This window comes from Streptomyces sp. NPDC006872 (assembly GCF_040635845.1).
Classification (GTDB): domain Bacteria; phylum Actinomycetota; class Actinomycetes; order Streptomycetales; family Streptomycetaceae; genus Streptomyces.
Map to the genome: position 1 here is coordinate 342,797 of NZ_JBEYIL010000005.1, position 56,939 is coordinate 399,735.

Genomic DNA, 56,939 nt, shown 5'->3' on the forward strand with positions numbered 1-56,939 from the left:
TCCTCCACCATCCAGTCGTTGTAGGCGCGCACGCAGAGCAGGCCCAGTTCATGGTCGGCGGCCTCGGTGAAGGTCTGGCCGCAGAAGCGCGGGAAGGTGGGGAAGCAGACGGCGGACTGGACGTGGTTGACGTCCATGTCGGCGAGGCGGGACGGGACGTCGTAGGAGCCCGGCCGCATCTGCTCGTAGGTGATGACCTCCAGCTTGATCTCGTCCCGGCTGAAGCCGACGGCGGTGTCCAGGCGGGTGAGGGGGCGGTGCAGGTCCTCGTAGATCCACCAGTCGCCTACGGGGCCGTCGTCGCCGGGCTCGCCCATGACGGGCTTGAAGCGGCCGCCGAGGAAGGTCATCTCCTTCAGCGGGGCGCGGACCACGCGGGGTCCGGTGTCGAGGTACTTCTTCGGGAGGCGGTCCTGCCAGACGGTGCTGGGCTCTACGGTGTGGTCGTCGACGGAGATGATGAGCGGGAGAGGCGTGGCGGGCGTCGTACTCGTCGGTGTGGTCTCCATGGGGGCACGGTAGCGCCGATCTGACGGATCGTCAGCTATCGGGAATGCGCAGGGGCCGTACGGCAGTTGATCGACTTGATCGACTCTGTGGGGATGTGTGCACACCCGATGCGCGCCGGATGTGAGGGCTGTGCGGACTCCCGCGCACCTCCCGGGGAGGCTGACGACCCCGGCATGGACAGGGCAAACTGACCTAGTAATTCGGATGCCTAAGGGGAGCCTGATGGACGACCGTGGAGGACACGGCGGCCCGCGAGTGCCGGAGCAGAGGCGTCCCGGCTCCCCCGCGGAGCCGGCGGCGCTGCACTTCACCGTGCTCGGCCCGGTGCGCGCACACCGCGGCGAGGACCAGTTGGCCGTCGGCTCCCCTCAACAACGCGCCCTGCTGGCAGCCCTGTTGCTGCGCGAGGGCCGTACGGCGACGGCCGCCGAGCTGATCGACGCGCTGTGGGGCGAGGAGCCGCCGTCGCAGGCGCTGGCGGCGGTGCGCACGTATGCCTCCCGGCTGCGGAAGGTGATCGACCCGGACGTCCTGGTCAGCGAGTCGGGCGGCTACGCGGTGCGCGGGCTGGGCCCGGGGGCGCTGGATCTGACGGTGGCCCAGGAGTGGGCGGCGGAGGCCGAGAAGGCGAAGGCGGCCGGCGATCCGGGCCGGGCGCGGGAGGTGCTGAACCGGACCCTGGGCCTGTGGGACGGCGAGGTGCTGGCCGGTGTGCCCGGCCCGTACGCGGAGGCGCAGCGCGTCCGCCTGGAGGAGTGGCGGCTCGGCCTCCTCGAATCCCGCCTGGACATGGACCTGGAGCAGGGCTGCCACGCCGAGGCGGTCTCCGAGCTCACGGCGCTCACGGCGGCGTACCCGCTGCGGGAGCGCCTGCGTGAGCTGCTGATGCTGGCGCTGTACCGGGGCGGCCGGCAGGCGGAGGCGCTCGCGGTGTACGCGGACACCCGGCGGCTGCTGGCGGAGGAGCTGGGGGTGGATCCGCGGGCCGGGCTGCGGGAGTTGCAGCGCCGCATCCTGCAGGCCGACCCGGAGCTCGCGGAGCCGTCCGCCCCGGCGGCGGAACCGTCGGTCGTACCGGTCCGTCCGGCCCAGCTCCCGGCGACGGTGCCCGACTTCACCGGGCGGTCGTCGTTCGTACGGGATCTGAGCAGGGTGCTGTCGGCGGCGTCCGGCCCCGAGGGCGGCGGCGGGACGGGCCGGGTCATGGCCGTGTCGGCGCTGGCGGGGATCGGCGGCGTGGGCAAGACGACCCTCGCCGTGCACGTGGCCCATCAGGCCCGTTCGGCCTTCCCCGACGGGCAGCTGTACGTCGACCTGCAGGGCGCGGGAGCCCGGCCCGCGGAGCCGGAGACGGTCCTGGGATCGTTCCTGCGGGCGCTCGGGACGGCCGATTCGGCGATCCCCGACTCCCTGGAGGAACGGGCGGCGCTGTACCGCTCGCTCCTGGACGGCCGCCGGGTCCTCGTGCTGCTGGACAACGCGAAGGACGCGGCCCAGGTGCGCCCGCTGCTGCCGGGCACCGAGGGCTGCGCCGCGCTGGTCACCGCGCGGGTGCGGATGGTGGACCTGGCGGGCGCGCATCTCGTCGACCTGGACGTCATGTCCCCCGACGAGGCGCTGGCCCTGTTCACGAAGATCGTGGGCGAGGAGCGGGTGGCCGCGGAGCGGGAGGCCGCCCTGGACGTGGTGGCGGCCTGCGGCTTCCTGCCGCTGGCGATCCGTATCGCCGCGTCCCGGCTCGCGGCCCGCCGCACCTGGACGGTGTCCGTCCTGGCGGCGAAGCTCGCCGACGAACGCCGTCGGCTGGACGAACTCCAGGCCGGCGACCTGGCCGTGAAGGCCACCTTCGAGCTGGGCTACGGCCAACTGGAGCCGGCCCAGGCCCGGGCGTTCCGGCTGCTGGGCCTGGCCGACGGCCCGGACATCTCGCTGGCAGCGGCCGCAGCCGTCCTGGACCTGTCGGCCGAGGACACCGAGGACCTGCTGGAGTCCCTCGTGGACACCTCCCTCCTGGAGTCGGCGGCCCCCGGCCGCTACCGCTTCCACGACCTCGTACGGCTGTACGCGCGTGCGTGCGCGAAGCGGGACGAGTCGCCGGCCGGTGAGCGGCAGGCGGCGCTGTCGCGGCTGCTGGACTTCTACCTGGCGACGACCGCACAGGTGTACGAGATCGAGCACCCCATGGACCGGCTCGTCGACCACCTGGAGCCCACGCGGTACCCGGGGCTGCGCCTCACCGAGGGGGCGGCCGCCCTCGACTGGCTGTACACGGAGGCGGGGCCGCTGCTGGCCTGCGTCCGGCAGGCCGCCGGCACGGAGCGGCTGCGCAGGGCCGTCGATCTGCTCTGGGCGGCCAAGGACCTGACCGAGTCGGGAGCCAGCTCGTACCAGTACGAGATGACGGCGCGGGCCACCTGCCACGCCACCCGGGCCATGGTCGACGAACGGGCGGAGGGCAGGGCCCGGACCGTCCTCAGCGACGTCCTGCTGGTCTCCGGCCGCATCGAGGAGGCGGAGGACGAGGCCCGGGTCGCCATGGAGCTCGCCGGGAACGCGCGGGACGCCACCGCCGTCAGCTGGGTGGCCAACAACCGGGGACTCATCTGCCTGCACCAGGGCCGGTTCGCCGACGGCAAGGTGCTCTTCGACCAGGCCCTCGAAGGCCTGCGGGCGGCGCAGAACCGGCCCTTCGAGGCCACGGCCCTGGGCAACCTGTCCCGCGCGTACCTGGGGATGGGCGACACCGCCAAGGCCGTCGAGATCGCCCGCCGCGGCCTCGCGGCGCACAGCGAGATCGGCCGGTCGGTGCGCCTCGCCAACAGCCACTTCGCGCTGGGGGTCGCGCTGACCCAGGCCGACCGGTACAGCGAGGCGCTCGACGAGTTCGCCGACGCCCTGCGCATCTTCAAGGAGCACCGGCAGCGGCTGTGGGAGGGCGTGACCAACTTCCGCATCGCGCAGGTGCACCTCGCCGCGCGACGCCCCGCGCAGGCTGCCCAGCACGCCGAGGTGGCGCTCACCCTGGGAGTCATCGGCGGCGACCGCATGCGGGGCAACGTCCTGACGCTCCTGGGCCGTACCCTCGCCGGGCTGGGCCAGGCGGACCGGGCCAAGGCCTGCTGGCGCGAGGCGCTGAACCTCTTCGAGCAGAGCTCCGCCCCGGAGGCCCACGTCGTACGCTCGCTCCTGGCTCCCGCGTCCACGAGCTGACCCGGACGCGAGCGGCGTCCGCGGGGCGGGCGTTCAGCGTTTGTTTATCGGCACCGGGCACTGTTTCGGGAGTCAGACCGTCGCGTCGGGGGGCAGACGGTTTGGCCAGGAGCCCTGCGGCTAATGTGCGGCTCCGAGCGCTCGTCCGGAAGCCCTCGGGGGAGCTTCCGGACGGGCGTTCCTCAACTCGTCACCACAGCAGAGGAACTGAAGGACCATGAGCGACGACCAGACGAAGGACGCGACCGTCTCTCCGCAGAACAACGCGATGCCCAGCGAGCCGGCCGCCAAGGACGAGCAGATCATCTCGCTGAACAACGCGATGCCGAGCGAGCCCGCCGCCAAGGACGAGCAGATCATCTCGCTCAACAACGCCATGCCGGCCCCGCCCGCCCTGGGCCTGGACGGCAACTAGGCACTGCCGAGCACCACCGGGCACCACTGGGCACCACCGAGCACCATTTCGACGGGGATCGGCCGCGGCGGCGCGGAGGGGAGGCCGCCGCGGCCGAGGTGCGTCCGGGGCCCCGCCGGCTCACCGCGCCCGCAGCTCCCCCTTCACGACCTTCCCGCTCGCGTTGCGCGGCAGTTCGGGGACGAACTCCAGCGCCCTGGGCACCTTGTAGTTCGCCATCTCCCGTCGGGCCCAGGCGATCAGGTCGTCGGCCGTCGAGAGCGCCCCCCGCCGCCGGACCACGTACGCCTTGCCCACCTCGCCGAGGCGGGCGTCCGGGACGCCGATGACGGCCACGTCGGCCACATCCGGGTGCAGGCCGAGGAGTTGCTCTATCTCCGCCGGGTAGGCGTTGAAGCCGCCGACGATGAACATGTCCTTCAGACGGTCGGTGATCCGGAGGTTGCCGGCGGCGTCGAGGACGCCCACGTCGCCCGTGCGCAGCCAGCCGTCGGCGGTCAGCACCTCCGCCGTGGCCGCCTCGTCCTCGTAGTAGCCGTCCATGACGTTGAAGCCGCGGACGAGGACCTCCCCGGGCTCGCCGGGGGCCGCGTCCACCCGTACCTCGGTGCCGGGGATCGCGCGTCCCGAGGTCGAGGCGATGACCGTCGGGTCGTCGCCCCGGCGGCACATCGTCACCACGCCGCTCGCCTCCGAGAGGCCGTACGCCGTGAGGACCGTCTCCACGCCCAGTTCGCCCCGCAGGCGTTCGACGAGCCGCAGCGGCACCACCGCCGCGCCCGTGACCACCAGCCGCAGCGCCGACAGGTCGTGCTTGTCGCGGGAGGCGTGGTCCAGGAGGGACTGGTGGAGCGTCGGGGGGCCGGGCAGCACCGACACCCGCTCCGCCGCCACGTTCGCCAGGACCGTGTCCACGTTGAACACCGGCTGCGGGATCATCGTCGCGCCCCGCATCAGACAGGCGATCACGCCGGCCTTGTAGCCGAAGGTGTGGAAGAAGGGGTTGACGATGAGGTAGCGGTCGCCCCGCCGCAGCCCCGCCAGGTCGCTCCACGCCTCGTAGGCCCGCAGCGTCTGCGCGTGCGTGATCACCGCGCCCTTGGGGCGGCCCGTCGTGCCCGAGGTGAAGACGATGTCCGACGGCCACTCCCCGCGCACCGCGTCCGCCCGCGCGCGGACCTCCGCCCGCCCCACCCCCTCCCCGCTCGCCAGGAAGTCCTTCCAGGTGCGGAAGTCGTCGGGCGCGTCGTCCGACAGCACCACCACCTCCGCCAGGTCCGGCAGCCCGGGCAGCGGCCCCGCGCCGCCGCCCTCGCCCTCGCCCGCCGCCCGCCGCAGCGACGCCACGTACGACGTCCCCAGGAACGTGCCCGTCACGAACAGCAGCCGCGCTCCGCTTCTGCGCAGCACATCCGCCGCCTCGACGCCCTTGAAGCGCGTGTTGACCGGCACCAGCACCGCTCCCGCCGACACCGCGCCCAGCGCCGCGACCATCCAGTCGAGGGAGTTCGGGGCCCAGACGCCGATCCGGTCGCCCGGTCCGATCCCGTTCGCCAGACAGGCCGCCGCCGCCCGCTCCACCCGGGCTCCGAGTTCCGCGTACGAGATCCTCGTCCGGCCCTCCACCACCGCCTCGGTGTCGGCGTACCGCTCGGCCGCCCGGCTCACCAGCCCGGGGATCGTTCCCCACTCCACGTCACCGCGCACGACCGGCCTCCCCACTAGCTGACTACCCGTCAGATTAGCTGTAACCTGACGGACTGTCAGCCGACTGTTGTCAGCCGCCATTTCCTCATGCGGAGGTGCGTGCAGCGTGACCCTCAAGGACGCCACCGCCGTCGTCGGCATCGGCCAGACGCCGTTCGCCAAGCACCTCCCCGACGACGAGAAGACCCTCGCCTGCCGGGCCGTGCTGGCCGCTCTCGACGACGCCGGGATCGCCCCGGGCGAGGTCGACGCCCTCGCCTCCTACACCATGGAGGAGACGGACGAGGTCGAGCTGGCGAAGGCCGTCGGCTTCGGCGACCTGACCTTCTTCAGCAAGGTCGGCTTCGGCGGCGGCGGCTCCTGCGCCACCGTCGCGCATCTGGCCGGCGCCATCGCCGCGGGCCAGGCCACGGTCGGCGTCGCCTGGCGGTCGAGGAAGCGCGGCAGCGGCCCCCGCCCGTGGACCAACACGGCCGTCCAGCTCCCCACCCCGGCCCAGTGGACCCGCCCCTTCGGCCTGCTGCGCCCCGCCGACGAGATAGCCATGCTCGCCCGCCGCCATATGCACGAGTACGGCACGACCCGCGACCACCTCTTCAACGTCGCCCTCGCCTGCCGCAACCGGGCCAACCAGAACCCGGCGGCGATCATGTACGACCGCCCGCTGACCCGCGAGATGTACATGACCGCCCGGTGGATCAGCGAGCCCCTCTGCCTCTACGACAACTGCCTGGAGACGGACGGGGCGCTGGCCTGCGTGATCGTCAGCAGGGAGCGCGCCCGGGACTGCCGCCGCCGCCCCGTCTACGTCCACTCCGCCGCCCAGGGCCTGCCCGCCCAGCACCACGGAATGGTCAACTACTGGAACGAGGACCCGCTCACCGGCCCCGCCTGGGCGGCGGCCCGACACCTGTGGAAACACGCCGACTTCACCCCGCACGACGTCGACGTGGCCCAGATCTACGACGCCTTCACCCCCCTCGTCCCGCTCTCCCTGGAGGGCTACGGCTTCTGCGGCCGGGGCGAGGGCGGCGCGTTCACCGAGGGCGGCGCGCTGGAGAGCGGCGGACGGCTGCCGATCAACACCGGCGGGGGCGGCCTCAGCGAGGCCTACGTCCACGGGTTCAACCTGATCAACGAGGGTGTGAAGCAACTGCGCGGGACGAGCACCGCCCAGGTCCCCGGCGCCGCCACCTGCCTGGTCACGGCCGGCGAGGGCGTCCCGACGTCGGCCCTGCTGCTGAGGAACTGACCGACCGACCGAGGAACCGACCGAGGAACCGACGGAGAATCCGAGGGAGTCGAATCCGCGATGCTGACCCCCGTGCCCGACGCCGACGGCGCCCCCTTCTGGCGGTACGCCGCCCAGGGCGAGCTCCGCGTCCAGGCCTGCGCCGACTGCGGCGAACCCCGCTTCCCGCCCCGCCCCTGCTGCCCGCACTGCCGCTCCTTCGCGAGCGAGTGGCGTCCGACCTCCGGCCGCGGCCGCATCTGGTCCTACGTGGTCCCGCACCCACCCCTCCTGCCGGACTACGCGGCGCAGGCCCCCTACAACGTGATCCTCGTCGAACTGGCCGAAGCGCCCCGGATACGGCTGGTGGGCAACCTGGTGACCGAAGCGGGCGCCCCCCTCGACTCCCTCTCCCCCGACCGTGTCCGCATCGGCGCCCGGGTCCAGGCCGTCTTCGACGCCGACGGACTCCCGCAGTGGATCCTGGAGCGCCCATGACCGTGCGACTCGCCGCCGACAAGGACACCGGGGTCGCCGTCGTCACCCTCGACCGTCCGGCACGACTCAACGCGATCGACTTGCCGACGGTCGACGAACTCACCGCACTCTGGCGGGAGTTGCGCTTCGACGACACGGTCCGCGCGATCGTCCTCACCGGAGCCGGCGGGCGGGCCTTCTCCACCGGCCTGGACCGCGACGCGGTGGTCCCCCAACCAGACTCCCCCTATATGCAGGACGATCCGCTGCTCACCGTCGGCCCCAAGGCGAACGACCTGTTCAAGCCGGTCGTCGCCGCCGTGGAGGGAATGGCCTGCGGAGGCGCCTTCTACCTGCTCGGCGAGTGCGAGTTCGTCATCGCCGGCGCCGACGCCGAGTTCTTCGACCCCCACACCACGTACGGCATGGTCAGCGCGTACGAGTCGGTGCTCCTGGCCCAGCGGATGCCGTACGGCGAGGTCGCCCGGATGATGCTCATGGGCACGGCGGAACGGATCTCCGCCCGGCGCGCCTACGAGATCGGCCTGGTCAGCGAAGTCACGGAGCCGGGCGGCGCGTCGGCCGCCGCGACAGCCTGCGCGGCCGTCATCGCCGGCTACCCGCCCACCGGCGTCCAGGGCACGGTACGGGCCCTGTGGGCGGCGAAGGAAGCGGCCCGGGCAGCCGGCTACGCCCAGGCCCCCCACCTCATCTCCCTGGGCAACCTGCCCACCGAACACCAGACAGAACTGTTCGCGACCCGCTCGGCGACAAAGCCCCGCATCCGCTGAGTCTCGTCCCGTCCGTCGGTGAACCAGTCGGCCATCGGCGGCTCAACAGGCCGCACGAAGCTGGTCCCCAGACTGTCCGTATCCCCTGGGCTGGCAGTCCCGGCAATGTCCAGGCTGTGGTGCGCGGAAGGCTCGCTCGCAGCCGTCGCAGGTCTGGAAAGGGAGGGCAGCCGGTCGCTCCCTGATCGGCGGCGCGGGCAGGGGTGTTTCCCGGAGGCGGAAGGCGAGGATGCCCGCCGGGCGGGCCAGGAAGCGGTCGGGGAGACCTGTGGTGAGCATTTCGGTGATCTCGTGTACTCCCATGCCCGCCGCGAGCCACCGGTCGACGGCGGGTGCCAGCCGCACGGCCTCCCGCTCGGACAGCACGAGGCGGGGATCTGCACGGCGGAGCGAGGTCAGCACGGCGACCGCCTGGGGGGCGACGTCGGCGAGTGACGCCGGTTCCTCCTCCGAGGCCGGGGTGGGCGTCGGCGCGGGCGGCTGGCGGGGGCGCGGCGGATTCGGCGGTCCGGCCGGGGCCGGGTCGCCGCCCGGGACGTCGTAGAAGTAGGTGCGGGTGCGGATGTGCCCGGAGGGCATGCGCTCGCGGCGGCGCTCCAGGTATCCGGCCGCCTCCAGCTCCCTGAGCGCTCGCGAGATGAGGATCTCGCCCTCGCTGAAGTGCTCGCACAGGGCGGTGATGGTCACGGAGGAGCCGTCGGGCAGAGAGGAGATGTAAGCCGCGACGCCGATGGTGACCGCGCTGCCGCGCCGTTGGGCGAGGGCGTTGGAGATCACGGTGAAGTCGGCCGTGAGGCGGGTGCGGACATGGATCACGCCGGTGGTCGGAGCTCCGGCGTCGGCGCGCAGGCGCGCGTTAGACTGCGATTCAGCCATTGGGAAGGTCGAAGCTTCCTGATCGGTCAGGCCCTCGCCCGGGATTGCCGTCCCAGCGGGGGCCGTCTTCTGTCTGAGGTTGTCGCGGCGAACGTAACCGTCCGCATCCCGCGCCTGCAAGCCGGTCACTCGTACGGGTGACGCGGGCTTCGCGGCCGGGGAGGGTGGGTGGGCGGGTAGTTCTTTCCCCCGGTTCTTTGAGGAGGTCAGCGACCCGCCGGACCCTCGCGGACAAGGGTCCGGTGCCCCCCGGACGACGGACGCGCGTCAGGCCGTCAACTCACTGCACGGCGGGCCGGCCACCTCATCGCCCTTCAGGCGAGGCGGTGCTCCCAACGCAGCGACGGATTACCGTCTATCCAGTACGTATGGGAGCCGGCGGTGATCCGGAGTCGCACGGTGTCGATGTCGGGGCTGCCCGCGTGCTGCCACGCGACGAGCGCCTCCTCGATTTCGTCCCACAGGGCCACGGCTCCGCCCTGCCGGACCGTCCAGGCGTCGCCGTCAGCGATGAACTGGGCGAAGGACTCCCGCTCCGGGTCGAAGACGTACAGGAGCTTGGTCCCGTCGCTCCGAGCGGCGCGTACGAGCTGTGCCCCGGGCGCGGCCAGCTGGGCGAGGAAGGCGGGCATCCACTCGTCCAGCATCGTGGGAGGTGCCTTCGTCTCCCTCTCGCTGTCCGCGTATGCCGTCCGGGCGGAAAGGTCGCCGGCCACCGGAACAACGGCCTGTGCCCGCGCCTGCATGAACGAAGACCGGCCGATGATCCTGCCCTCGGCGGTGCCATTGTCGTCGACCGTGACTCTGGCCAGACCTGTCCCGTACGGCCAGGAACCCACGGTGCTCAGGATCACGCCACCGGGCTTGGTCTGCCGGACCCAGGTGTGCGGGATGCGGCGAACGGCGCACGTGGAGATCACGCGGTCGTACGGCGCGTTCCGGGGATACCCGAGGAGGCCGTCGCCGGTGACGGTCCACGTCGAGAAGCCGACCGTTTCGAGGGCGGCGTCCGCCCGCCCCGCCACCTCCGGATCCACCTCGACCGTGGTCACGTTGTCCTCACCGAGGTAGTGGCACATCAAAGCGGAGGAGTAGCCGGTACCCGTGCCGATCTCCAGCACTCGATGACCCGTCTCCAGGTCCAGGCTCTCGATCATGCCGACCACCGTGGCCGGGGTGGTGGAAGAAGAAGTGGGGATGCCCTCGACGGGGTCGCTGACCCGGTCGGCGGTCAGGTGACCGTTGAGCTGGGTGGTGAGGGTGTCGTAGCTGTATGCGATCTCCAGCCACTCGGCCGGGTGGGTGCCGACCGCCGTCACCGGCCGCCAACTGCCGCCTTCATCGAGGAACACACCAGGGTCGAGGAAGACCTCGCGTGGTACGGCCTCGACGGCCGCACGTAGCCACAGGGAGGTGAGGGCACCGTTCTGTGCCAAGAGTTCGGCGAGGCGGTGGCGCTCGGGCGCCGAGTCATTCATCCGTGGTCTCCCTTGCTGAGCAGGTCGGCGAAGGCGGCGGACATCGGGAGGCCGGTCTCCGTCTCCAGCCATCCCCACTGGCCGTTCGGGTTCAGCTCCAGCCACCAGTGGTCGCCCGCCCGGTCCACCGCGATATCGAAGCTCCCCGAGACCAGACCGAGGAACTCCAGGTAAAGGTGCAGCGCCTTGTTCACCGGGTCGGGGAGGTGCCCGACGGCGTAGGTGAGAGCGCTGTAGTCCTTGCGCCAGTCGAGTAGTTCGGAATCGATGCGGACGGCGAACGTGTGGCGGCCCACGACCAGCACTCGGAGGTCGGCAACCTTGTCCACGCAAGCCTGGAACAGGTGTGGGGTGACGCGAACGCTCTCGTCGATCTCGTCGGCGGACACCGGGTCGGCCCAGCCGGTGACCGGGACGCCGTCCCGCGTGTACGGGGTCCAGCGCAAGGTCTTGAAGATCACGTCTCCCTGGCTCGTGATGAACTCGCGTGCCTCGACCGGGTCATTGGTGACGAGGGTAGGGGGGACGGCAAGGCCGAGTCGCTGGGCGAGGGCGAGCTGAGCGGGCTTGTAGTCGGCGGCGGCGATGCGCAGGGGGTGATTGACCCAGAGCGGGCAATCCATTGCGTAGAGGCTGCCGCCGAGCCCGAAGCGGACCTGGGCAGCCGCGAATCGGGCGTCGGCCGGTTCCAGATGGGAGAAGGCGGGCCATTCGGGGCGTCGCCAGTACACCGCTCGGACGCGGGCCAGGTCGGCGGTCCTGGACAGGGTGCGCACCTCCCCGACCATGGAGGCCGGGCAGGTGCCGAACCGGGCCGAGACCGTCAGATCGGCACCGATGTCCGCAGGATTGAACCTGACCACGGGCACATTCCGCCGGTTGAGTTCGGTGATCACCATGTCGGCGGTCAGGTCGTCCGCCTCTGTGGCCACGAGAACCGGCCTCTCCTCGGCCACGTCGTCAGTCCTGCTCGGAGTCCTGGTCGTGCCCCTGGTCGTTCTTGGAGTCCGAGTTCGTGGTGGTCGAGGTCTCAGTGCCCTTGCTGGTGCCGTGAGCGCCCATCTCCACCACCTGACCTGCGCGGTCGTGGAACACTCCGAGCTGCGTGTCGGGGTCGACGGTGACCGTGGCATGCGGGCGCTGAATGGTGGTCGGGTAGGGCGCAAGACGGCCGGCACCCCACGGACGGCCGGTAGTGGGCTGTTCGACGACGGTCGTCACCGGGTCTCCTCGCAACAGACTGGAAGGGGGAGTGGAGAAAGTGAGCATGCGGCCTCCAAGGGCGCTGTCCGGTGGATGGGAAGGTCGTAGCGCCGAGGACGAGAGGCACCTGGGAGGAGCGGGTGCGCCGTGACCAGGGCGTTCATTCGTCGCCCCTGATGCGGAGTTCGGCCCAGACTTCCTTGCCCCATGCGTGTCGGCCCGAGCCACGCAGGTCGTAGCCCCACCGGTCGGCGACCGCGTCGATGAGAAGCAGGCCGCGGCCCGACTCGTCATCCGCACCGGTTGTGCCAAGGGTCGGCAGACCCAAGGGTTCCCGGTCCACGACGCCGACACGTACGCGCGTCGCGCTCGGCCGCCCGACGATCAGGCGGATGTCACGACAGGAGGTGTGCCTGGCGGCGTTCGCGATCAGCTCTGTGGCGATCAGCGTGGCGCGGTCGGCGAGGCTGTCGAGGTGCCATATGCCGAGGACGTCCCGGACGAGCTTGCGGCCGATCTCAGCCGCGGCCGGCACGCACCGGAGGGTATGGCTATAGGCGGGGTGACCGACGGAGACGGCCTGTACGGGCGTAAAGAGACTCGTCATTGGGGTGGAGCCTTCGTGTCGTCTCGATGCCCGGCCGACCCCTCGGGGGAATTCGGGGACTGACCGGGCCGTCAACAGCCGCCCGTGCGGCAGAACGTGACGGGCGACCAGCACCTAGACAACTCCCTTTCAAGACCCGCTGGTTAGGGCGATCGAGGGTTCACCGAAGGGAGCGAACTAGGGCGATTTTACCTTTCCGTTACCTGGCGAATGCGAGGACGGGAGGGCTACCGTGCAGGGATGGACACCACGCGCAACACCGTCCTTGGGGCGTGGATGGCCGAACACGGCTACAGCTCCAACAGCCTGGCTGACGCTGTGAACAGGGCCCTGGAGCGACTGACCGGGCGGTCCGGCGGGCTCGACGGCTCATCGGTCCGAGACTGGAAAGCGGGCCGGGTCCAGTGGCCCAAATCGGCTACGCGTAGGGCACTTGAAGACGTCACTGGCCTGCCCGCCGTCGCTTTAGGGTTCGTGCCCCGAGGCCGGTCTTCGTCCGCCCCAGCCCCACCGCAGCAGGAGGACCCCGACATGAAGCGCCGAACCCTTGTCGGTGGCATCGCGGCGGCAGCCGCAACAGCAGTCGCGCCCCGCACTGCCTCTCCACGCCGCCTCGGCATGAGCGACGTCGGCCGTCTCCAGATGCGCTTCGCGGAGATCATCGCAAGCGACCAACAGCACGGCGGACAACTCGGCATCGAGCAGCGGGCCGCCGCGCTCGCCGACGAGGCCCTGAACCTCCAGAACGCCGGCAGAGCCACCCAGCGCGTACGCAACAGCCTCTACGCCTCCGCGGCAGCGTTCCGCTCCTCGGCGATGTGGGCCGCCATTGACGGCCGTCGCTACGACAGCGCAAAGGCACACATGCGCGAGGCCCAGTCCCTCGCAGAGATGTCCGGCGACCAAGCGATCAAGTTCCGCATCTGGAGCCATGCGGGGACCATGTACCGGCACATGGGCCGCCCCGCAGACGCTCTCGCCGCGAACGACGTCGCCCGCAACCTGCACCTCACGCGCCGTGACCCCCTGTTCGCTTGTCTGGGCCATGCCCGCCAGGCCGCCACCCTGGGCCTCACTGGCGACGCCACCGGCGTGCAGCATGCGCTCGGCCACGCCGAGGACGCGCTCGAACGCGCCGATGCCGGCCTCACTCGCCCGGTGTGGATGACCGGAGTCCGCGACGGATCCGAACTGGAAACGCTCGCTCTCGCCGCGCATCTCCGCCTGGGGAACTTCGCACAAGCCGAGGCCCACGCCCATCGGAGCCTGACACTGCTCCGCCCCCAGATGCGGCGGGACCACGCCATCAACACCGCCCGACTCGCCGCCGCCCAACTCGGGCAAGGCGACGTCGAACTGGCCGTCACCACGGTGATGAAGGTCCCCGCCGACATCGCCGCCCAACACGCCCGGGTGACGCGCATGCTCCGGGAGTTCGGGACCGCACTGCACGCCACTGCGCCCTACAGCACCGCTGTGCGGACCTGGACCGAGCACGCGGCCACCTGGACAACCACGGCATGACCACGAACCGCCGCCTTCGAACTGCGCCTTGTTCCCCGCCCTCGACACCATCCGCGACGTTGTCCTCGATGTGCGCGCCGCGCTCCTCCACCTGCCGAACTACGCGGTCACCGCGTTCGGCGAGCGCGTGGACCGGCACAGCGCCGAGCCGGGGTTCACGGCCGTCCTCGCGTACGCGGACGGGCACCCGATCGGCTACGCCATCGAGCACGGCGACCGGTACTGGCAGCGCACCAGCCCGACGCCGGCGGACAAGTTCACCGAGCGTCCGGCCGTGGCCCTGAAGGAGATCGGCGTCCGACCGACCTGGCGGAAGACCGGGACCGCCCGCCGCATCCACGACGCCCTCCTCGCCGCACACGACGAACCCTTCGTCACGCTCATGGTCAACCCGGCCGCCGGGGAGGGAAAAGTCCACGCCCTCTACAAGTCCTGGGGATACGAGGACATCGGGCGGAGCCAGCCGTCACCGGCCTCACCGGTGCTCACCGTGATGATCCGCGCCAGCCGCTGAGAGAGTCGTTCACCCCGCCGGTGCCGACGTCTCCGGCTCGCAGTGGTCGACCTTTGCCGCGACCCCCGGGCTCGACAGGTCGACCTGGACCGTTTCCGTGCCGTTCGCGGCGATGTACTCGTCCGTGGTGCCTTGTTCCACGCGGTTGGCGTCGGTGTCGAGGAAGTCGACCGTGACGGTGAAGTAGCCGCCGGACGAGTTGGGGTTGGTGACCTCGACCGTCGCGTACGGCGTGGTCGGGGTCGCGCAGTCGACGAGCTGCACCGTGGCGTCCTGGAGGGTCGTGGACGCGTTCGAGGAGCCGCCGCTGCCGCCGTATGTGTCGTCATCGTCGTCGTAGTCGCGGTAGGTGCCGCCTCCGCCGCTCGATGACGACGACGAGCTGTCGTGGTTCTGGCTGGAGCTGCTGCATCCGCCGCCGCCGCCGTCTCCGCCGCTGTGGCTGCTGCTGCCGTGGCCCCGGCCCGTCGAGAAGCCGGTGAGCGCCAGTACGACGCACGCCGCCACCGCTGTGAACTTGAGTTTCTGCCCCCGTCGATCCATAAGGACAGCGTAAGCAAACCCTGTCACGGTCATGTCACCGCGTGGCCACCGGCCCGTCCCCGGCGTAGCGTCTGCGGTGGCGGCCGCCGTCCGGATCCCTTCCGTGCACCCGGCACGACGGCCGTCCCGGGGTCCGAAAGGGCGACCGGCTACGCCGTTCTCGCGGTGCCCGTGCCCTTCTCCGCGTCCAGCGCGTACACGCAGCGGTCCTTGCTGCACGCGTACACGACGCCGTCGCGGACCACCGGGGAGCCGGTGATCTCGCCGCCGGTCGCCAGCTTCCAGCGCAGGCGGCCGTCGTCGGCCTTCAGGGTGTAGAGCAGATGGTCCGTGGAGCCGAAGTGGATACGGCCCTCCGCGACCGCCGGGGCGCCCACGATGTCGCCGCCCGCCTGGAAGCGCCACTTGGGCGTGCCGGTGACCGCGTCCAGGGTGTACAGCCCCTTGCCGCTGCCGACGTGGACATGGCCGGCGGCCACGAGCACCGGGTCGACGGAGGAACGCGCCTCCGTCGCGATGCGCCAGCGGTCGCGGCCGTCGGTGGCGTCGATGGCGTACACCGTGCCGAGGTAGTCGGCGAGGTAGACGCCACCGCCGGTGACGGCCGGGCCGGGGACGAAGGTCGGCGGGGAGAGGAAGACGGCGGGGGCCTCGAAGTGCCAGCGGACCATGCCGCTCGCGACGTCCACGGCGAGGACGCGGGTGCCGGCCGAGAGGTAGACGTAGCCGTCGGGGGCCGGGGTGACGCGGACCGGGACGCCGCCGCAGGAGGCCGTGTCGCCGATCGGGTACGACCAGCGTTCCTCGCCGGTGCGGGCGTCCAGGGCTCTCAGCCGGGCGTCCTGCCAGACGTAGACCGTGCCCTCGTGGAGCACCGGGCCGGCCTCCGGGGACTCGAAGTCCGTCTGGCAGCCGGTGATCTCCCAGAGCTTCTGGCCGCCCGAGGCCTCCCAGGCCTGGACGCCGCCGCCGCGCGTGCCGGTGACGACCGTGCCCCGCTCCGCCTTGAGCGAGTACACCCAGGCCTCCGTGGACAGCCGCCACAGGTCGCCGCCCTCGCGGGCGTCCAGGGCGAACAAGGTGGGGCCGTCGGAGGCGTGCACACGGCCGTCCGCGACCGCCATCGACCAGGCGACGTCACGCGTCTTGAAGCGACGGCGACCGGTGGCCACGTCCAGGGCGTGCACCTCGAAGGAGGTGACGTAGACGAGGTCCCCGGCGACCGAGGGGGTGCCCCACACATCGTTCGACATGCGGAAACGCCAGGGCCGCCAACCCGCCGGGGTCTCCGAGGGCGCGGTCTGGGGGGCCGGGACGGCGGTGTCGGCGCCGTTGACGCCGGGACGCGGGCGGGACCAGCTGGCGACCAGGCCGGGCTCGGCCACCGGCGCCTTCACCGCGGCCGTGGCGCGGACGTCGGCGACGCGCGGACCGGGCCCGATCGGGACGGCCGCGCCCGCCAGCCGGACGGGGCCGACGTCGGGCGCGCCGACGCCGACGGGGGACTGCGGACGGGTGAGGACCACGGGGGCGTGCGGCGGCGGGGGCGGTACGGGCGGCATGGCGGGCCGGGCCATGCCCACACCGCCGCCACGGTCTCCGCCGTGGCCGCCCTGGCCGCCTCCGCTGCGGGGGCTGGGGGGCGCCGGCAGCGCCGGGCGGCCGCCGCGGCGGGTCTCGATGAGGGCGACCGCCTTCTCGGGCAGCCACGCCGACGCCGTACCGCTGTCGTCGGAGCCGGAGCCGAAGAGGTGGGGCGCGAGCTGGGCCTGGAGGTCGGCCGGGTTGGGGCGGCCCGTGGCCTCCATCTGCATACAGGACTCGATGAGCGGCCGGAGTTCGTCCGGGAGGCCTTCCAGGTCCGGGCCCTCGCGCAGCAGCATGAAGACCGTCTCGACCGGGTTGGCGCCGTGGAAGGGCGGATGGCCGGTGGCGGCGAAGACCAGCATCGAGCCCAGCGAGAAGACATCGCTCGCGCCGGTCACGCTGCGCGAGTCCTTGGCCTGCTCGGGGGACATGTAGGCGGGGGTGCCGACGGCGACGTTGGTCATCGTCAAACGTGTGTTCGAAACGCCGGAGGCGATACCGAAGTCGATCACCCGCGGCCCGTCCTCGACGACGAGCACGTTGGACGGCTTGAGGTCACGGTGGACCAGCCCCGCCCCGTGGATGGACTGGAGGGCCTCCGCCACGCCCGCCGCCAGCCAGCGCACCGCCTGGGCCGGCATCGGCCCGCAGTCGTTCACTATCTCCTCGAGGGAGGGCGCGGGAACGTACGCGGTGGCGAGCCACGGCACGGCGGCGCGCGGATCGGCGTCGACGACGGCGGCCGTGTAGAAGCCGGACACCGCCCGCGCCGCCTCCACCTCGCGCGTGAAGCGCACACGGAAGAGCTGGTCCTCGGCGAGCTCCGTACGGACCGTCTTGATCGCCACGCGCCGGCCCGAGGCCGAGCGGGCCAGATAGACCAGCCCCATGCCGCCGGCACCCAGCCGTCCCAGCACCTCGAACGGCCCGATCCGCCGAGGATCGTGCTGCGTCAGCTGATCCACCACTTGCCTGCCACCTCCCCGTACGAGCCGCGTCACCCACTTGTGTACACGGCCCCGTGCAGCGTCTCACCCACCGCACCGCCATAACGGCACGCACCCTGATTCTTCCTGGCCGGGCGGCTGGTTGCGAACCCGGGGGCAATCGGGGTGTCTCATTTCATATGCGGGCATACAGCACGCATATGGCGCCTGTCAGCGCTGGAGAAGCGCGAACGACGCCCCCTGATTGTCCGTGACGACGGCCACCGTGCCGTACGAGGCGGTGAACGGACCCGCCTGCACCCGCCCGCCGAGCCGGCTCACCGCGCCGAGGGCCGCCTCGCAGTCCTCCACGCCGAAGTGGACGAGGAAATGCGGCGGCATGACGTCCGGGAAGACGTCGCCGACCGGCGCCCGCCCGAAGTCGGGTTCGGCGCCCGGCCCGAACAGCGCCTCGTGGAAGAGATGGCCGTAGAAGGCGTTGGCGGCCGCGGTGTCCCGGGCGTAGAGCTGCGCCCAGGCGAAGGCGCCGGGGCGGTGCCGCACGCCGAAGCCGGGGTGGTCGGCCGGCTGCCACAGACCGAAGACCGCGCCCTCGGGGTCGGCGGCGAGCACCGCGGTACCCGCCCCGCCGACCGGCAGCGGCCCCATGACGACCTGCCCGCCGGCGTTGCGGATGCGGCCGACGGTCTTCTGCGCGTCCGGGGTCGCGAAGTACACCGTCCAGACGGTGGGCATCCGGCCGTCCGTCTTGTGGGCGAGCGCGGCCACCGGAGCGTCCTCCAGCCGGGCCCACACCGAGGAGCCGTACGCCTCCTCGAAACCCCACCCGAAGAGCTCACCGTAGAACCGCCTGCCCGCGTCCACGTCGGGGAGCTGCGCGTCCACCCAGCAGGGGACGCCCTCTGCGTACACCGATGCCCTGTTTTCGGCCATGCAGCCAAACTAACGGTGCCGCACGCAAGCCGCAGACCAGGTACACCCGCCTCCGCACCCCCTCGCACCCCATTTGCAGTCGGCCGAATCGCGCTCCGATCACCCCTCGGTAAGCTGACGGCATGACAGGACAAGTGCGTACCGTCGACGGCCGCGTGGCCGGTCGACGCGGGCAGGCGACGCGGCAGAAGCTGCTCGACTGCCTCAGCGAGATGCTCAGCTCCTCTCCGTACCGGGACGTCAAGGTCATCGACGTCGCCCGGAAGGCGGGCACTTCACCCGCGACCTTCTACCAGTACTTCCCGGACGTCGAAGGCGCCGTCCTGGAGATCGCCGAGCAAATGGCCGCCGAGGGCGCCGAGTTGACCGAGCTGGTCGCCGGACGGTCCTGGGTCGGCAAGGCGGGCTGGCAGACGGCGCAGGAACTCGTGGACGGCTTCCTGGAGTTCTGGCGGAAGAACGACGCGATCCTCCGGGTGGTCGACCTGGGCGCGGCAGAAGGCGACAAGCGCTTCTACAAACTCCGCATGAAGATCCTCAACTCGGTGAACAACTCCCTGTCGGACGCGGTCGCCGAGCTGCAGTCCAAGGGCAAGGTCGACAAGGACGTGAACCCGGCCGCGGTGGCCGGTGCGCTCGTCGCGATGCTCGCGGCGGTCGCCTCGCACCAGAAGGGCTTCCAGACGTGGGGCGTCAAGCAGGCTGAACTCAAGCCGAACCTGGCGCTGTTGGTGCATCTGGGCATCACCGGCAAGAAGCCGACGAAGTAGCTCCACACGCCCCCACCCGCGCCCCACACGCGCCCCACTTTTACGGTTGCCCCACGGCCACGTCCTGTCTGCCAGGCGGCGGTTCACTCAGGTGAACCGCCGCCTGCCGCGCTCAGTGGGGGCGACAGTCGGCCGGGACTGATCCGGAACAACCGGATCTCCCGCTCCACCCGCGCCTGATAGGTCGCATACGGCGGCCAGAACACCAGCAGCGCCTTCCAGACGGCCGCCCGCTCCTCCCCCGCCAGCAGTACGGCCGTCACGGGGATGTCCGTGCCCTTCCAGCTGATCTCGGCGTCGGGGTGGGCGAGGAGGTTGGCGGTCCACGCGGGGTGTCCGGTGCGGCCGAAGTTGGAGCCGATGAGGATCCAGCTCGCGCCGCTCTCCTCGGGCATACAGGCCAGCGGCGTCCGACGCGGCTGCCCGCTGCGCGCCCCGGTCACCGTGAGGATGACTCCGGGCAGCATCTGTGCGCTGAGCAGCACTTTTCCCCGGGTGAGCCGGTGGACGCCCCGGTCGAGGGCGGGGATGACATGCGGGGCGACCTTCGCGAAGGCCCGCGTCGAGGACACCTTCTGCACGACTGCTCGCACTGCCCGGCCGCCGATCACACCGACACCTCAGTCCGCTCGAAGAGCCTGGCCGCCTCGGCCGCGTGGGCGCGCAGCCGATGCACGGGCCCGAACAGCAGTTCGTCCCCGGCGGCCCGCTTGAAGTACAGATGGGCCTCGTGCTCCCAGGTGAACCCGATGCCGCCGTGCAGCTGGATGCCCTCGGAGGCGGCCCGCCGCAGGGCGTCCAGCGCCTGCGCGAGGGCGAGCCCGCCGACCCGTTCCCCCTGCGCGCCCGGTCCGCCCGTCGCCCAGGCGGCGTAGTACGCGGCGGACCGGGCCGCCTGGACCTGCACATACACATCGGCCAGCCGGTGCTGCACCGCCTGGAAGGACCCGATCACCCGCCCGAACTGCTGCCGCTGCCCGAGGTACTCGACGGTCCGCTCCAACACCCGGCCGGCGGCCCCGACGGCCTCACAGGCGAGGAAGGCGGCGGCGAAGTCCCCGACCCGGGCCAGGACTTCACCGACGTCGACGCCCTCGCCCGGGAGATCCCCCAACAACCGGGCTTCCACGTCCCGCAGTTGGATCCGCCCCTGGGGCCGTGTCGCGTCAAGGGCGGTCTGCCGGGCGCGGACGACCCCGGCGGCGTCCCCGTCGACGACGTACAGCAGGGTGCGCGACCGTACGAACCCTCCGGTGTGCGCGGGGACGACCAGCGCCCCGGCGCTGTGCCCGTCGAGCACCTGCACCGCCTCCCCGTACAGCCGCCAGCCGTCCCCCGCCCGACGCGCCTGCACGCCCCCCGCCCGTCCGCCGCCGGCCCAGTCGCCGCCGTTCACGCCGGTCAGGGCGAGGGCGGCGCCGAGGGCGGGGGCGGGCACGGCGAGAGCGGCGGTCAGGGCGCCGTCCGAGATCCGGGGCAGCAGGTCGGCGCGCTGGGCCTCGGTGCCGAGGGCGAGGATCAGCGGTGCGGCGAGGACGGCGGTCGCGAGGAGCGGGGAGGGGGCGAGGGCCCGTCCGGTCTCCTCGGCGGCGAGGGCGAGGTCGGTGACCGGGCAGCCGACACCGCCGTACTGCTCCGGGAGCGCGAGTCCGGGCAGCCCGAGCTGCTCGGCGAGGGCGGTCCACAGGGCCGGATCGTGGCCGTCGGCCGTGTCGAGGGCTGCGCGGAGCTCTTCGGGGCCGCAGCGCTTGTGGAGCAGTTCGCGCAGGGCGCGGCGGATCCCGTCCTGCTCGGCGGTGAAGTTGGGGTTCATGGCACTTCCCTCCGGATCTGACGGGCCGTCATATTAGGAGCCCGGGAACGAGATGCACAGAGGGAGGTGGCCTTTCATGACGGCCAGGACCGCAGGCAGCAGAAAAGTGGCCGTGGTCGGGGTGGCGCTCTCCGACTGCGGCCGGGTGGACGACGCGACCCCGTACGCGCTGCACGCCCAGGCGGCCCGCCGCGCACTCGCGGACGCGGGCCTGGACCGGTCCCTCGTCGACGGCGTGGCCTCCACCGGCACGGGCACCCTCGCTCCCGCCGAGATCGCCGAGTATCTGGGCCTGCGCCCCACCTGGGTCGATTCCACCTCGGTGGGCGGCGCGACCTGGGAGGTGATGGCGGCCCACGCGGCCGACGCGATCGCCGCCGGTCACGCGAACGTCGTCCTGCTGGCGTACGGCTCGACGGCCCGCGCGGACGTCCGGGCCGGCCGCCGCACCGGCACCTTCGCCTTCGGCGGGCGCGGTCCGCTCCAGTTCGAGGTCCCCTACGGGCACACCCTGATCGCCAAGTACGCGATGGCCGCCCGCCGGCACATGATCCAGTACGGCACGACGATCGAGCAGCTGGCGGAGGTGGCGGTCCAGGCGCGGGCGAACGCCGCCCTGAACCCCGAGGCGATGTTCCGCGACCAGGTGACGCTGGACGACGTCCTGTCCGGCCCGATGATCGCCGACCCCTTCACGAAACTGCACTGCTGCCTGCGCTCCGACGGCGGCGCGGCGATCCTCCTGGCGGCCGAGGAATACGTGCAGGACTGCCGTACCTCGCCCGTGTGGATCCTCGGCGCCGGGGAGCACGTCTCCCACGCGAGCCTGCCGGAGTGGGACGACTTCACGGTCTCCCCGGCGGCGGTGAGCGGCCGCCTGGCCTTCGAACGCGCGGGCCTGCGCCCCGAGGAGATGGACTTCGCCGAGATCTACGACGCGTTCACCTACATGACCCTGGTGACCCTCGAAGACCTCGGCTTCTGCGAGAAGGGCGAGGGCGGCGCCTTCGTGGAGAAGGGCCGGCTGCGGGCCGAGGGCGGCGAACTCCCGGTCAACACGGACGGCGGCGGCCTCTCGGCCCAACACCCGGGAATGCGCGGCCTGTTCCTCCTGGTCGAGGCGGTACGGCAGCTACGGGGCGAGGCCGGAGCACGGCAAGTGCGGGCGCGGGACGGGGGGTTGCCCCGGCTGGGGGTGGCGTCGGGAACCGGCGGGTGGTTCTGCTCCTCCGGGACGGTGGTGCTGGGGCGGGGGTGACCCGGGAGAGGCGTGTTGCCCGCTTCCCGGCAACCTTCTCGGGCTCGGCGACCACTGAGGAGTCAGCAGCTTTCCCGGACGTGCTCCGCCGAACCGCGTAAGGATTCATCCGTGGCATCCTCCTCGCACCGCCGTTCCCGCCCCGACCGCCGCCCGATCCCCGCCCCCGCGGTGGTCGTGGCGGCCGTGGCCGCCGTCGTACTCGTCGTGTCCCTGGTCGTGGCCTTCCGGCCGGACGGCGGGGGCGAGGACTCGGTGGCGTCCGTCGCGGGCGGGCAGGTGAGCGGGTCTCCGACGGCATCGACGACGGCGTCGGCGTCGGCATCGTCCTCGGGGACGGCGGCCTCCGCATCGCCGACTTCCTCCACGGCGTCCCCGACCTCGACGCCGGCAGCCGCCTCCGCACGCCCTTCGCCCTCTCCCTCGACGCCGGCCGCCGCTGACTCGGCCGAGCCGGTCGCCCGGGCGGCGTCCGGATCGGCGTCGCTGGCGGGGCGGATCCGGCCCGGGACCGCCTACGACGGGGTCGCGACCTCCTACGACGTCGGCAACGGCGACGGCGCCTGCTCGTACGGGCCGACCTCCGACGTCATGACCGCGGCGATGAACACCGCCGACTACGAGACGTCCAAGGCCTGCGGCGCGTATGTGTCCGTCCGTGCGGCGGACGGGGCGTCGGTCACGGTCCGGATCACCAACGAGTGCCCGGCGCCCTGCGAGGCAGGCCAGATCGACCTCAGCCGACAGGCCTTCGCCAAGCTCGCGCCCCTCTCGGCGGGCCGGATCCCGATCACCTGGAGCCTGCTGAGCCCGGCCGCGTCCGACCCGATCTCGATCCGCTACAAGACCGGCTCCACCCAGTACTGGTGCGGCATCCAGGCCATCGGCCACCGCAATCCGCTGGCCCGGCTGGAGGTCCGCAGCGGCGGCGCCTGGGTCCGCCTCGCCCGCACCGAGTACAACTACTTCCTGTCCGAGCAGGGCAGCGGATGCGGCGGCCCGATCCGGATCACGGACATCTACGGGGAGCGGCTGACGATCGAGGGGATCGCCGTCCGGCCGGAGACCGTGCAGGCGACGAAGGTGCAGTTCGCCCGGCACTGACCATAATCGGCCCATGGCTACGGATCTTCATGAGCTGCTGAGGTCGCTGCGGGTATGGGCCCCCGAGGTCACCGAGCTGCCGCCCTTCGACCCGGCGTCGGCCCCCGGCGACCCCCTGACGCTGTTCACGCAGTGGTTCGCGCAGGCGGTGGCGGCCGGACAGACCGAACCGCACACGATGACGCTGGCGACCTCGGACGCGGACGGACTGCCGGATGCCCGGATCGTGATGCTGCACGGCGCCGACGCCGCCGGCTGGTCCTTCGCGACCCACACCACCAGCCGCAAGGGCCGCCAGCTCGCCGCCCGCCCCTACGCGGCGCTCACCTTCTACTGGCCGGTGCAGGGCCGCCAGATCCGCGTCCGGGGCCCGGTGACCGTGGCTCCCGCCGAGGAGGCGCAGCGGGACCTGCGCGTCCGTTCGACGGGCGCGCTCGCGGCCGCGCTGACCGGACGCCAGAGCGAAGTGCTGGGCTCGGTGGAGGAACTGGCGAGCGCATCGGAGGAGGCCTGGGACCGAGCGTCCCGCGAGCCGCAGACGGAGGCCGCCTCCTGGACGCTGTACCGACTGCGCCCGGACACGGTCGAGTTCTTCCAGGGAGACGCACGACGCCGACACCTACGACTGAACTACCGCAGGCGGGAGACCGACGGATGGTCGACGGAACTGCTGTGGCCATGAGTCACAGCTCTCGCACGGCGAACTCCGGCTCCGGGTCCGTCGTCAGGCGGCCGTGGCGGTGGACGTCTCGGTAGGCGTCTCTGCGGCCCGACTCCCACATCGCGCCGCGTAGCGTGCCCTCGTACGGGAAACCGCAGCGTTCGGCGATCCGGCACGAGGCCTCGTGTCCCAGGGCGTGGCCCAACTCCAGGCGGTGCAGGCCGACTTCGTCGAACGCCCAGCGGGCCGCGAGCAGCAGGGAGCGGGTGGCCACCCGCCCGCCGCGGGCCTCGGGCAGGACCCAGTAGCCGACGACGCCCGAGCTCTGGATCCGGTCGATGGCGTTCACCGCCACCGAGCCGAGGATCGTGCCGTCCGCGGCGTCCGTCACACAGAAGGGCGCGCTGCCGCCCGCGGCCACGTCCATCGCCTTCGCCCGCAGCGACTCCCGCGCGCCGCCGACGTCCGTGATCGTCCGCAGCGGGGTGTTCCAGCGCAGGAACTCCGACTCGAGGTGCCCACGCAGCCAGGCGTCGACGTCCTCGGCGGACTCCGGATCCCAGAAACGAAGGCGGAGGCCATGCCCTTCGAGAGCGTCGAAGCCGCCGAAGCCCGTGCCCGACCGTGCGGAAGAGGACTCGTGGATCTCCATCATCCGAATACTGAACCACCTGGGTCACCCGGACAACCCGCACCCCGCCGCCCGGAACACCGGCACCCCCTCCCGGAAGGCGACCGTCAGTTGCATTCCCGCCCGGAGTTCGCCCTCGCCCGCGCCGAGCGCGCCGATCACCTCCGTGGACATCCGCGGGCCCTCCGCCAGGTCCACGACCGCCGCGATGTACGGCGTCCGCTCCGCGAAGGGCGGGAGGTCGTTGCGGTGGACGACGGACCAGGTGTAGAGGGTGGCCCGGCCGCTCGCGTCCTCCCAGGTCACGTCCTCGCTCCAGCAGTGCGGGCAGAACTCCCGGGGGTAGTGGTGGGGCCGGGCGCAGGCTCCGCAGCGGCGGATCAGCAGGCGGCCCTCGGCGGCCGCGTCCCAGTACGTACGGGTGAAGGCGTCCACCTCGGGGAGGTCGAAACGCGCGTCCGTGCTCATCGGATCGACCGCCCCACGTCCAGTCGGCTGGCATCCATGGATCTGACGGTACGTCAGCTACCGCCGTTCCGGGAACCCGGGTCCAGGGTCCGAGTCCGGGAACCCCGTGTATTTCGCATGAGGGATTCCTTTGCGTATGCCATGAAACTGTGCGTCGCCCGTGAATGTCCCGCAGATTGTTGACGATTTTGTTGGCTCCGGATTACGTTCACAACCCGTAAGGCCAGACAGCACGCCGTACGTCCGAGAGGCAGCATCGTGAAGCACAGGGCAGTCAAGCGCAGGTCGGTCGTCTTGGGGCTCGGCGCCACCGCCGGCGTCGCGGCAGTGGGCGGCATCGCCCTGAGCGCGCAGGCGTCCAGCGACACGTCCTCGGCCGAGGGCTCCGCCTCGGGCTCGCTGGCCTTCGACCCGGACGGCTACACGGAGCTGACCACGACCGTCACCGACACGGCCGGCACCGACCACGAGGTCAAGTACCACTTCTGGAAGGCGATCACCTACGTCGCCAAGCCGGTGGACGCCACCTACCAGTCGCTGAACGTGAGCGTTCCGGTCGAGATCGACGGCACGGCGGTCGACGCGAGCAACGCGCCGATCCTGTTCGCGAACTCCGTCGGCGGCTACATGCCGTCCTCCGTGGCGGACGCCACCGGGGTCGGCGCCGGCGGCATGGGCGGCGGGACGGGCGGCGGCGCACCCAGCGGTGCACCCTCGGCCAGTGCCTCGGCCAGCGCCAGCGCCTCGGCCTCCGCCTCGGCCCCCGGTGCCAACGGCAACACCAACGCCACCGGCGGGGCCCTGGCCTCCAACCAGCTCCTGGCCCTGGCCGCCGGCTACGTCGTCGTCGAGCCCGGCGCCCGCGGGCGGACCCTCAAGAACTCCGCCGGCGAGTACTACGGCGTGGCCCCCGCCGCGATCGTCGACCTCAAGGCCGCCGTCCGGTACGTGCGGGCCAACAAGGGCCGCATCCCCGGCAACACCGACCGCATCGTGTCCGCCGGCACCAGCGCGGGCGGTGCCCTCTCCTCGCTGCTCGGCGCGTCCGGCGACAGCCCGATCTACGCCAAGTACCTCAAGGAGCTCGGCGCGGCCGACGCCTCCGACGCGATCTTCGCGACCGGCGCCTGGTGCCCGATCACCGACCTGGAGCACGCCGACGGCGCCTACGAGTGGAACTGGGGCGCCAACTCCCTCAGCACCGGCTCGCAGGTCGACCAGACGGTGTCGAAGACGCTGCAGTCGCAGTTCGCCGAGTACCAGGCCGGCCTGAAGCTGAAGGGCCTGAACGGCTTCGGCGCGCTGAACGCCCGCAACTACGACGAGTACCTGGTCGAGCAGTACATGGAGCCGTCGGCCACCGCGTACCTCACGGCCCTCTCGGACGCCGACCGCGCGACCTACCTCGCCGCCAACACCTTCATCACCTGGAAGAACGGCAAGGCGTCCTTCACCTGGGCCGACTTCCTCACCCATGTCGGCGCCCGCAAGAAGAACACCCCGGCCTTCGACGCCTTCGACCTCTCCGCCGGCGAGAACAACCTCTTCGGCAAGGGCACCGTCATCTCCCGTCACTTCACGGCGTACAGCCTGAAGAACGACACCACCGGGCTCACCGCCACCCGCCTCGACAGTGACGTCCCCGAGATGCTGCGGCTGATGAACCCGATGTACTTCCTGGCCGAGAAGCCCAACGCGGGCCGCAGCAAGCACTGGTGGATCCGCCTCGGCACGAAGGACTCCGACACCTCGCACACGGTCTCCGCGAACATCGCCGCCGCCGCGAGCGGCCTCGGCGACGACGTCGACCACCTCTACTACTGGGACGAGGGCCACGGCGCCAACACCGACCCGGGTGACTTCATCGCCTGGATCGCCAAGGTGACGGGCCACAAGACCAGGACCAAGACCAAGGTCAAGAAGTAGTAGTCCGCCTGCCTCCCTGCCCGTCAGGAGGCATCCTGAACGCGGCGGCGTCCGTTTCCCGTCATAGTCACTGACGTCACCGCCCGCGACGGCGTCCGTTTCCCGTCATAAGTCACCGACGCCGTTCGCACGCGACGCCTGGCCCGAGCGCACCTGGGCCAGGCGTCGCACCTTTTCCGCACAACCGGGCGAGGTACGTCACCGGTCCCACCCGCTCCTCCCCCATGCGTGATCGATCCGCAACCAATTCCCCTCTTGACCGAGACCCATCAACCGTCCGCGTGATTACGCTCGCGCTCATGGAAGACTCCGCACCGCGCCCCACCCCTCAGGCGATCACCAGCGCGAACCCCGCCGACCGCCCCGTCTACGTCATCGGCGGCGGCCCCGGCGGACTCGCGACCGCGTACGCGCTGCGTGCCCAGGGCATACGCGCGGTCGTCGTGGAGAAGGCCGACGGGGTCGGCGCGTCCTGGCGGGGCCACTACGACCGGCTGCATCTGCACACCACCCGTCGGCTCTCCGCCCTTCCGGGGCTGAAGATGCCGCGCCGGTTCGGGCGGTGGGTGGCCCGCGACGACATGGTGCGGTACCTGGAGAAGTACGCCGAGGTGCACGAGCTGGAGATCGTCACCGGTGTCGAGGTCTCCCGGATCGAGCGCGGCCCGGACGGCGTCGGCTGGCTGCTGCACGCCACCGGCGGCCGCGAGCTGACCGGCTCGGCGGTGGTCGTCGCCACCGGCTACAACCACACCCCGCAGCTGCCGGACTGGCCCGGCCGCGAGGCGTTCACGGGTGAACTCACGCACGCCCGCGACTACCGCACCGGCAAGGAGCACACCGGCCGGGACGTCCTCGTCGTCGGCGTCGGCAACACCGGCGCCGAGATCGCCGTCGACCTGGTCGAGAGCGGTGCGGCCCGGGTGCGGCTGTCCGTGCGCACGGCCCCGCACATCGTGCGCCGCTCCACGGCCGGGTGGGCCGCGCAGTACACGGCCGTCCTCGTACGGCGGCTGCCGGTGCGCCTCGTCGACCGGCTCGCGCGGCCGATGGCCAGGCTGAGCGTGCCCGACCTGTCGGCGCACGGCCTGCCCCGCCCGGACAGCGGCCTCTACTCCCGGGTGAAGGAAGGCGCGATCCCGGTGCAGGACGTCGGTCTCATCGACGCCGTGCGCAAGGGCAAGGTGGAGATCGTGGCCGCCGTGGAGGGCTTCGAGGACGGCGGGAAGGTCGTGCTCGCCGACGGATCCCGGATCTCGCCGGACGCCGTCGTCGCCGCCACCGGATACGTCCGCGCCCTGGAGGACCTGGTCGGCCACCTCGGTGTGCTCGACGACCGGGGCAGACCCGTCGCGCACGGCGCCCGCGCCCCGAAGGACGCCCCCGGCCTGTACTTCACCGGCTTCACCACCCCCATCAGCGGCACGCTCCGCGAACTGGCGATCGACGCGGAGAAGATCGCGAAGGCCGTCCGCAAGGCTTCCGACCGTCAACTGCGGTAATTCCGCTGCCTGTTACATGTGTTCCGGCCGACGACAGAAGTGGCGAGAGATGTAACGAGAGCGTTGTCGTGCGCCCCCGCACGGAGCCAGAATGTGAGCCCTGTTCACCTTTCCCGCTCCGCCCCCTCTCTACGGAGGACGCACGTGGCAAGTGAAAGTCAGCTCTCCCGCCGCTCCCTGCTCGGCCGCGGCGCGGCCGTGGCCGCCGGCGCCACCGCCCTCACCGCGACCGCCGCAGGCCCGGCCGCCGCGGCCGCTGCCCGGGACGTGGACGTCGCCATCGTGGGCGCCGGACTCGCCGGCCTCACCGCGGCCCGCGACCTGGTCGCCGCCGGCCGGACGGTCGCCGTCCTGGAGGCCCGCGACCGCGTGGGCGGCCGGGTGGTGAACCTGCCCCTGGCGAACGGCGGGGTCACGGAGGGCGGCGGCGAGTTCATCGGCCCCACCCAGGACCGGATGAAGGCGCTCGCCGACTCCCTCGGCGTGGCCACCTTCGCCACCTACAACACCGGCAAGAACCTCCTCTACAAGGACGGCAAGAAGACCCCGTACGCCACCGACGGTCTGCTCGGCTCGGTCCCGCCCATCGACGTGGCCGGGCTGGCCAACGCCGCGATCGTGCAGGCCTCGCTGGACGACATGGCCAAGCAGGTGCCGGTCGACGCGCCCTGGACCGCCGCCAAGGCGGCCGAGTGGGACAAGCAGACCTTCGAGACCTGGCTGAACGCCAACGCGGTGGTCCCGTCGGCGAAGTTCCTCCTCGACGTGGCCTGCACCTCGATCTTCTCGGCCGAACCGCGCGAACTCTCGCTGCTCTTCGTGCTGTTCTACATCGCCGCCGCGGGCAACGCGTCGACGCCCGGCACCCTGGAACGCCTCACCGAGACCGCGAACGGCGCCCAGGAACTGCGCTTCGTCGGCGGCTCACAGCTCGTGCCGATCAAGCTCGCCGCCACCCTCGGCGACCGGGTGGTGCTGAACGCGCCGGTGCGCACGATCGCCAAGTCCGGCAGCAAGTACGTCGTGACGGCCGACGGCATCACCGTCACCGCCAAGCGGGTCGTCGTCGCCGTACCGCCGCCGCTCGCCGCCCGCATCTCGTACGACCCGCTGCTGCCCGCCGCCCGCGACCAGCTCACCCAGCGTCTGCCGATGGCCTCGGTCGGCAAGGCGATCGCGATCTACGACACCCCGTTCTGGCGGGCCGACGGCCTCAACGGGCAGGTCGTCAGCGACACCGGCGTGGTCAGCTCCACGTTCGACAACTCCCCGCCGGACGCCTCCTACGGCGCGCTGATGGGCTTCATCGAGGCCGACGAGGCACGCTCCCACGACGCGGCGAGCGAGGCCGAGGTCAAGGCGGCGGTCCTGAAGGACTACGTGACGTACTTCGGCGAGAAAGCAGCCTCCCCCACGTCCTTCGTCCTGCAACGCTGGAACAACGAGGCCTACACCCGCGGCGGCCCGGTCTCCATCGCCGCGCCCGGCGTCCTGACCCAGTACGGACCGGCCCTGCGCACGCCCGTCGGCGGCATCCACTGGGCCGGTACGGAGACGTCCGTCTACTGGATGGGCTTCATGGACGGAGCGGTGCGGTCGGGCGAGCGGGTGGCGAAGGAGGTCCTCGCGGTCCTGTAACCGTTCATTCAGCCGCGCATTTCTCGCTGCACGCCCATTCCTGACATCCCGTCAGCTATGTAATCTGACAGAGCGTCAGTTACTTGGCAGTCACACCTGACGGTCGGACATGGCAGTCACACAGGAGCGGGCGGACCGATGCTTGGATCAACCCACGGCACCCTCACCACCGACTCCCGCCGGGCCCGCGTCATCGCGTGCGGCGAGCAGCCCGGGCCTGCCGTCCACGGCCGGCGGGCCGAGGCGGACGACCTCGACGTCAGCGGGCGCCCGCTCTACGCGGACGTCCCCGATCTGGACCGGTTCTTCCGGCCCGAGTCGGTCGCGGTCGTCGGCGCCTCGGACGCCGAAGGGCGCCCCAACACCGGTGTCACCCGGCAACTGGTGAGCTGGGCCGAGCGGGTGGGGGCACGGCTGCATCCCGTGCACCCCACCCGCGAGACCGTTTTCGGCCTCCCCTGCTTCCCGTCCGTCGGCGACCTGCCCGAACAGGTCGACCTGGCCGTCCTGTTGGTGGCCGACCCGCTGCCGGTGATCGAGCAACTCGCCGAGACGAAGGTGAAGTTCGCGGTCGCCTTCGCCTCCGGGTTCGCGGAGACCGGCGAGGAGGGCGCGGCCGCGCAGGCACGGCTCGCGGCGGCCGTGGCCCGCTCCGGCATCCGCCTCCTCGGCCCCAACACCAACCTCAACGCCTTCGAGCGGTTCCGCGAGGACCTCACCGGTCCGTCGATCGCGTTGATCACCCAGTCCGGCCACCAGGGCCGTCCGGTCTTCGCCCTCCAGGAGCTCGGCATCCGCCTCTCCCACTGGGCGCCGACCGGCAACGAGGCCGACCTGGAGACCGCCGACTTCCTCTCCTACTTCGCCGAACGCCCCGAGGTCGGCGCGATCGCCTGCTATGTGGAGGGCCTCAAGGACGGCCGCTCCTTCCTCCTCGCCGCCGACCGGGCCGCCCGCCGCGGGGTGCCGGTCGTCGCGGTCAAGGTGGGCCGCACCGAGACCGGCGCCCGCACCGCCGCCTCCCACACCGGCAAGCTGACCGGCGCGGACGAGGTCGTCGACGCCGCGATGCGCCAGTACGGTGTGATCCGCGTCGACGGTCTGGACGAACTCCAGGACACCGCGACCCTGTTGGCGCGGGCCCGGCCCCCACAGGCGGACGGCGTCGTCGTCTACTCCATCTCCGGCGGCACCGGCGCCCACGCGGCCGACCTGGCGACGACGGCGGGCCTGCACCTGCCGGTTCTGTCCACGGCGAAACAGGCCGAACTGCACCAGTGGATCCCCGAGTACCTGAACGTGTCCAACCCGGTGGACAACGGGGGCCACCCGGTCGGCGACCGGCGCGGCCGCAAGATCATCGACGCGATCCTCGACGACCCGGCGGTCGGCGTCCTGATCTGCCCGATCACCGGCCCGTTCCCGCCCCTCAGCGACCGCCTGGTCCAGGACCTGGTGGACGCGGCGGAGCACACGGACAAGCTGGTGTGCGTGATCTGGGGCTCCCCGGTGGGCACCGAACCGGCCTACCGGGACGTGCTGTTGGGCTCCTCCCGGGTGGCGACCTTCCGCACCCTCGCCAACTGCATCACGGCCGTCCGCGCCCACCTCGACCACCACCGCTTCGTCAGCGACTACCACTCCCCCTTCGACGACGCCCCGCGCACCCTCTCCCCCTCCTACCGCAAGGCACAGCTCCTGATGCGGCCCGGACAGCAGCTGAGCGAGCACGCTGCGAAGCAACTGCTGCGCGCCTACGGCATCCGGGTCCCGCGCGAGCAGCTGGTGACCAGCGCGGCGGCGGCCGTACGGGCGGCGGGACTGGTCGGCTACCCGGTGGTGATGAAGGCGTCCGGCGCGCAGATCGCCCACAAGACCGAGCTCGGTCTGGTGAAGATCGGTCTGACCTCGGCCAGCCAGGTCCGGGACGCCTACCGCGAGTTGACCGACATCGCCCGCTACGAGGGCGTCGCCCTGGACGGCGTCCTGGTGTGCCAGATGGTGGAGCGGGGCGTGGAGATGGTGGTCGGCGTCACGCACGACGAGCTCTTCGGGCCGACGGTCACGGTCGGCCTGGGCGGAGTCCTGGTGGAGGTCCTGCGGGACGCGGCCGTGCGCGTACCGCCGTTCGGCGAGGACCAGGCCCGCGACATGCTCGCCGAACTGCGCGGCCACGCCCTGCTGGACGGCGTCCGCGGCCGCCCCCCGGCCGATGTGGACGCTCTCGTCGAGGTCGTCCTGCGGGTCCAGCGCATGGCCCTGGAACTGGGCGACGACCTCGCCGAGCTCGACATCAACCCCCTGGTGGTACTGCCCTGGGGACAGGGGGCGGTGGCGTTGGACGCGCTGGCGGTGTGCCGGTGACGATCGCTTCGGAAGGGAGCCCGACCGTGCCCTCGACCTCGACCTCGACCTCGACTTCGGCCTCGACTTCGGCCTCGACTTCGGCCCCGGTGGAGATCACGACCGACCACCAGGTCACGCACCTCGCCCTCAACCGCCCCGAGACCCTCAACGCCCTCACGCCCGAGGCCCGCGACCGCCTGATCGACCTCCTCGCCGCGGCCTCCGCCGACCCGGACGTACGCGCGGTGATCCTGACCGGCACCGGCCGCGGCTTCTGCGCGGGCGCGGACCTGCGGGGCTCGGGCGGCGCGGCGGGCGAGCGGGTCGCCGGTGACGTGGCCCGCACCCTCCGCGTCGGCGCCCAGCGTCTGATCGCCGCGGTCCTCGACTGCGAGAAGCCGGTCATAGCCGCCGTGAACGGCACGGCGGCCGGCCTCGGCGCGCATCTCGCCCTCGCCTGCGACCTCGTCCTGGCCGCCGAATCCGCCCGCTTCTTCGAGGTGTTCGTCCGCCGTGGCCTGGTCCCGGACGGCGGCGGCGCCTATCTCCTCCCCCGGTTGATCGGCCCGCACCGCGCCAAGGAGCTGATGTTCTTCGGCGACGCCCTCACCGCGCCGGACGCCGAACGCCTGGGCCTGGTCAACCGGGTGGTCCCGGACGGCGACCTGGACAAAACCGCGCGCGAGTGGGCGGCCCGCCTCGCCGCGGGCCCCACCCGAGCCCTGGCCCTGACCAAGCAGCTCGTCAACGCCTCCCTCGACACCGACCGCACCACCGCCTTCGCCGCCGAGGCCGCCGCACAGGAGATCAACATGACGACGACGGACGCGAGGGAGGGCGTGGCGAGCTTCGTGGAACGCCGCGAGGCCCGCTTCCGGGGCCGCTGACCCTTACGAGTCGGCGGGCTCGCCGGGCGTCAGAATCCACCTGACTTTCGGGCAGGGTGCCCGGTCCTTCAGAGCCGGGGGGATGCCCGCTCCCGCGGAGCGGGGCAGGGGTAGCCGGATCGCCGTGAGGGCGATCCGGCGTCGTCGTCCGGGATGTGGGCGGCGTCGGCCCGCTTCAGGCCCGTTTTCGTGCGCATGTCACCCCACCCCTTGGCGGCAGCGTACGTGTGCACGTCGGAGGCCCTCGCACCCCTTCCTTTCTGACATACCGTCAGCTTCAATGAGGACATGATGGGACACGCGGGAATGGCGGCCGCCGCCGTCCGTTACTTGAGGGCGGGCCCGGTCGAACCGCTGCCCCGTCCCGAACTGCGCTGCGTCCGTGAGGACGAGCGGGCGCCGGTGGAACAGGGTGAGTTCCGGCGGGTGCTGGGGAACTTCGCGTCCGGTGTGACCGCCGTGACGGCGGCGACGCCGGACGGCCCCGCCGGCTTCGCCTGTCAGTCGTTCTCCGCCCTCTCCCTCGACCCGCCCCTGGTCGCCTTCATGGTCGGCCGCACCTCCACGACCTGGCCGCGCATCGCCCGCGCGGGCGCGTTCTGCGTGAACGTCCTGAGCGCGAGCCAAGGCCCGCTCTGCCGGGCCTTCGCGGCGAGCGGCACGGACAAGTTCGCGGGCGTCGACCACGACCCGGCCCCGGTGTCGGGCGCGCCGCGCCTCGCGGGCACGCTCGCGTGGATCGACTGCACGATCCACGCGGTCCACACGGGCGGCGACCACCTCATCGTCGTAGGCAGGGTGGACGCCCTGGGCACGGGCCCGGACGCGGACGACGACCTCCCGCTCCTGTTCCACAAGGGACGGTTCCTCTGACGGACCTCGCCCCCGGGTCACTTCACGTATTCGACGATCTGCATCATGCCTTCGTCGCCGTGCTGGAGCTGGTGGCAGTGCAGCATCGAACGGCCGGTGAAGTCCTCGGCGCGCAGCCGGAAGGTGATCGTGCCGTGGGGCGGGATGCCGACGGTGTCGTGCCAGACGGGCGTGGCCAGCGGGCGGTTGTCGACGGCGGTGAGCAGGAAGTGGTTGGTGTGCAGGTGAAAGGGGTGATGGCTGTGGCTGTGACCACGGGAGTCGTTGACGATCGTCCACTCCTCGACCTCGCCCAGCCGGATGCGCTGGTTGACGAAGTCGGGTGCGAAGCGGCCCCAGGCGAGATCGCTTCGGCCGGCCCGGGGGTCGGCGGGCGGGGTCTCGCCGTCGCCGAGGATGCGGTAGGCGTTCGGGAAGGCGCCTGACAGCACGTTCTCGTAGCTGCGGAAGGTCAGCGCGCGGGTGCGCGTGGGCTCGGGCAGGCTGGTGGGCCGCCCGGGCAGGCTGGTCGGCAGCGGCATCGGCGTCGGCCGGGCGGGGCCGGTGACGACCAGCGTCAGCAGGGGATGAGCGGCGTCCGCGGCGGCCAACCGGTAGGTGCCGGGTGCGCCGCCGCGGACCAGCAGGTCGGCCCGCCCGCCCATCGGAAGGGTCAGTCCGGTGAGCGGGACGGGGCGCATGAAGGTGACGCCGTCGCAGGCGATCTGATGCATCTCATGCCCGCCCAGGCTGAGGAAGTGCGCGCTGATCGGCCCGGCGTTGACGACCCTCCAGCGCTGGACCTCCCCCGGGGCGATGGTCAGCACGGGGTTCTTCGCGCCGTTGACCAGGAACGTCGAGGGGATGCGGTCATAGGTGCCCGCGGACGTCAGATCCGGCACCCGCCCGGCGGACAGCTTCAGTTCGTTGATGCAGACGACGACGTCCTTGGCGGCGGCGATCTCGGGCACCTGGTCGACGTCGCCCTCGACGATGACCACCCCGCCCATGCCGCTCAGCAGCTGGGTCGCGGTGGATCCGTGCTGGTGCGGGTGGTACCAGAAGGTCCCGGCCGGATGATCGGCGGGAACGGCGATGCTGCTGCGGTAGACAGCGCCCTCCCCGTCCACCGTGCCCGCCGCGACCGCCGCGACCGGCTCGAAGGCGCGGTAGACGTTGTCCGCGTCCCCGTTCGGATCGACGTGCATGCCGTGTGTGTGCAGGTTGAACGTGTTGAAGTGGTGCGGCACGTTGACGTCCCCGTGCATCCCCGCGGTGTTCGGCGGCAACGCGTTGACATGCGTGATCTCGAGCGAGTCCCCGGCCCGCACCCGCAAGGTCGGCCCGGGCACGCCCCCTTCATAGGCCCGCATGACGACACTGCCCACCCCGGGCAGAACCAGCTCGCTGAACCGGACGCTCAACCGGGTGACCAGCCGCCCCGTCTCCGCCGACGCCCTGCGCACCTCCGGCTGGGGAAACCCGCCCTCGCCCCGCACCTCCGCCACGGCACGCGCCCCCGCCCCGCCCCCGACGACGGCCGTCCCGGCGACAACGGGCAGACACTTCAACACACCACGGCGACCCAGCGACGTCATGAACCACCTCTTCGGACAGCGGTCGGCAGGGCACCGGACACCCCCACCAAACCATCACGTTATGTAGCCATACGATACGTGGAGTAGTCACAAGGAGGCCTCAAACAGGCACATACCCACGCGTGCCGTCGGAGATACGCCGAACAGAGGCGCTGTCGCAGTCCTACCTGGCGAGCTCGGCCGGCTCGTCCAGCCGGGTCAGCTTCTCGGGGTTCGCCACCGCGTGGATCCGGGTGATCCGTCCGTGCTCCACCACGAGGCTCACCGCGGCCAGTCGGCCGTCCTCCTCGATCCGGCCCGCGGGCGCGCCGTTGAGCCACACGGCCGAGACCACCCGGTCCGGGCGGGCGAGCAGGGACGCCACGAGCTGCGCCCCGTGGACGGGAACCCGGAGGGCGGCCGCGAGCCCGCCGCCGTCGGCGATCAGGACCACGTCCGGTGCCAGGACCTCCATCAGTTCCTGTACCTGCCCGGTGCGCAAGGCCGCCAGGAACCGCTCCACCACCGTCTGCTGCTCCGACCGGCTCACCCGCATCCGGGGCTGCCGGGCCGCCACATGCTCGCGTGCTCGGCGCGCGATCTGCCGCACCGTGGCGGCGGACTTGCCGACGGCCTCGGCGATCTCGCCGTACGGCATGTCGAAGACCTCGCGGAGCACGAACACGGCCCGCTCCGTCGGCCCGAGCGTTTCCAGCACGGTCAGCATCGCGATCGAGACGCTCTCCGCGAGTTCGACGTCCTCGGCGACATCAGGGCTGGTCAGCAGCGGTTCCGGCAGCCATTCGCCGACATAGTCCTCGCGGCTGCGCGCCAGCGTCCGCAGCCGGTTGAGCGACAGCCGCGTGACGATCCGAACCAGGTAGGCGCGAGGGTCACGCACCTGCGAACGGTCGACGTCGGCCCACCGCAGCCAGGACTCCTGCAGCACGTCCTCCGCGTCGGCCCCCGACCCGAGCATCTCGTAGGCGACCGTGAAGAGCAGGCTGCGGTGGGTCACGTACGGGTCCTCGATCACGCCGTCGACACCGCGTCGGACGTCCCGGGACGCTTGGCCAGCGGTATCTCGCAGCTGTCGGAGAAGCCCTGCGACGTGACGCCGTTCGCCACGTTGGCCCTGGTCGCCAGGTTGACGAAAGCGATGAACGCGGTGAGCTCGACCATCGCCGCCGGGCCGAGCCGCGCCAGCAGGCCTGCGTGCTGTTCGTCGGTGACGGTCGGAGGCGTGTTCGTCATGGCCTCGGCGTACTCCATCACGTCCCGCTCCAGCGAGGTGAACACCTCCGACTCCCGCCAGCGCGGCACCTGGCTCGCCTTGGCCAGGTCCAGGTTCTCGTTCTGCGCCTGGAAGTAGCCGACGTCGAGGCACCAGCTGCAGCCGACCTGTGTCGCGACGGCCATGTGCGCGAACGACTTGAGACTCGTGTCGGCCGCGTCCCAGGCAGCCACCTTGGCGCCGAACTCCGAGTTGTCCTGGGTGACCTGAGGGCTGTGCCACAGCACCTCGACGTTCTCCGGCACCGCCCCGAGCTGCTTGATCATGCTCTCCTTGAGCTCGGCGGGAAGCTCGGCTTTGGGGAGACGTAACGTCACGGCGTTCTCCTTGTAGGTATGCCTGTTCGACTGTGCGGCATGAAGACACCGTCCGTCCGTCGGATGTGACATCGGGGTTCGGCAGCGCAAGCCGAGGCCACGCCCTCAGGCCACGCCCTCAGGCCACCGCCAGTCCCGGAGTCGCCGGTGTCCGGCGGATCACCAGTGCCATCAGCGCCGCCGCCGCGCACAGCGCGCCCGAGGCGTACCAGACCAGGTCGTACGAGCCGAAGGTGTCGCGGGCGAAGCCGCCCAGGAAGGCGATCAGGGCCGCGCCGACCTGATGGGAGGCCAGGACCCAGCCGAAGACGATGGCGCTGTCCTCGCCGTAGTGCTCACGGCACAGGGCGAGGGTGGGCGGGACGGTGGCGACCCAGTCGAGGCCGTAGAAGACGATGAAGAAGATCATCGGGGGGTGGACCGTCGGGGCGAGCAGCATCGGGAGGAAGAGCAGCGAGACGCCGCGCAGCGCGTAGTACACCGCCAGCAGCCGGCGCGCGTCGAAGCGGTCCGTGAACCAGCCGGAGGCGATCGTGCCGACGACGTCGAAGACGCCGATGACCGCGAGGAGCGAGGCCGCGGCGGTGACCGGCATGCCGTGGTCGTGGGCCGCGGGCACGAAGTGGGTCTGGACCAGGCCGTTCGTCGAGGCGCCGCAGATCGCGAAGGTACCGGCCAGCAGCCAGAACGGGCCGGTGCGCACCGCCGAGAAGAGCACGCGCAGCGTGCGACGCGCGGCCCCCGTCACAGGCGCCGGCTTCGGCACGAACTCCGTCGCCCCGTACGGCTTCTGGCCCACGTCCGCCGGGTGGTCGCGCAGCAGCAGCCAGACGAAGGGGACGACGACCAGGGCGGCCAGCGCCACCGTCACCGCCGCCGGACGCCAGTCGTAGCGCGTGACCATCCAGGACAGCAGCGGCAGGAAGATCAGCTGGCCGGAGGCGGAGGCCGCGGTCAGGATGCCGCTGACCAGGCCCCGGCGCTCGGTGAACCAGCGGTTGGTGACCGTCGCGGCGAAGGCGAGCGCCATCGAGCCCGAGCCGAGGCCGACCAACAGGCCCCAGTACAGCAGCAGTTGCCAGGCAGCCGTCATCCACACCGTCAGCAGCGAGCCGGCCGAGATCACGGTCAGGGCCACCGCCACGACGCGTCGGATGCCGAAGCGGTCCATCAACGCCGCCGCGAACGGGGCGGTGAGGCCGTACAGCGCCAGGTTGATCGAGACCGCCGCGCCGATCGTGCCGCGCGACCAGCCGAACTCCTGGTGCAGCGGGTCGATGAGCAGGCCGGGGACGGAGCGGAAGGCCGCCGCGCCGATGATCGTGACGAAGGTGACGGCGGCGACGAACCAGGCGCGGTGGATACGGAGGCGAGTAGGGGGCTTCTGATCCTCTATGGCTGAGGGAGCCTCGCTTGTCTGGGTCACGACATAAAGGGTGCGGTGTCCGTCTCCTCACATCGAGTGGCCCGAAGGACAGTATTCGCTAGGATCGGGCCATGAGCCTCCTCGGTCAGGACACCCCTCCGCAGGCGCCGCACCGTGTCGTCGTCCTCGCCCTCGACGGTCTGCTCCCCTTCGAGCTGGGCATCCCGCACCGCATCTTCGGCCGCCCCAAGGACGCCGCGGGACGGCCTCTGTACGAGGTGGTCACCTGCTCCGTCCGGCCGCCGGGACCCGTCGAGACGGACGCCGACTTCGCGATCATGGTCGAGCACGGCCCGGAGACGCTGGCCACCGCCGACACCGTGATCGTCCCGGCGTCGTACGAGCTCGGGCCGGTCTTCGAGGAGGGCGTCCTGACCGAGGACCTCGCCGCCGCCCTCGCCCACGTCCGGCCCGGCACCCGCCTCGCCTCCATCTGCACCGGCGTGTACGTCCTGGCCGCCGCCGGCTTCCTGGACGGCCGTCCCGCCACCACGCACTGGGCCGACGCGGACCGGCTCCAGCGGCTGTTCCCGCAGATCGAGGTCGACCAGGAGGTCCTGTTCATCGACGACGGCGACGTCCTCACCTCGGCCGGCGTCGCCGCCGGCATCGACCTGTGTCTGCACATGGTCCGCCGCGACCACGGCACCGCCGTCGCCAACGACGTCGCCCGCCGCACCGTCGTGCCGCCGCACCGCGACGGCGGCCAGGCGCAGTACATCGAGCGGCCGGTGCCCGACCCCCAGCAGGCGACCACGACGGCCGCCCGTGTGTGGGCGCTGGGCCGCCTCCACGAGCCGATCCAGCTGCGTGACATGGCCGAGCAGGAGGCCATGTCGGTACGGACGTTCACCCGCCGCTTCCGCGAGGAGGTCGGCATCAGCCCCGGCCAGTGGCTCGCCCAGCAGCGCGTCGAGCGGGCCCGGCACCTGCTGGAGTCCAGCGACCTGTCCGTCGACCAGATCGCCCGGGACGCCGGTTTCGGCACCGCCCAGTCGATGCGCCAGCACCTACAGGCGGCCCTCGGAGTCACCCCGACCGCCTACCGCCGAACCTTCCGAACCTTCCGGACCGGGGACGCCGGAGGGCTGGGAACCGGCGCGACGCCGGTCGGCCGGACCTGACGCCACGGCGGTGTCGCCGCCCTGCACCGACCGGGCGGCGTGCCGTGCCTCGCCCCACCAGCCGAGCGTGGTCAGCGCCAGCGTCAGGCCCACCCCGGCCAGGATCGCGGTCGACGGCGCCACCACCCGGAGCAGGGCGCCGGCGAGCGACCCCGTCGCCGCGTAACCGGCCCCGGCCGCCGCGTACATGACGGAGTAGCCCGCGGCCAGGGCGTTCGGCGGGAGCGCCTCGCGCAGGGAGAGGTTGCGGGTGAGCATCGCGCCCGTCTGGAGCGTGCCGCCCACGGCCAGCGCCGCCGCGATCCCCAGCACGTCCGGTATCAGCGCGGCGAGCGTCACGCAGACCGACGTCCCGGACATCAGCACCACGCTGCGGGTGCGCAGCAGCCCCGGCCAGCTGCGAAGGCCGTAGGCGAACGCACCGAGGCCGCCGCCCACCGCCATCCCCGTCAGCAGCGGGCCGGACCAGCCGACGCCGACGCCCCGCTGTTCGAGCAGGGCCGGCAGGACGAGTTCGGCCAGGCCGAGCAGCGTCAGACTGGCCGCCCCCGTGACATACACCGGCCAGGCCCCGGCCAGCACCCGTATCCGCGCCCCACCGCCACCGCCACCGCTGGTGTCGTCCGCGCCCCAGGCGGCCGGCAGAAAGCACAGGCCGACGAGCGACGACGCCATCAGCGCGGCGGCGAGGAGCAACGGGACGCGCGGCGCGATGCCCAGGGCCAGGCCGGCGACCGCGGCCGGGGAGACGGCCCACACGCCGGCCGTCAGCATCGACTCGACCGACAGCGCCTGCGTGACCGCACGCTGCGGCACCAGCGCGGTGAGCAGCGTGCGCAGCCCCCCGGTGGACGCGGCCGGGGCGGCGCCGGCCACGAGCGCGAACCCGGCGAGCGCGACCGGATGCGCCGCCGGAAATCCTCCCAGCCCCGCGAAGCCGACGGCTCCGACCCCGAGCCCGACGGCCAGGTGCAGCCGGGCGCGCTCATGGCGCAGCCGCAGCCCGAGGACCGGGGCGCCCACGATCTCGCCGAGGACGTAGACCGCCGCGAGAATCGCGCCCAGCGAGTAGCCGCCGGGGCGCTCGCGCACCAGGAACACCACGGCCAGCGGCGCCATGGCGACCGGCATACGGGCGCCGACGGCGGTTAAGGTCCAGGTCAGGACCTGTTTGGTGGCGACGTCACGGTAGGTCATGACACGACCGTAGGCGGTGGTGCCGACATCGCCCCACGAATTTCCCCGGCCTGTGGAAAACTCCGGACAGCCCCCGCGCCTCCAGTCCTTTCCCGAGTCCTGCCCCCGGTCCTGCCCGCAGTCCTGCCCCCAGTCCCGCGGCGCCCGTCAGAACGTCAGCACCCCCCGCGCCACCCGCCCCGCCTCCGCGTCCGCCGCCGCCTTCTCGAAGTCCTCGACCGGATAGACCTGCGTGACGAGTTCGTCGAGCAGCAGCCGCCCCTCGCGGTACAGCCCGGCGTACAACGCGATGTCCCGCTGGGGGCGGGAGGCGCCGTAACGGCAGCCCAGGATCGCCTTGTCCAGGAACAGGGAGGAGACGCGGAAGGACGCCTCGGCGGTCGCCGGCGGCACGCCCAGCAGCACCGCCTGTCCGTGCCGGTCCAGCAGGTCGATCGCCGTGCGGATCAGCTCGACCTTCCCCACGCACTCGAAGACATGGTCCGCGCCCGTCGGGAGGACGTCCCGCACGCCTTCCGCCGACGGCAGGAACTCGGTCGCCCCGAACTGCCGGGCCATCGCCTCCTTCGCCGGGTTCGCGTCGACGGCCACGATCTGCGACGCGCCCGCGATCCGCGCCCCCTGCAGCACGTTGAGCCCGATCCCGCCCGTCCCGATGACGACGACGCTCTCCCCGTGCCCCACACGCGCGCGGTTGAGCACGGCCCCGACCCCGGTCAGCACCCCGCACCCGATCAGCGCGGCGGACGTCAGCGGGATGTCCTTCGGTATCGGCACCGCCTGCACGGCCTTCACCACCGTGCGCTCGGCGAAGGCGGAGTTGGCCGCGAACTGGTGGACCGCGCTCCCCGCGCGCGTGAACGGCTTCCGCGGCCGCCCGATGGCCTGCCGGCACATCGTCGGCCGACCGCGGTCGCACTCCGCGCAGGTACCGCAGTTGGCGAGCGTGGACAGCGCGACATGGTCCCCGGGGACGACATGCGTGACGCCCGCACCGACCTGCGCCACGACCCCCGCGCCCTCGTGCCCGAGGACGACAGGCGCCGGGAAGGGGATCGTCCCGTCGACCACCGACAGGTCGCTGTGGCACAGCCCGGCCGCCGTGATCGCGACGAGCACCTCACCCGGCCCGGGGTCGCGCACCTCCAGGTCGTCGACGACCTCGGCCCGCTTCCCGTCGAACACCACGCCTCGCATCAGACGACCTCCTTGCGGTCTCTGGGCAGGCCGAGCACCCGCTCGGCGATGATCGTGCGCTGGATCTGGTCCGAGCCGCCGTAGATCGTGTCGGCCCGGGAGAACAGGAACAGGTGCTGCGCGTCGTCGAGTTCGTACGGCGAGGAGGGCGACCAGTCGGCCGGTCCGACGCTCGCCGCCGCGCCCCGCACCTGCATCGCCACCTCGCCCAGCCGCTGGTGCCAGCCCGCCCACAGCAGCTTGGCCACGCTCGGCGCACCCGGCCCGCCCGAGCCGCCCAGCGTCCGCAGCGCGTTCCACCGCATGGTGCGCAACTCGGCCCACAGCCGCACCAGCCGCTCGCGTACGACGGGGTCGTCGGCCGCGCCCGTCTCCACCGCGGTACGGACCACCCGCCCCAACTCCGCGGCGAAGCCGATCTGCTGGGCCAGGGTCGACACCCCGCGTTCGAAGCCGAGCAGGCTCATCGCGACCCGCCAGCCGTCGCCCTCCGCGCCCACGAGGTGCTCCACGCGCGCGTGCGCCCCGTCGAAGAAGACCTCGTTGAACTCGCTGGTGCCGGTCAGCTGCCGGATCGGCCGCACCTCGATCCGCCCCGGCTGGTCCATCGGGACGAGGAGAAAACTCAAGCCGCGATGCCGCCTCGACTCCGGGTCGGTACGGGCGAGCACGAAGCACCAGTCGGCCTCATGGGCGAGCGACGTCCAGATCTTCTGCCCCGTGACCCGAAAACCCCCCGCCGACTCGCGCACGGCCGCGGTACGCACCCCGGCGAGATCGGACCCGGCCCCGGGCTCGCTGTACCCCTGGCACCAGAGCTCCGCGCCGGCGGCGACGGGCGGCAGGAACCGCTTCTTCTGCTCGTCGCTGCCGTGTGCCAGGAGGGTGGGCGCGAGGAGGTTCTCCCCTATGTGCCCGGACCGGGCCGGCGCCCCCGCCCCCGCGTACTCCTCGGCCCAGGCGACCTGCTGGGTGAGCGAGGCGGTCCGATTCCCGTACCCGCCCTCGCCCCACCCGAGCCCGATCCACCCGGCCGCACCGAGGCCGCGTTCCCAGGCCCGCCGATCGGCCGGATAAGGCGCCTGCCCGGCAAGCCAGGCCCGCGCCTCCAGACGGAACTCCTCATCGACGGGAGTGAATCCGAACTCCACGTTCACCTCCTGAGTCAGGCCAAGAAAGGTGCAGCCCCGAGCTACTGGGCGTTCGGTCGAGTCCCGTCCCGCGCCGCTCGAGCCATCTCCTCCAACCGCGCGAGCATCGGCATCGGGTCCACCCCCACCGCCCCCGGCAACACCTCCGCGATCCGCTCGGGCGTCCAGGAGCCCCCCTCCGCATAGACCGCACGGAGTTCCCTGGGCTGCGCCCACACCGCGATCTTCGGTCCGGCGACCGTGTACACCTGCCCGGTGACCCCCGCCTCCCGCGCCCGCTCCGACAGCAGATAGACCACGAACGCGGCCACGTCCTCCGGCTCGCCGATCTCCGCCAACTCCATGGGCACGCCGGCGGACATCCGCGTCCGCGCGACCGGCGCCACCGCGTTGGCGGTGACCCCGTACTTGTGCAGACCGAGCGCCGCGCTCCGCACGAGCGAGATGATCCCGCCCTTCGCCGCGCTGTAGTTGGCCTGGGAGACGGACCCCTGATGGTTGCCGCTGGTGAAGCCGATCAGGGTTCCCGCCCGCTGCTGCCGCATCACCGCGGCGGCGGCCCGGAACACGGTGAACGTGCCCTTCAGATGGGTGGCGACGACCGGGTCCCACTCCTGCTCGGACATGTTGAACAGCATGCGCTCGCGCAGGATCCCGGCCACGCAGACGACCCCGTCGAGCCGTCCGTACGAGGCCAGCGCCACGTCGACGACCCGCTGCCCGCCCGCCATCGTGGAGATGTCGTCGGCGACGGCGACGGCCTCCCCGCCCGCCGCCTCGATCTCCTTGACGACGGTCTCGGCGATCTCGCTGGTGGGCGCGGCCCCGTCCACGCCCACCCCGTAGTCGTTGACGACGACCCGCGCGCCCTCGGCCGCCGCCGCCAGCGCGACCGCCCGGCCGATCCCGCGTCCGGCGCCCGTCACCGCGACGACCCTGCCTGCCAAGAAGTTCCCCACGCCCGGCCCCTTCCCACGGTTTCTGACGGACCGTTAGATTTTATGTCCCGTCAACTGGGCCAGGACAAGCCCCGGGGAGGCACCGGATGTCACTGCCGGCCGAGTTCCACGAGATCGCCAAGCGCGTCAACAACTGGGGGCGGTGGGGGGCCGACGACGAGATCGGCACGCTGAACCTCATCACCGACGACGTCGTCCGGGCGGCGGCGGCCGAGATCCGCACCGGCCGCCGCGTCCCGCTCGCGCTGCCGCTCAGGGAGGACGGCGTGCAGACCGGGATGATCCCGGGGCGGGTCAACCCCCTGCACGCCATGGTGCAGATCAACCAGGAGATCTTCGGCCCGGGGACGGTGGCGTGCAGCGACGACGCCGTGACCATGGGCCTGCAGGCCGGCACCCACTGGGACGCGCTGACCCACGTCTCGCACTCGGGGAAGCTCTACAACGGCCGCCCGGCCGCCACCATCACCCCGCACGGCGGGGCCGAGTTCAGCGGCATCGACAAGGCGCGGCACATCGTCTCGCGCGGGGTGCTCCTGGACGTGGCACGCGCGCGTGGCGTCGATCGACTGGCGGGCGGACACGCCGTCACGCCCGAGGACCTGGAGGCGGCCGAGGAACTGGCCGGCACGCGCGTGCGTGCGGGCGACATCGCGCTCGTGCGGACCGGGCAGGTCCAGGTCTATCTGTCCGGCGACAAGCACGCGTACGGCTATCCGTCGCCCGGGCTGTCGGTCCGGACTCCGGAGTGGTTCCACGCGCGCGATGTGGCGGCGGTCGCCAACGACACCCTCACGTTCGAGATCTTCCCGCCGGAGATCGACGACCTGTGGCTGCCCGTGCATGCGCTCGATCTCGTGGAGATGGGGATGCTGCAGGGCCAGAACTGGAATCTCGAAGAGTTGTCCACAGCCTGTGGACAAGCGGGCCGCTATGCGTTCTGGCTGTCGGCGATGCCCGAGCCGTTCGTCGGCGGGACGGGAACTCCGGTGGCCCCCGTGGCCGTTCTCTGAGCACCGACGACCCACCTCGGCTGGCGGCGCGCGGCTGCCCGCCCCGAGCACGGCACCGCGCACCGCCATCCGACTCCGGCGTACCTGCCCCGTCTCCCCTCGGCCCTGAGGGAACCGACGCCGAATCACGACCCGCACTCGACAAGGGCTCCCGTCACCGAAGCCCTCGCCGTCCCCTCACGGCGAATCGCTGACCACAAGCGTGATCAAACGGACACGTGGCGTCAACACCAGAACGGGGATTTCTTCCTTATGCCCTATTCGTAATGGGCGCGCACGGAAGCACAGCCAGGCGCACCGCCCCCCGATCGGCCGAAACCGACAGCGCTTTCTGCGCCCGTGCCCCGCACCCTGCGAGGCGTTCCGCACCTGTGCGCCGTCAGCCGGTCGGCCCATGAATCCACCGGCCCGCCAGTCCGCCGGCCCAGCAGCCCGCCGGCCCGTGGGCCCGTGGGCCCGTCGGCCCGTCGGCCCGTCGGCCCGTCGGCCTGTCGCCCCGTCAGACGACCTCGTACGCGAGCCCGCCGTAAGCCGGCTCGACGGCCTCCTGCCGCACCGCCGCGCACTCGACCGCGCCTCCCCGATCCGCCTCGACCTCGCTCGGCCTCGCGCAGCGGTCCAGTTCGCACCAGATCCGCTTGCCCGCGCCCTCGACGCTCCAGCCCCAGCGGTCCGCGAGGCCGTCGACGAGGGCCAGCCCGCGGCCGCCCGTCGCCTCGTCGCCGGCGCACCGGGGCACCGGGGCCCGGTCGCTGGTGTCGGCCACCTCCAGGCGGACGACGGACGGCTCGGCCGCCTGGCCCGGCCCCGCCGACCCGCCGGGCAGGGAGAGCCGCAGCACGGCCGGACAGCCGGTGTGCACCACGGCGTTGGTGACCAGTTCGGAGACGAGCAGGATCAATGTCTCGGCGAGCGGCTCCTCGTCCCCTATCCCGGACCCGGCCAGACGTGAACGGGCCCATCTCCGGGCGCGCCCCACCTCAGCAGGGTCGGGCCGGATCTCCAGCTGCACTTGAAGCACCTGCACCGCTCACACCATCCGAACCGGCGGACACATGGCCGTACGCCACGCGAGCCACGCGAGCCGCGTGTGCACCATGACGACGGGGGCCACGATCGTAGCCATTTTCTGCATGGCCAGAACAACAGCCAGAGGCAGGGTGACGGAACGTGAATCCCTTACGAGACAGCTTGATTGACGGACAGTCACCCCAACAAGCGCTTCGGGCATATTCCAGCGCGAAGGATTACCCGTGCGGCATACTGTGCGACGCCCGCCCCGGGGAGTCGAACAGGCGGGGGACAAAAGCCCGTACGCCCTGCGAGCGACGGCGCGCACCGCCGGATCCGGCGCTACCCCAAGGGCACCACCGGCATGGCTCATGCTCGGAACCACTCGCATCTCACAGAAGGTACCGGAGCGACCCGTCGACTCCGGGCCGTGACGGGTCACGCATCGGACACAACCCGATATCGACGCTCCGTGATTCCGGTATGCCACAATCCGCGACATCCGTACGGCCGTCCGCCCGCCACCCCCGGCCGTCACCGCAGGCAGACGCCGCCGACGGCCGCTATCGACCCGCCTCGGACAGCAGATCGTCCGCCAACAGCTCCTCACTCTCCGTAGCAGATCCCGCACGTCGGGTACGCACCCAGGCACGTTTCAGCAGGAGATGGACGTCCGCCTCCCAGGTGAACCCCATGCCGCCGTGTACCTGGAGGCAGTCTCGCGCCCCGCGTACGGCGGCCTCGTCGGCGAGGAGCCGGGCGGCCGCGATGTCGACGGGGTCGGCCGTGACGGCGGCCGCGTAGACCGCCGCGCGGGCCACCTCGACCCGCACCAGCAGCTCCGCGCACAGATGCTTGACCGCCTGGAAGGCCCCGATCGGCTGCCCGAACTGCTCACGCGCCCGGGCGTGTTGCACGGCCAGCTCGCACGCGCGTGTGGCGGTGCCCAACTGCTCGGCCGCGGTGAGGAGGACGACGACGGGGTCCACGGCCGACGCGCCGGGCACCGCGCCCGGCACCCGGTGCAGCGGTGTGAGCGGGTCCACCGAGCGCAGCGGCACGGCCCCCTCGGCGTCCCCGCACACGACGTCCGCCGCCGCCAGCCACTCCACCGGCCCGCCGCCGTGGACGGCCGCGACGACCGTCTCGCCGTCGGCCGCGCCGGGCACGCGTCCCGCCGCGAGGTGGGTGGCGACCAGCGGCCCGGGCAGCAGGGCCCGGCCCGCCTCCTCGAACGCCAACACCGCCTCGGGCAGCCCCAGTCCGACCCCGCCGTCCGCCTCGGGCAGCCGCAGGGCGAAGAAGCCGGCCGCCCCCAGCTCCCGCCACAGCGCGCGGTCCAGCGATCCCGGCCGGTCCACGGCGGCCCGCAGCGCCTCCCGGTCGAAGCGGCGCGCGAGCAGTTGCCGCACCCCGTCCCGCAGTGCCCGTTGATCGTCCGTCAGCTGAAAACGCATGTCGGACCGTTCACCTCCCCTTCGGCAGGCCCAGGATCCGCTCGGCCACGATGTTCCGCTGGATCTGCGAGGTACCGGCGGCGATGGTGTACGACAGCGAGGAGAGCCGGTCGAGGGCCCAGGGGCGGTCGAGGTCGAGCGCCTCGTCGCCCAGGACGTCGGCGGCGGCTTCGTACAGCTCCTGGCGCGCCTGCGAATACCTCAGCTTGAAGACCGAGCCCCCGACGCCCGGCAGGCCGCCGCCTGCCTCGGCCTCGCTCACGTTCCACTGGGTGAGCCGCCAGAGCGCCCGGAACTCGGCGTTGAGCAGGCCCAGCCGCCGCCGTAGGGCCGGATCGTCCCAGCGGCCGTTCCTCCGTGCCTCGTGGGCGAGTTCGCCCAGCACGCGCCGACAGGCGACGACCTCGCCCACGAAGGCGGTGCCGCGTTCGAAGGACAGCGTCACCATCGTCACCCGCCAGCCGTCGTTCTCGTCCCCCACCCGGTTCTCGACCGGCACCCGCACCTCGTCCAGGAACACCTCGGCGAACTCGGCGGACCCGGCGAGGGTGCGCAGCGGCCGAACGGTGACGCCGGGGGCGGCCATGGGCATGGCGAGCCAGGTGATGCCCTTGTGCTTGGGGGCGGCCGGGTCCGTGCGCACCAACAGTTCGCACCAGTCGGCGACTTCCGCGTGCGAGGTCCAGATCTTGGAGCCGCTCACCACGTAGTCGTCGCCGTCGCGCCACGCGCGTGTGCGCAGCGCCGCGAGGTCGGACCCCGCGTCGGGCTCGCTGAAGCCCTGGCACCAGACCTCCTCGCCGCGCAGGACGGGCGGCAGCCAGCGGTCCCGCTGCTCGGCCGTCCCCTCGGCCGCGATCGTCGGCCCCGCGTGGAGCAGCCCGACGAAACCCGCGCCCACATAGGGCGCGCCGGCCTTCTCCGTCTCCTCCAGGAAGATCAGCCGGACGGTCGGGGAGGCGTCCCAGTGGACATGGGCGTACCCGGCGTCGTACAGCGTGCGCTGCCAGCCGAGGTCGTACGCCCTGCGGGCCGGCCAGTCGTCCGGGGACGGCTTCGGCGGCAGGCTCGGCAGGATCTTGCCGAGCCACTCCCGCAGCCGGGCCCGGAACTCCTCTTCCTGCGGGGTGTACGTGAGGTCCATGGGCGGGCCTACTTGTCGAGATCCAGGTCCAGCATGCGGATCGCGTTGCCCCGCATCAGCTTGTAGACCGTCTCGTCGTCGAGTCCCTTCACATGGTCGAGGGCGACCTCCTTGGTGTGCGGGAAGGTCGAGTCGACGTGCGGGTAGTCGGTCTCGAAGGTGGCGTTGTCGCGCCCGACCACGTCCAGGGACGCGACCCCGTGCTTGTCGCGGAAGAAGCAGCAGAACATCTGCCGGTAGTAGTACGTGGACGGCGGCTCGGGGATGAGATCCCGGACGCCGCCCCACGCGCGGTGCTCCTCCCAGACGTCGTCGGCGCGCTCCAGGGCGTACGGGATCCAGCCCATCTGACCCTCGGAGTAGGCGAGTTTCAGGCGCGGGAAGCGCACCAGGACGCCGCTGAACAGGTAGTCCATCATCGAGGCCATGGCGTTGTTGAACGACAGGGACGCCTGGACGGCCGGGGGCGCGTCGGGCGAGGCGGCCGGCATCTGCGACGACGAGCCGATGTGCATGTTGACGACCGTCCCCGTCTCCTCGCACACCGCGAAGAACGGGTCCCAGTAGCCCGAGTGGATCGACGGCAGCCCGAGGTGGCTGGGGATCTCGGAGAAGGTCACCGCGCGCACCCCGCGGGCCGCGTTGCGCCGGATCTCCGCGACCGCCAGGTCGATGTCCCACAGGGGGATCAGGCACAGCGGGATCAGCCGGCCGCCGCTGCCCCCGCACCACTCCTCGACCATCCAGTCGTTGTAGGCGCGCACACAGGCCAGCGCGACCTCCTTGTCGTGCGCCTCGGCGAAGGTCTGCCCGCAGAAGCGGGGGAAGGAGGGGAAGCAGAGGGAGGCCTCGACGTGGTTGAGGTCCATGTCCGCCAGCCGGGCCTTCGGGTCCCAGCAGCCGCGCCGCATCTCCTCGCGGGTGATGCCCTCCAGCGTCATCTCGTCTCGGTCGAAGCCGACGGCGGCGATGTTGCGCTTGTACGGGAACTTCAGGTCCTCGTAGATCCACCAGTCGGTGGGCTGGCCGTCCGGATCCATCGTGATCTGGTACTTCCCGGCGACGTAGGCGAGCTCGCCGATCCCGGCGGTGAGGGGCTGCGGCCCCCGGTCGCGGTATTTGCGCGGCAGCCAGGTCGCGAAGAGGTGCGCGGGTTCGATCACGTGGTCGTCGACGCTGACGATGCGCGGCAGTTCGGTCATGGGGACCCCCACTCATGAATCCTCTGAGATCTGCTGGATGAGATCCGATGAGATCTGATGGACCGTCAGATTCGACGTACAGAGAAGGCTAGTGCGGCACCCCTGGACCAGCAAGGCACCGAGCCCTACGCTCTGCCCACGATCTGACAGACCGTCAGCTACAGGGGGCCGCCGTGACCGACACCGCCCACGAGCTGAGCGCGTCCCGCACGCTCTGGGACCTGCTCGCCCGCCGCGCCGAACTCACCCCCGACCGCCGGGTCCTCCTCCAGGAGGAGCGCGCGCTGACCTTCGGCGAGCTGCGCGAGCGTGCCGAGCGGGTCGCGGCCGGGCTGCACGACATGGGCGTCCGCCCCGGCACGGTCGTCGCCTGGCAGCTGCCGACCCGCCTGGAGACCGCCGTCCTGTCCTTCGCCCTGGCCCGCCTCGGGGCCGTGCAGTCGCCCGTCATCCCCTTCTACCGCGACCGCGAGGTCGGCTTCGCGCTGCGCGAGTCGAAGGCGGAGTTCTTCGCCGTGCCCGGCGTCTGGCGGGGCTTCGACCACACCGAGATGGCCCGGCGGCTCGGCGCGAAGGGCGTCTTCGAGGCCTACGACGACCTGCCCGAGGGCGATCCCGCCGTGCTCCCCGCCCCGCCCGCCGACGGCACGTCGGTCCGCTGGATCTACTGGACCTCCGGCACCACCTCCGACCCCAAGGGCGTGCTGCACACCGACCGCTCGCTGATCGCCGGCGGCTCCTGCCTCGCCCACGCGCTGCGCCTGACGGCGGACGACGTCGGCTCGATGGCGTTCCCGTACGCCCACATCGCCGGCCCCGACTACACCGTCATGCTCCTGCTGTACGGCTTCCCGGCGGTGATGTTCGAGCACTTCGCGCTGCCGGACGCGCTGGAGGGGTACCGACGGCACGGGGTGACGGTGGCGGGCGGCTCGACGGCCTTCTACTCGATGTTCCTCGCCGAGCAGCGCAAACAGCCGCACACGCGCGTGATCCCCACGCTACGGCTGCTCGCGGGCGGCGGAGCGCCCAAGCCGCCCGAGGTGTACCACGCGGTCGTGCGCGAGATGGGCGTGCAGCTGACGCACGGCTACGGGATGACCGAGGTCCCGATGATCACCATGGGGGCGCCGGACGACACCGCGGAGAACCTCGCGACCACGGAGGGGCGGCCGCCGGAGGGCATGGAGATCCGCGTGGTGGAGGGCGAGGTGCGGTTGCGCGGGGAGGCCGTGTGCCGGGGCTATCTGGATCCCGGCCAGAGCGCCGAGGCCTTCGACGCGGACGGGTTCCTGCGCACCGGCGACCTGGGGCACATGACCGACAGCGGGCATCTGGTCCTCACCGGGCGGCTGAAGGACGTCATCATCCGCAAGGGGGAGAACGTGTCCGCCAAGGAGATCGAGGACCTGCTGGCCGCCCACCCGGCCGTCGGCGACGTCGCGGTGATCGGCCTGCCGGACGCGGAGCGCGGCGAACTGGTGTGCGCGGTGGTGGAACGGGTGCCGGGGGCCGGGGAGCCGTTGACCCTGGAGGCGGTCACGGCGTATCTGCGCGCGGGCGGGCTGTCGGTCCACAAGCTGCCGGAGCGGCTCGAGGTGGTGGAGGCCCTTCCGCGCAACGAGACGCTGCGGAAGGTGCTGAAGTACAAGCTGCGCGAGCGCTTCTCGCCGACCGCCGGATAGCGGCTGAGGCTGCGGCTACGGCTACGGCTACTCGGGGACCGTGAAGTAGCGGGCGAAGGCGGGGACGATCTCCGCCTCGCCGACCTTGCCGTCCGCGTCGGCGTCGAGCGCTTCGGCGGCCGTCCGGGCGACCTCCTCGGGCGCTCCGAGGGCCGTGAGCACCCGTACGGTGTCCTCGACCGTGGCCCGGCCGTCGCCGTCGGCGTCGGCGATGTCCAGGGCCGCGTGCAGGAAGGGGCGGGCGATCTCGGCGAACCGCTCCGGGTTGTCCCTCAGGCGCTTGACCGCGCCGTTCACGAACTCATCCCGGGTGATGCGCTGGTCGCCGTCCCGGTCGGCGATGCCGGCCATGCCCTGCCAGAACGCCTCGGCGCCCGCGTAGAGGGCCTGCCCCTTGTCGGAGCGGGCCGTGGTGCCGAACTCGGCGAGCACCGCCTTGGCCGCCGCGCCGAAGTCCTCCCGGTCGATGTAGCCGTTGCCGTCCTGGTCGAAGGTGGCGAACCGCGCGGCGATCCTGCGTCCGTACTCACTGTTGACCATGTCTTCTCGGACCACCTGACGTCGTCGTGTGGGGATGCTTCCGGCAGGGAGCGTACGACGCCGGAGACGTCCGGGCGGCGGGAAAGCGACGCCTGTGCCAAGACCGGGGGAAATTCAGGACAAGGGTGTGGCAGAGCGACCACACCGACCGGGCCGGAAACTACGCCGAGAGCGGTTCCGTCCCGTCGTCCACCGCGGCCGCGAGATCGCCGTAGACGTCGAAGAGCCGGCGCACGCCCAGCGCGCCCAGCACCCGGTTGACGTGGGAGTCCTCGGCCGCGCCCCGCGCGGGGAGGATCAGCCGCAGTCGCCCCCGGCAGGAGCGGATCAGGCGGCGGGCGGCGATGAGGACGCCGACGCCGCTGGAGTCGCAGAAGTACACCTCGGAGAGGTCCAGGACGAGATCGTGGCGGCCCTCGGCCACCTCGTCGTGCACCCGCTGACGCAGCGCCGGCGACGTCACCAGGTCCAGCTCGCCCGACACATGGAGCACGGCCCATCCGCCCTGCTCGCCGACGGTCACTTTGAAGGCCACCACCACGCCTTTCGCTCGCTGTAGCGCGCCGCAGCCCGCCGAAAACGGAAGCTGTCCCTTCGCTTCCTTGCAGCGCGGCTGCCCAGCGGCCGTGCCCCGAAACACCGACGGGAAAACGGATCCATAGAGAATGAGAGAGAAAGAGGCTTGTTCCAGTCAGTTCCAGTCCGATTCGATCCTCGCCAGTCGGGTAGGCGCGACACATACCACCCTCTCGCTGACAAGGGGCGCTCATTGAAACAAAGGGGCGTGCGTTGTCGGACGTGCCGACTACATTCGAGGTGACGGTGGACGCACGCTGGACACGGGCACGGCCCGAGGGACGGGCACGGGTGAGGGGGCCGCATGGCGAAGAGGGACGCACCGCCCCGCTGGGACCGCAAGATGCAGCAGCGACTCGCGCGCGGTGAGGCGGCCGCCCTCGGCGAGCTCTACGACCGGTTCGCTTCGCTTGTGCACGGTCTCGCCCACCGCGTGCTCGCAGACGAACGAGCGGCCGACGGCATCACCCGCGAGGTCTTCGCCCACGTCTGGGAGCACCCCGAGTCCTACGACCCGAAGCAGGGCCCGCTGCGCACCTGGGTCGCCACGCTGACCCACCGCCTCGCCGTGCAGCGACTGCGCGCCACCGAGACCGCCGCCCTGGCCGAGGCCGGCCACGGCTCCGCCGAGGCGACCGAGGAACTGGAACTGCGCGTGCGGCACGCGTCCGTCGCCGCCCGCGCCGACTACATCGTCCAGGCCATGCCCGCCCCGCTGCGGGCCGCCCTGGAACTGGCCTACTTCCAGCGCCGCGACTACCGCCAGACCGCGGTCGACCTCGGCGTCACCGAGGACGAGGCCCGCCGTCGGCTCCGCCTCGGCCTGCAACTCCTCTCCACGGCTCACGACGCCGCGTCACCGGGGGCGCCGCCCGGATACGGAGGTGCGGCGTGAGCGGCACGGACGGGTTCGATCCGCACGACGGCGACGAGGAGGACGAGACCCACGGCCGGCAGGACCCCCTGCCCATCCCCGTCCCCCGCGCCTCCGTCGAGGACGGCGGACTGCCGCTGCCTGCGCCCGCCGAGCCGACCGGCCCGGAGCCGCTCAGCCTCGAACACCCGGTGCTGAAGTCCCTGCTGGGCGCATGGGCGCTGGCGGCCTGCTCCGCGGAGGAGACCGCGGCCGTCGAGGAGCACCTCGGCGACTGCGGAGCCTGCGCCGACGAGGCGCGGCGACTGCGCGAAGCCGTCGGCCTCCTCCAGCGCCCGGAGAGCCTCGACCTCGACCCCGGCCTGCGCACCCGCGTCCTCGACGGCTGCCTGGACCGCCGTCCGCCCCGCATCCCGGTGCCCGCCTGGGCGGCGTCGTACGACGCCGAGACGGCGCGGCTGGACGCGCTGCTCCAGGACTTCGGGGACGCCGAGTGGCACGCGCCCGTGCGGCTGCGCTGGTTCCGCGGCGAGGAGCCGACGAGCCGCCGCACCACCGTCGCCGGGGTCATCGCCCACCTCCTCGCGGTGGACGGCCTGGTCGCCGTGGCCCTGGGCCTGGACGACCCGCTCACCGCGGGCGGCGACCCGGGCCACCCGGGCAAGCCCGACGAACCGGACGCACCGGATGCGCCGGACGCCCCGACGGCCACGCCCTCCCGCCGCACGGAGGCGTTCTGGGCGGGCTCGCACTACCCGCCCACCCGTTCCGTACGCGGCCCCTGGCGGGAACAGACCCACGCCCTCGTGCGCACGGTGTCCTTCACCGGCGGAGGCCCCGGCCGCCTGCCGGTGTCGTACGGCGGCTTCGAGCTGCCCCTGCGGGACGCGATGCTGGACCGGGCCTTCGAGTGCTGGGTGCACGCCGAGGACATCGCGGAAGCGGTCGACTACCCCTACGCGCCGCCCGCCCCGCGCCATCTGCACGGCATGATCGACCTGGCCGCGCGGATGCTGCCGGAGACGCTCGCCGCCCGCCGCCGCGCGGGGCTCGCCTCCCGCTCGCACACCCGCCATCTGGTGACCGCCGGCCGCCCCGGTCGCAGCCTGCGGCTGGAGATCGAGGGCTCGGGCGGCGGCGAGTGGCTGATCCCCCTGGACTCACCGGGCGCGGTGGGCTCCGCCGACCACGAGGTGGCCCACGTCGCCCTGGACGACGTGGAGTTCTGCCGCCTGGCCGCCGGCCATGTGGCCCCCGCGGAAGCGGCGGCGGGCCAGGTCGGCGACCGCGACGCGATCAGGGACGTCCTGTTCGCGGCGGCGGCGTTGAGCCGGATGTAGGGGCGGGCACCCGAGCAGCTGACGCGAGGGTGTCCCACCCAGGGGCGCGGCCCTAGGCGAAGACGACCGTCCGTCGCCCGTTGAGCAGGATCCGCCGCTCCGCATGCCACTTGACGGCCCGCGCCAGCGCCTGGCACTCGACATCGCGCCCGACGGCGACCAGCTGATCCGGCGTGACCCCGTGCCCCACGCGCTCGACCTCCTGCTCGATGATCGGCCCCTCGTCGAGATCCGCGGTCACATAGTGCGCCGTGGCCCCGATCAGCTTCACGCCCCGCTCGTGCGCCTGGTGGTACGGCTTCGCGCCCTTGAAGCTCGGCAGGAAGGAGTGGTGGATGTTGATGATCCGCCCGCTGAGCTGCTTGCACAGGTCGTCGGAGAGAACCTGCATATAACGGGCCAGGACGACCAGCTCGACGTCCTGCTCCCGGACCAGCTCCAGCAGCTGCGCCTCCGCCTGCGCCTTGTTCTCCTTCGTCACCGGGATGTGGTGGAAGGGAACGTGGTACGAGCCCACGAGGTCGGCGAAATCGGTGTGGTTGGACACCACGGCCGCGATCTCCACCGGCAGCGCGCCGATGCTGGCGCGGAACAGCAGGTCGTTCAGGCAGTGCCCGAACTTGCTGACCATGAGGACGATGCGCATCTTCTCGTCGGCCCGGTTGATCTGCCAGTCCATGTGGAAGGAGTCGCCGATCGCCGCGAAGCTGGCGCGCAGCTTGTCCACGGTCACCGGCGGCTCGGCCGAGAAGTGGACGCGCAGGAAGAACAGGCCCGTGTCGTGGTCGCCGAACTGCTGACTGTCCTCGATGTTGCAGCCGGTCATGAAGAGATAGCTCGACACGGCGTGCACGATGCCCTGCTTGTCGGGGCAGGAGAGCGTGAGGACGTACTGGTCGGCGGGGGTCGCCGCGGCTCGGGCAGACTGCGCGTTCATGCCCGACAGGGTCGCATACCGCCCACGGCCGTGGACAACCGTCCCGCAGGCCGGAACACGCCTCCCGTACCCGCTTCCCGGAACCCCGGTACCGGCCTCCCCGGTGCCCGCGCCTACGCCGTCCGCGTCATGATCCGCAGCACCTCTAGGGTCCGGGGCGGTGCGTCGGGGTCGTCGCCGTCGCTCGCCGCCATGCGCACATGCGCGTCCCGCGCCGCCCGCACCGCCTCCGGCCACGCCTCGTGGTCGACGTACGCGGAGACCGGGGCGTCCGGCCCGACCTGGTGCATGATGCGCAGGACGCGGAGCACGGCGGTGTCGACGAGGGCCGCCTCCTGCGAGTCACGGAAGATCGTGCCCACGTACTTCTCGGCGGACCAGTTGTCGAGCCAGGTGTCCTCGACGAGGCGGTACACGGCGTCGGTGACGTCCCCGTACCCCTCGACGCCGGCCAGCCAGACGTTCTGCTGGAACGCCGGATCGGAGAGCATGTGCAGCGCGGAGCGCAC

General features: G+C 72.0%; 53 protein-coding genes (2 of these 53 running past the window's edge). 22 read left to right on the forward strand and 31 right to left on the reverse strand.

Features of this window, described 5'->3' with window-relative positions:
• Positions 1-509 carry the start of an amidohydrolase family protein gene (locus tag ABZ725_RS17380; protein ID WP_358803500.1) on the reverse strand. 742 nt of this gene lie to the left of the window's left edge, so 509 of the gene's 1,251 nt are visible here — the first part of the coding sequence; its start codon is at positions 507-509; its stop codon lies beyond the left edge, outside the window.
• A gap of 223 nt (positions 510-732) precedes the next feature.
• Between ABZ725_RS17380 and ABZ725_RS17385 the strand changes: the two genes are divergently transcribed.
• Positions 733-3,720 (forward strand): BTAD domain-containing putative transcriptional regulator, encoded by a 2,988-nt coding sequence (locus tag ABZ725_RS17385; RefSeq protein WP_358803501.1) that lies wholly within the window; start codon positions 733-735, stop codon positions 3,718-3,720.
• Between the two features lie 217 nt (positions 3,721-3,937).
• Positions 3,938-4,135, forward strand: a complete 198-nt coding sequence (locus ABZ725_RS17390) for a hypothetical protein (RefSeq protein ID WP_358803502.1) — start codon at positions 3,938-3,940, stop codon at positions 4,133-4,135.
• Positions 4,136-4,255: 120 nt separating this feature from the next.
• Here ABZ725_RS17390 and ABZ725_RS17395 read toward each other — a convergent pair whose 3' ends face one another.
• Positions 4,256-5,842: a FadD3 family acyl-CoA ligase gene (locus ABZ725_RS17395; protein WP_358803503.1), complete on the reverse strand. Its 1,587-nt coding sequence runs from the start codon at positions 5,840-5,842 to the stop codon at positions 4,256-4,258.
• A 106-nt stretch (positions 5,843-5,948) separates the two neighbouring features.
• Between ABZ725_RS17395 and ABZ725_RS17400 the strand changes: the two genes are divergently transcribed.
• Genes ABZ725_RS17400 through ABZ725_RS17410 form a run of 3 tightly spaced genes read left to right on the forward strand, consistent with a single transcriptional unit; the run spans position 5,949 to position 8,341 of the window.
• Positions 5,949-7,094: a lipid-transfer protein gene (locus ABZ725_RS17400; protein ID WP_358803504.1), complete on the forward strand. Its 1,146-nt coding sequence runs from the start codon at positions 5,949-5,951 to the stop codon at positions 7,092-7,094.
• Between the two features lie 60 nt (positions 7,095-7,154).
• A complete protein-coding gene (locus ABZ725_RS17405) occupies positions 7,155-7,571 on the forward strand; it encodes an OB-fold domain-containing protein (RefSeq protein WP_351904781.1) in 417 nt (138 codons plus the stop codon).
• A complete protein-coding gene (locus ABZ725_RS17410; protein WP_358803505.1) occupies positions 7,568-8,341 on the forward strand; it encodes an enoyl-CoA hydratase/isomerase family protein in 774 nt (257 codons plus the stop codon). The genes ABZ725_RS17405 and ABZ725_RS17410 overlap by 4 nt, the downstream gene beginning before the upstream one ends.
• A 42-nt stretch (positions 8,342-8,383) precedes the next feature.
• Here the strand turns inward: ABZ725_RS17410 and ABZ725_RS17415 are convergent, their stop codons facing one another.
• From ABZ725_RS17415 to ABZ725_RS17435, 5 genes are all read right to left on the reverse strand, one after another.
• Entirely contained in the window at positions 8,384-9,217 is an 834-nt protein-coding gene (locus tag ABZ725_RS17415; RefSeq protein ID WP_358803506.1) for a hypothetical protein, read from the reverse strand.
• A 314-nt stretch (positions 9,218-9,531) separates the two neighbouring features.
• Positions 9,532-10,695, reverse strand: a complete 1,164-nt coding sequence (gene tgmC / locus ABZ725_RS17420) for an ATP-grasp peptide maturase system methyltransferase (protein WP_358803507.1) — start codon at positions 10,693-10,695, stop codon at positions 9,532-9,534.
• A complete protein-coding gene (gene tgmB / locus ABZ725_RS17425; RefSeq protein WP_358803508.1) occupies positions 10,692-11,651 on the reverse strand; it encodes an ATP-grasp ribosomal peptide maturase in 960 nt (319 codons plus the stop codon). The genes tgmC and tgmB overlap by 4 nt, the downstream gene beginning before the upstream one ends.
• 4 nt (positions 11,652-11,655) lie before the next feature.
• Complete coding sequence (tgmA, locus tag ABZ725_RS17430; protein ID WP_358803509.1) at positions 11,656-11,916, reverse strand: putative ATP-grasp-modified RiPP; 261 nt, start codon at positions 11,914-11,916, stop codon at positions 11,656-11,658.
• A 142-nt stretch (positions 11,917-12,058) separates the two neighbouring features.
• A complete protein-coding gene (locus ABZ725_RS17435; protein ID WP_358803753.1) occupies positions 12,059-12,505 on the reverse strand; it encodes an ATP-binding protein in 447 nt (148 codons plus the stop codon).
• 240 nt (positions 12,506-12,745) lie between these two features.
• On the opposite strand from ABZ725_RS17435, the gene ABZ725_RS17440 reads away from it, so the two are divergent.
• A complete protein-coding gene (locus ABZ725_RS17440; protein ID WP_358803510.1) occupies positions 12,746-14,029 on the forward strand; it encodes an XRE family transcriptional regulator in 1,284 nt (427 codons plus the stop codon).
• Between the two features lie 28 nt (positions 14,030-14,057).
• A complete protein-coding gene (locus ABZ725_RS17445) occupies positions 14,058-14,543 on the forward strand; it encodes a GNAT family N-acetyltransferase (RefSeq protein WP_358803511.1) in 486 nt (161 codons plus the stop codon).
• A gap of 9 nt (positions 14,544-14,552) precedes the next feature.
• On the opposite strand, the gene ABZ725_RS17450 is transcribed toward ABZ725_RS17445, so the two are convergent.
• The 3 genes from ABZ725_RS17450 to ABZ725_RS17460 form a co-directional block, all read right to left on the reverse strand.
• Complete coding sequence (locus ABZ725_RS17450) at positions 14,553-15,086, reverse strand: hypothetical protein (protein ID WP_358803512.1); 534 nt, start codon at positions 15,084-15,086, stop codon at positions 14,553-14,555.
• 149 nt (positions 15,087-15,235) lie between these two features.
• Positions 15,236-17,641, reverse strand: a complete 2,406-nt coding sequence (locus ABZ725_RS17455) for a serine/threonine-protein kinase (protein ID WP_358803513.1) — start codon at positions 17,639-17,641, stop codon at positions 15,236-15,238.
• A 189-nt stretch (positions 17,642-17,830) separates the two neighbouring features.
• On the reverse strand, positions 17,831-18,553 hold the full coding sequence (locus tag ABZ725_RS17460; protein WP_358803514.1) for a VOC family protein: 723 nt from the start codon (positions 18,551-18,553) through the stop codon (positions 17,831-17,833).
• A 134-nt stretch (positions 18,554-18,687) separates the two neighbouring features.
• Here ABZ725_RS17460 and ABZ725_RS17465 point away from each other — a divergent pair, with 134 nt between their 5' ends.
• Positions 18,688-19,323, forward strand: a complete 636-nt coding sequence (locus ABZ725_RS17465; protein WP_069769535.1) for a TetR family transcriptional regulator — start codon at positions 18,688-18,690, stop codon at positions 19,321-19,323.
• An 83-nt stretch (positions 19,324-19,406) separates the two neighbouring features.
• Here ABZ725_RS17465 and ABZ725_RS17470 read toward each other — a convergent pair whose 3' ends face one another.
• Positions 19,407-19,904 carry a nitroreductase/quinone reductase family protein gene (locus tag ABZ725_RS17470; protein WP_358803515.1) on the reverse strand — a complete coding sequence of 166 codons (498 nt, stop codon included), beginning with the start codon at positions 19,902-19,904 and terminating at the stop codon, positions 19,407-19,409.
• Between the two features lie 26 nt (positions 19,905-19,930).
• Positions 19,931-21,136, reverse strand: a complete 1,206-nt coding sequence (locus ABZ725_RS17475) for an acyl-CoA dehydrogenase family protein (RefSeq protein ID WP_358803516.1) — start codon at positions 21,134-21,136, stop codon at positions 19,931-19,933.
• Between the two features lie 76 nt (positions 21,137-21,212).
• Here ABZ725_RS17475 and ABZ725_RS17480 point away from each other — a divergent pair, with 76 nt between their 5' ends.
• The 3 genes from ABZ725_RS17480 (at position 21,213) to ABZ725_RS17490 (ending at position 24,180) form a co-directional block, all read left to right on the forward strand.
• Complete coding sequence (locus ABZ725_RS17480; RefSeq protein ID WP_358803517.1) at positions 21,213-22,394, forward strand: acetyl-CoA acetyltransferase; 1,182 nt, start codon at positions 21,213-21,215, stop codon at positions 22,392-22,394.
• A 111-nt stretch (positions 22,395-22,505) separates the two neighbouring features.
• Positions 22,506-23,498, forward strand: coding sequence for an expansin EXLX1 family cellulose-binding protein (locus tag ABZ725_RS17485; protein ID WP_358803518.1), 993 nt, complete (start codon positions 22,506-22,508; stop codon positions 23,496-23,498).
• Positions 23,499-23,511: 13 nt separating this feature from the next.
• Positions 23,512-24,180, forward strand: coding sequence for a pyridoxal 5'-phosphate synthase (locus tag ABZ725_RS17490; protein WP_358803519.1), 669 nt, complete (start codon positions 23,512-23,514; stop codon positions 24,178-24,180).
• A gap of 1 nt (position 24,181) precedes the next feature.
• Here the strand turns inward: ABZ725_RS17490 and ABZ725_RS17495 are convergent, their stop codons facing one another.
• Together ABZ725_RS17495 and ABZ725_RS17500 are read right to left on the reverse strand one after the other, a co-directional pair.
• Positions 24,182-24,811 carry a GNAT family protein gene (locus ABZ725_RS17495; RefSeq protein ID WP_358803754.1) on the reverse strand — a complete coding sequence of 210 codons (630 nt, stop codon included), beginning with the start codon at positions 24,809-24,811 and terminating at the stop codon, positions 24,182-24,184.
• Between the two features lie 24 nt (positions 24,812-24,835).
• Positions 24,836-25,258 (reverse strand): OB-fold domain-containing protein, encoded by a 423-nt coding sequence (locus ABZ725_RS17500; protein ID WP_358803520.1) that lies wholly within the window; start codon positions 25,256-25,258, stop codon positions 24,836-24,838.
• A 258-nt stretch (positions 25,259-25,516) separates the two neighbouring features.
• On the opposite strand from ABZ725_RS17500, the gene ABZ725_RS17505 reads away from it, so the two are divergent.
• The 5 genes from ABZ725_RS17505 to ABZ725_RS17525 all read left to right on the forward strand — a co-directional run bounded on the left by ABZ725_RS17505 (position 25,517) and on the right by ABZ725_RS17525 (position 33,557).
• Positions 25,517-27,184 carry a subtype B tannase gene (locus ABZ725_RS17505; RefSeq protein WP_358803521.1) on the forward strand — a complete coding sequence of 556 codons (1,668 nt, stop codon included), beginning with the start codon at positions 25,517-25,519 and terminating at the stop codon, positions 27,182-27,184.
• Positions 27,185-27,483: 299 nt separating this feature from the next.
• A complete protein-coding gene (locus tag ABZ725_RS17510) occupies positions 27,484-28,686 on the forward strand; it encodes an NAD(P)/FAD-dependent oxidoreductase (RefSeq protein WP_358803522.1) in 1,203 nt (400 codons plus the stop codon).
• A 144-nt stretch (positions 28,687-28,830) separates the two neighbouring features.
• The gene (locus ABZ725_RS17515; RefSeq protein WP_358803523.1) at positions 28,831-30,324 is read left to right on the forward strand and encodes an FAD-dependent oxidoreductase; all 1,494 of its coding nucleotides are present in this window, start codon (positions 28,831-28,833) and stop codon (positions 30,322-30,324) included.
• A gap of 138 nt (positions 30,325-30,462) precedes the next feature.
• Positions 30,463-32,688: an acetate--CoA ligase family protein gene (locus ABZ725_RS17520; RefSeq protein ID WP_358803524.1), complete on the forward strand. Its 2,226-nt coding sequence runs from the start codon at positions 30,463-30,465 to the stop codon at positions 32,686-32,688.
• A gap of 89 nt (positions 32,689-32,777) precedes the next feature.
• Positions 32,778-33,557: an enoyl-CoA hydratase-related protein gene (locus tag ABZ725_RS17525; RefSeq protein ID WP_358803755.1), complete on the forward strand. Its 780-nt coding sequence runs from the start codon at positions 32,778-32,780 to the stop codon at positions 33,555-33,557.
• A 68-nt stretch (positions 33,558-33,625) separates the two neighbouring features.
• On the opposite strand, the gene ABZ725_RS17530 is transcribed toward ABZ725_RS17525, so the two are convergent.
• A complete protein-coding gene (locus ABZ725_RS17530; RefSeq protein ID WP_358803525.1) occupies positions 33,626-33,754 on the reverse strand; it encodes a hypothetical protein in 129 nt (42 codons plus the stop codon).
• 94 nt (positions 33,755-33,848) lie between these two features.
• Between ABZ725_RS17530 and ABZ725_RS17535 the strand changes: the two genes are divergently transcribed.
• The gene (locus tag ABZ725_RS17535) at positions 33,849-34,430 is read left to right on the forward strand and encodes a flavin reductase family protein (protein ID WP_358803756.1); all 582 of its coding nucleotides are present in this window, start codon (positions 33,849-33,851) and stop codon (positions 34,428-34,430) included.
• Positions 34,431-34,447: 17 nt separating this feature from the next.
• Here ABZ725_RS17535 and ABZ725_RS17540 read toward each other — a convergent pair whose 3' ends face one another.
• From ABZ725_RS17540 to ABZ725_RS17555, 4 genes are all read right to left on the reverse strand, one after another.
• Positions 34,448-36,007 (reverse strand): multicopper oxidase family protein, encoded by a 1,560-nt coding sequence (locus ABZ725_RS17540; RefSeq protein ID WP_358803526.1) that lies wholly within the window; start codon positions 36,005-36,007, stop codon positions 34,448-34,450.
• A 163-nt stretch (positions 36,008-36,170) separates the two neighbouring features.
• Positions 36,171-37,022, reverse strand: coding sequence for an RNA polymerase sigma-70 factor (locus ABZ725_RS17545; protein WP_358803527.1), 852 nt, complete (start codon positions 37,020-37,022; stop codon positions 36,171-36,173).
• Entirely contained in the window at positions 37,019-37,597 is a 579-nt protein-coding gene (locus ABZ725_RS17550) for a carboxymuconolactone decarboxylase family protein (RefSeq protein WP_358803528.1), read from the reverse strand. Before ABZ725_RS17550 ends, ABZ725_RS17545 begins: the two co-directional genes overlap by 4 nt.
• A 118-nt stretch (positions 37,598-37,715) precedes the next feature.
• Positions 37,716-39,023: an MFS transporter gene (locus ABZ725_RS17555; RefSeq protein WP_358803529.1), complete on the reverse strand. Its 1,308-nt coding sequence runs from the start codon at positions 39,021-39,023 to the stop codon at positions 37,716-37,718.
• 71 nt (positions 39,024-39,094) lie between these two features.
• Here ABZ725_RS17555 and ABZ725_RS17560 point away from each other — a divergent pair, with 71 nt between their 5' ends.
• Complete coding sequence (locus ABZ725_RS17560; RefSeq protein WP_358803530.1) at positions 39,095-40,147, forward strand: helix-turn-helix domain-containing protein; 1,053 nt, start codon at positions 39,095-39,097, stop codon at positions 40,145-40,147.
• Here ABZ725_RS17560 and ABZ725_RS17565 read toward each other — a convergent pair.
• The 4 genes from ABZ725_RS17565 to ABZ725_RS17580 form a co-directional block, all read right to left on the reverse strand.
• Entirely contained in the window at positions 40,034-41,344 is a 1,311-nt protein-coding gene (locus ABZ725_RS17565; protein WP_358803531.1) for an MFS transporter, read from the reverse strand. The two genes, ABZ725_RS17560 and ABZ725_RS17565, sit on opposite strands and share 114 nt — an antisense overlap.
• 147 nt (positions 41,345-41,491) lie before the next feature.
• The gene (locus ABZ725_RS17570) at positions 41,492-42,541 is read right to left on the reverse strand and encodes a Zn-dependent alcohol dehydrogenase (RefSeq protein ID WP_358803532.1); all 1,050 of its coding nucleotides are present in this window, start codon (positions 42,539-42,541) and stop codon (positions 41,492-41,494) included.
• Positions 42,541-43,692: an acyl-CoA dehydrogenase family protein gene (locus ABZ725_RS17575; protein WP_358803533.1), complete on the reverse strand. Its 1,152-nt coding sequence runs from the start codon at positions 43,690-43,692 to the stop codon at positions 42,541-42,543. The genes ABZ725_RS17570 and ABZ725_RS17575 overlap by 1 nt, the downstream gene beginning before the upstream one ends.
• A 41-nt stretch (positions 43,693-43,733) precedes the next feature.
• Complete coding sequence (locus tag ABZ725_RS17580; protein ID WP_358803534.1) at positions 43,734-44,651, reverse strand: SDR family NAD(P)-dependent oxidoreductase; 918 nt, start codon at positions 44,649-44,651, stop codon at positions 43,734-43,736.
• A gap of 86 nt (positions 44,652-44,737) precedes the next feature.
• Here ABZ725_RS17580 and ABZ725_RS17585 point away from each other — a divergent pair, with 86 nt between their 5' ends.
• Positions 44,738-45,664, forward strand: a complete 927-nt coding sequence (locus ABZ725_RS17585) for a cyclase family protein (protein ID WP_358803535.1) — start codon at positions 44,738-44,740, stop codon at positions 45,662-45,664.
• Between the two features lie 499 nt (positions 45,665-46,163).
• Here ABZ725_RS17585 and ABZ725_RS17590 read toward each other — a convergent pair whose 3' ends face one another.
• The 4 genes from ABZ725_RS17590 to ABZ725_RS17605 form a co-directional block, all read right to left on the reverse strand.
• Positions 46,164-46,676 (reverse strand): ATP-binding protein, encoded by a 513-nt coding sequence (locus ABZ725_RS17590; protein ID WP_358803757.1) that lies wholly within the window; start codon positions 46,674-46,676, stop codon positions 46,164-46,166.
• Between the two features lie 562 nt (positions 46,677-47,238).
• Positions 47,239-48,132 (reverse strand): acyl-CoA dehydrogenase family protein, encoded by an 894-nt coding sequence (locus tag ABZ725_RS17595; protein WP_358803536.1) that lies wholly within the window; start codon positions 48,130-48,132, stop codon positions 47,239-47,241.
• 10 nt (positions 48,133-48,142) lie between these two features.
• On the reverse strand, positions 48,143-49,276 hold the full coding sequence (locus ABZ725_RS17600; protein ID WP_358803537.1) for an acyl-CoA dehydrogenase family protein: 1,134 nt from the start codon (positions 49,274-49,276) through the stop codon (positions 48,143-48,145).
• A gap of 8 nt (positions 49,277-49,284) precedes the next feature.
• Positions 49,285-50,478: an amidohydrolase family protein gene (locus tag ABZ725_RS17605; RefSeq protein WP_358803538.1), complete on the reverse strand. Its 1,194-nt coding sequence runs from the start codon at positions 50,476-50,478 to the stop codon at positions 49,285-49,287.
• A 173-nt stretch (positions 50,479-50,651) separates the two neighbouring features.
• Between ABZ725_RS17605 and ABZ725_RS17610 the strand changes: the two genes are divergently transcribed.
• On the forward strand, positions 50,652-52,163 hold the full coding sequence (locus tag ABZ725_RS17610) for an AMP-binding protein (protein ID WP_358803539.1): 1,512 nt from the start codon (positions 50,652-50,654) through the stop codon (positions 52,161-52,163).
• A 27-nt stretch (positions 52,164-52,190) separates the two neighbouring features.
• Here ABZ725_RS17610 and ABZ725_RS17615 read toward each other — a convergent pair whose 3' ends face one another.
• Both ABZ725_RS17615 and ABZ725_RS17620 read right to left on the reverse strand, forming a co-directional pair.
• Positions 52,191-52,703 (reverse strand): EF-hand domain-containing protein, encoded by a 513-nt coding sequence (locus ABZ725_RS17615; protein WP_358803540.1) that lies wholly within the window; start codon positions 52,701-52,703, stop codon positions 52,191-52,193.
• A gap of 160 nt (positions 52,704-52,863) precedes the next feature.
• Positions 52,864-53,244: an STAS domain-containing protein gene (locus ABZ725_RS17620; RefSeq protein ID WP_358803541.1), complete on the reverse strand. Its 381-nt coding sequence runs from the start codon at positions 53,242-53,244 to the stop codon at positions 52,864-52,866.
• 339 nt (positions 53,245-53,583) lie between these two features.
• Here ABZ725_RS17620 and ABZ725_RS17625 point away from each other — a divergent pair, with 339 nt between their 5' ends.
• Together ABZ725_RS17625 and ABZ725_RS17630 are read left to right on the forward strand one after the other, a co-directional pair.
• On the forward strand, positions 53,584-54,174 hold the full coding sequence (locus tag ABZ725_RS17625; protein WP_358803542.1) for a sigma-70 family RNA polymerase sigma factor: 591 nt from the start codon (positions 53,584-53,586) through the stop codon (positions 54,172-54,174).
• Positions 54,171-55,493, forward strand: coding sequence for a maleylpyruvate isomerase N-terminal domain-containing protein (locus tag ABZ725_RS17630; RefSeq protein ID WP_358803543.1), 1,323 nt, complete (start codon positions 54,171-54,173; stop codon positions 55,491-55,493). Before ABZ725_RS17625 ends, ABZ725_RS17630 begins: the two co-directional genes overlap by 4 nt.
• A 52-nt stretch (positions 55,494-55,545) precedes the next feature.
• On the opposite strand, the gene purU is transcribed toward ABZ725_RS17630, so the two are convergent.
• Together purU and ABZ725_RS17640 are read right to left on the reverse strand one after the other, a co-directional pair.
• On the reverse strand, positions 55,546-56,430 hold the full coding sequence (gene purU / locus ABZ725_RS17635) for a formyltetrahydrofolate deformylase (protein ID WP_358803544.1): 885 nt from the start codon (positions 56,428-56,430) through the stop codon (positions 55,546-55,548).
• Positions 56,431-56,543: 113 nt separating this feature from the next.
• Positions 56,544-56,939: the 3' portion of a hypothetical protein gene (locus ABZ725_RS17640; protein WP_351904674.1), read on the reverse strand. It continues 105 nt past the right edge of the window; only the last 396 of its 501 coding nucleotides appear in the window; its start codon lies off the right edge, out of view — the gene reads right to left on this strand; it ends in the stop codon at positions 56,544-56,546.

Excerpts from the sequence above, each read along its gene's own strand:
- ABZ725_RS17435 (WP_358803753.1), bottom strand. The coding sequence starts at position 12,505 with ATGACGAGTCTCTTTACGCCCGTACAGGCCGTCTCCGTCGGTCACCCC.
- ABZ725_RS17570 (WP_358803532.1), bottom strand. The coding sequence starts at position 42,541 with ATGCGAGGCGTGGTGTTCGACGGGAAGCGGGCCGAGGTCGTCGACGAC.
- ABZ725_RS17625 (WP_358803542.1), top strand. The coding sequence starts at position 53,584 with ATGGCGAAGAGGGACGCACCGCCCCGCTGGGACCGCAAGATGCAGCAG.
- ABZ725_RS17595 (WP_358803536.1), bottom strand. The coding sequence starts at position 48,132 with ATGCGTTTTCAGCTGACGGACGATCAACGGGCACTGCGGGACGGGGTG.
- ABZ725_RS17495 (WP_358803754.1), bottom strand. The coding sequence starts at position 24,811 with ATGGAGATCCACGAGTCCTCTTCCGCACGGTCGGGCACGGGCTTCGGC.
- ABZ725_RS17450 (WP_358803512.1), bottom strand. The coding sequence starts at position 15,086 with ATGGATCGACGGGGGCAGAAACTCAAGTTCACAGCGGTGGCGGCGTGC.
- ABZ725_RS17390 (WP_358803502.1), top strand. The coding sequence starts at position 3,938 with ATGAGCGACGACCAGACGAAGGACGCGACCGTCTCTCCGCAGAACAAC.
- ABZ725_RS17405 (WP_351904781.1), top strand. The coding sequence starts at position 7,155 with ATGCTGACCCCCGTGCCCGACGCCGACGGCGCCCCCTTCTGGCGGTAC.
- ABZ725_RS17415 (WP_358803506.1), bottom strand. The coding sequence starts at position 9,217 with ATGGCTGAATCGCAGTCTAACGCGCGCCTGCGCGCCGACGCCGGAGCT.
- ABZ725_RS17440 (WP_358803510.1), top strand. The coding sequence starts at position 12,746 with ATGGACACCACGCGCAACACCGTCCTTGGGGCGTGGATGGCCGAACAC.
- ABZ725_RS17410 (WP_358803505.1), top strand. The coding sequence starts at position 7,568 with ATGACCGTGCGACTCGCCGCCGACAAGGACACCGGGGTCGCCGTCGTC.
- ABZ725_RS17480 (WP_358803517.1), top strand. The coding sequence starts at position 21,213 with ATGACGGCCAGGACCGCAGGCAGCAGAAAAGTGGCCGTGGTCGGGGTG.
- ABZ725_RS17385 (WP_358803501.1), top strand. The coding sequence starts at position 733 with ATGGACGACCGTGGAGGACACGGCGGCCCGCGAGTGCCGGAGCAGAGG.
- ABZ725_RS17615 (WP_358803540.1), bottom strand. The coding sequence starts at position 52,703 with ATGGTCAACAGTGAGTACGGACGCAGGATCGCCGCGCGGTTCGCCACC.
- ABZ725_RS17530 (WP_358803525.1), bottom strand. The coding sequence starts at position 33,754 with ATGCGCACGAAAACGGGCCTGAAGCGGGCCGACGCCGCCCACATCCCG.
- ABZ725_RS17535 (WP_358803756.1), top strand. The coding sequence starts at position 33,849 with ATGGGACACGCGGGAATGGCGGCCGCCGCCGTCCGTTACTTGAGGGCG.
- ABZ725_RS17600 (WP_358803537.1), bottom strand. The coding sequence starts at position 49,276 with ATGGACCTCACGTACACCCCGCAGGAAGAGGAGTTCCGGGCCCGGCTG.
- ABZ725_RS17560 (WP_358803530.1), top strand. The coding sequence starts at position 39,095 with ATGAGCCTCCTCGGTCAGGACACCCCTCCGCAGGCGCCGCACCGTGTC.
- tgmC (WP_358803507.1), bottom strand. The coding sequence starts at position 10,695 with ATGAATGACTCGGCGCCCGAGCGCCACCGCCTCGCCGAACTCTTGGCA.
- ABZ725_RS17520 (WP_358803524.1), top strand. The coding sequence starts at position 30,463 with ATGCTTGGATCAACCCACGGCACCCTCACCACCGACTCCCGCCGGGCC.
- ABZ725_RS17585 (WP_358803535.1), top strand. The coding sequence starts at position 44,738 with ATGTCACTGCCGGCCGAGTTCCACGAGATCGCCAAGCGCGTCAACAAC.
- ABZ725_RS17510 (WP_358803522.1), top strand. The coding sequence starts at position 27,484 with ATGGAAGACTCCGCACCGCGCCCCACCCCTCAGGCGATCACCAGCGCG.
- ABZ725_RS17475 (WP_358803516.1), bottom strand. The coding sequence starts at position 21,136 with ATGAACCCCAACTTCACCGCCGAGCAGGACGGGATCCGCCGCGCCCTG.
- ABZ725_RS17500 (WP_358803520.1), bottom strand. The coding sequence starts at position 25,258 with ATGAGCACGGACGCGCGTTTCGACCTCCCCGAGGTGGACGCCTTCACC.
- ABZ725_RS17460 (WP_358803514.1), bottom strand. The coding sequence starts at position 18,553 with ATGGCCGAAAACAGGGCATCGGTGTACGCAGAGGGCGTCCCCTGCTGG.
- purU (WP_358803544.1), bottom strand. The coding sequence starts at position 56,430 with ATGAACGCGCAGTCTGCCCGAGCCGCGGCGACCCCCGCCGACCAGTAC.
- ABZ725_RS17540 (WP_358803526.1), bottom strand. The coding sequence starts at position 36,007 with ATGACGTCGCTGGGTCGCCGTGGTGTGTTGAAGTGTCTGCCCGTTGTC.
- ABZ725_RS17490 (WP_358803519.1), top strand. The coding sequence starts at position 23,512 with ATGGCTACGGATCTTCATGAGCTGCTGAGGTCGCTGCGGGTATGGGCC.
- ABZ725_RS17565 (WP_358803531.1), bottom strand. The coding sequence starts at position 41,344 with ATGACCTACCGTGACGTCGCCACCAAACAGGTCCTGACCTGGACCTTA.
- ABZ725_RS17605 (WP_358803538.1), bottom strand. The coding sequence starts at position 50,478 with ATGACCGAACTGCCGCGCATCGTCAGCGTCGACGACCACGTGATCGAA.